This window comes from Streptomyces zhaozhouensis, from assembly GCF_900230195.1.
Lineage (GTDB): Bacteria > Actinomycetota > Actinomycetes > Streptomycetales > Streptomycetaceae > Streptomyces > Streptomyces zhaozhouensis.
Window position 1 is genome coordinate 172,142 of record NZ_OCNE01000006.1, and the last position, 57,671, is coordinate 229,812.

At 74.1% G+C, this 57,671-nt stretch carries 43 protein-coding genes and 1 pseudogene (2 of these 44 running past the window's edge); 24 read left to right on the forward strand and 20 right to left on the reverse strand.

What is annotated here, in order from left to right; translation table 11 throughout:
* Positions 1-860 carry the beginning of an ABC1 kinase family protein gene (locus tag CRP51_RS11760; protein WP_097231045.1) on the reverse strand. 1,111 nt of this gene lie to the left of the window's left edge, so the window shows 860 of its 1,971 coding nt (coding positions 1-860); the start codon lies at positions 858-860; its stop codon lies off the left edge, out of view.
* A gap of 287 nt (positions 861-1,147) precedes the next feature.
* On the opposite strand from CRP51_RS11760, the gene CRP51_RS11765 reads away from it, so the two are divergent.
* From CRP51_RS11765 to CRP51_RS11870, 22 genes are all read left to right on the forward strand, one after another.
* A complete protein-coding gene (locus CRP51_RS11765) occupies positions 1,148-10,945 on the forward strand; it encodes a condensation domain-containing protein (protein WP_097231046.1) in 9,798 nt (3,265 codons plus the stop codon).
* A gap of 1,511 nt (positions 10,946-12,456) precedes the next feature.
* Positions 12,457-14,154, forward strand: a complete 1,698-nt coding sequence (locus CRP51_RS11770; RefSeq protein ID WP_141514585.1) for a hypothetical protein — start codon at positions 12,457-12,459, stop codon at positions 14,152-14,154.
* An 81-nt stretch (positions 14,155-14,235) separates the two neighbouring features.
* On the forward strand, positions 14,236-15,024 hold the full coding sequence (locus CRP51_RS11775; protein WP_097231048.1) for a thioesterase II family protein: 789 nt from the start codon (positions 14,236-14,238) through the stop codon (positions 15,022-15,024).
* A gap of 211 nt (positions 15,025-15,235) precedes the next feature.
* The gene (locus CRP51_RS11780; RefSeq protein ID WP_097231049.1) at positions 15,236-15,490 is read left to right on the forward strand and encodes an acyl carrier protein; all 255 of its coding nucleotides are present in this window, start codon (positions 15,236-15,238) and stop codon (positions 15,488-15,490) included.
* Positions 15,491-15,577: 87 nt separating this feature from the next.
* Entirely contained in the window at positions 15,578-16,876 is a 1,299-nt protein-coding gene (locus CRP51_RS11785) for a beta-ketoacyl-[acyl-carrier-protein] synthase family protein (RefSeq protein ID WP_097231050.1), read from the forward strand.
* Positions 16,876-18,021: a beta-ketoacyl-[acyl-carrier-protein] synthase family protein gene (locus CRP51_RS11790; RefSeq protein ID WP_097231051.1), complete on the forward strand. Its 1,146-nt coding sequence runs from the start codon at positions 16,876-16,878 to the stop codon at positions 18,019-18,021. The genes CRP51_RS11785 and CRP51_RS11790 overlap by 1 nt, the downstream gene beginning before the upstream one ends.
* Positions 18,018-18,968, forward strand: a complete 951-nt coding sequence (locus CRP51_RS11795) for a beta-ketoacyl synthase N-terminal-like domain-containing protein (RefSeq protein ID WP_097231052.1) — start codon at positions 18,018-18,020, stop codon at positions 18,966-18,968. The genes CRP51_RS11790 and CRP51_RS11795 overlap by 4 nt, the downstream gene beginning before the upstream one ends.
* The gene (locus CRP51_RS11800; protein ID WP_097231053.1) at positions 18,965-19,795 is read left to right on the forward strand and encodes an alpha/beta fold hydrolase; all 831 of its coding nucleotides are present in this window, start codon (positions 18,965-18,967) and stop codon (positions 19,793-19,795) included. Before CRP51_RS11795 ends, CRP51_RS11800 begins: the two co-directional genes overlap by 4 nt.
* A complete protein-coding gene (locus CRP51_RS11805; RefSeq protein WP_097231054.1) occupies positions 19,792-20,835 on the forward strand; it encodes a hypothetical protein in 1,044 nt (347 codons plus the stop codon). The genes CRP51_RS11800 and CRP51_RS11805 overlap by 4 nt, the downstream gene beginning before the upstream one ends.
* Positions 20,832-21,185, forward strand: a complete 354-nt coding sequence (locus tag CRP51_RS11810) for a hypothetical protein (protein ID WP_097231055.1) — start codon at positions 20,832-20,834, stop codon at positions 21,183-21,185. The genes CRP51_RS11805 and CRP51_RS11810 overlap by 4 nt, the downstream gene beginning before the upstream one ends.
* A 2-nt stretch (positions 21,186-21,187) precedes the next feature.
* Complete coding sequence (locus CRP51_RS11815) at positions 21,188-21,595, forward strand: hypothetical protein (protein WP_097231056.1); 408 nt, start codon at positions 21,188-21,190, stop codon at positions 21,593-21,595.
* Position 21,596: 1 nt separating this feature from the next.
* Positions 21,597-22,043: a hypothetical protein gene (locus tag CRP51_RS11820; protein WP_245880531.1), complete on the forward strand. Its 447-nt coding sequence runs from the start codon at positions 21,597-21,599 to the stop codon at positions 22,041-22,043.
* 93 nt (positions 22,044-22,136) lie between these two features.
* Entirely contained in the window at positions 22,137-23,243 is a 1,107-nt protein-coding gene (locus CRP51_RS11825) for a beta-ketoacyl synthase N-terminal-like domain-containing protein (protein ID WP_097231057.1), read from the forward strand.
* Between the two features lie 92 nt (positions 23,244-23,335).
* The gene (locus tag CRP51_RS11830; RefSeq protein WP_097231058.1) at positions 23,336-23,590 is read left to right on the forward strand and encodes an acyl carrier protein; all 255 of its coding nucleotides are present in this window, start codon (positions 23,336-23,338) and stop codon (positions 23,588-23,590) included.
* Positions 23,590-24,108, forward strand: coding sequence for a 3-hydroxyacyl-ACP dehydratase FabZ family protein (locus CRP51_RS11835; RefSeq protein ID WP_097231059.1), 519 nt, complete (start codon positions 23,590-23,592; stop codon positions 24,106-24,108). Before CRP51_RS11830 ends, CRP51_RS11835 begins: the two co-directional genes overlap by 1 nt.
* Complete coding sequence (locus CRP51_RS11840) at positions 24,105-24,704, forward strand: 3-hydroxyacyl-ACP dehydratase FabZ family protein (protein ID WP_245880532.1); 600 nt, start codon at positions 24,105-24,107, stop codon at positions 24,702-24,704. Before CRP51_RS11835 ends, CRP51_RS11840 begins: the two co-directional genes overlap by 4 nt.
* Entirely contained in the window at positions 24,701-25,447 is a 747-nt protein-coding gene (gene fabG, locus CRP51_RS11845; RefSeq protein WP_097231060.1) for a 3-oxoacyl-[acyl-carrier-protein] reductase, read from the forward strand. Before CRP51_RS11840 ends, fabG begins: the two co-directional genes overlap by 4 nt.
* A 67-nt stretch (positions 25,448-25,514) precedes the next feature.
* The gene (locus CRP51_RS11850) at positions 25,515-26,150 is read left to right on the forward strand and encodes a 2-hydroxychromene-2-carboxylate isomerase (RefSeq protein ID WP_097231061.1); all 636 of its coding nucleotides are present in this window, start codon (positions 25,515-25,517) and stop codon (positions 26,148-26,150) included.
* A gap of 194 nt (positions 26,151-26,344) precedes the next feature.
* The gene (locus tag CRP51_RS11855) at positions 26,345-26,557 is read left to right on the forward strand and encodes an MbtH family protein (protein ID WP_097231062.1); all 213 of its coding nucleotides are present in this window, start codon (positions 26,345-26,347) and stop codon (positions 26,555-26,557) included.
* 418 nt (positions 26,558-26,975) lie between these two features.
* Entirely contained in the window at positions 26,976-28,013 is a 1,038-nt protein-coding gene (locus CRP51_RS11860; protein WP_097231063.1) for a polyprenyl synthetase family protein, read from the forward strand.
* Positions 28,014-28,124: 111 nt separating this feature from the next.
* Entirely contained in the window at positions 28,125-28,328 is a 204-nt protein-coding gene (locus CRP51_RS11865) for a hypothetical protein (RefSeq protein ID WP_097231064.1), read from the forward strand.
* Positions 28,329-28,518: 190 nt separating this feature from the next.
* Positions 28,519-29,499 (forward strand): helix-turn-helix transcriptional regulator, encoded by a 981-nt coding sequence (locus tag CRP51_RS11870; RefSeq protein WP_097231065.1) that lies wholly within the window; start codon positions 28,519-28,521, stop codon positions 29,497-29,499.
* Between the two features lie 173 nt (positions 29,500-29,672).
* Here the strand turns inward: CRP51_RS11870 and CRP51_RS28315 are convergent, their stop codons facing one another.
* The 8 genes from CRP51_RS28315 to CRP51_RS11910 form a co-directional block, all read right to left on the reverse strand.
* The gene (locus CRP51_RS28315; protein ID WP_107500841.1) at positions 29,673-30,461 is read right to left on the reverse strand and encodes an excalibur calcium-binding domain-containing protein; all 789 of its coding nucleotides are present in this window, start codon (positions 30,459-30,461) and stop codon (positions 29,673-29,675) included.
* Between the two features lie 27 nt (positions 30,462-30,488).
* The gene (locus CRP51_RS11880; protein ID WP_097231066.1) at positions 30,489-31,394 is read right to left on the reverse strand and encodes an aminoglycoside phosphotransferase family protein; all 906 of its coding nucleotides are present in this window, start codon (positions 31,392-31,394) and stop codon (positions 30,489-30,491) included.
* Between the two features lie 53 nt (positions 31,395-31,447).
* A complete protein-coding gene (locus CRP51_RS11885) occupies positions 31,448-32,188 on the reverse strand; it encodes a VOC family protein (RefSeq protein ID WP_097231067.1) in 741 nt (246 codons plus the stop codon).
* Positions 32,185-32,922: a cation efflux transmembrane domain-containing protein gene (locus tag CRP51_RS11890; RefSeq protein ID WP_097231068.1), complete on the reverse strand. Its 738-nt coding sequence runs from the start codon at positions 32,920-32,922 to the stop codon at positions 32,185-32,187. The genes CRP51_RS11885 and CRP51_RS11890 overlap by 4 nt, the downstream gene beginning before the upstream one ends.
* Positions 32,922-33,257, reverse strand: coding sequence for an ArsR/SmtB family transcription factor (locus CRP51_RS11895; RefSeq protein ID WP_097231106.1), 336 nt, complete (start codon positions 33,255-33,257; stop codon positions 32,922-32,924). The genes CRP51_RS11890 and CRP51_RS11895 overlap by 1 nt, the downstream gene beginning before the upstream one ends.
* Before the next feature lie 49 nt (positions 33,258-33,306).
* Positions 33,307-35,682 carry a heavy metal translocating P-type ATPase gene (locus tag CRP51_RS11900; RefSeq protein WP_097231069.1) on the reverse strand — a complete coding sequence of 792 codons (2,376 nt, stop codon included), beginning with the start codon at positions 35,680-35,682 and terminating at the stop codon, positions 33,307-33,309.
* Positions 35,683-35,796: 114 nt separating this feature from the next.
* Positions 35,797-36,753 carry a DUF8832 domain-containing protein gene (locus CRP51_RS11905; RefSeq protein ID WP_097231070.1) on the reverse strand — a complete coding sequence of 319 codons (957 nt, stop codon included), beginning with the start codon at positions 36,751-36,753 and terminating at the stop codon, positions 35,797-35,799.
* A 67-nt stretch (positions 36,754-36,820) separates the two neighbouring features.
* Complete coding sequence (locus tag CRP51_RS11910) at positions 36,821-37,099, reverse strand: heavy-metal-associated domain-containing protein (RefSeq protein ID WP_097231071.1); 279 nt, start codon at positions 37,097-37,099, stop codon at positions 36,821-36,823.
* A gap of 210 nt (positions 37,100-37,309) precedes the next feature.
* Here CRP51_RS11910 and CRP51_RS11915 point away from each other — a divergent pair, with 210 nt between their 5' ends.
* The gene (locus CRP51_RS11915) at positions 37,310-37,768 is read left to right on the forward strand and encodes a DUF4396 domain-containing protein (protein WP_097231072.1); all 459 of its coding nucleotides are present in this window, start codon (positions 37,310-37,312) and stop codon (positions 37,766-37,768) included.
* A gap of 190 nt (positions 37,769-37,958) precedes the next feature.
* Here CRP51_RS11915 and CRP51_RS28810 read toward each other — a convergent pair whose 3' ends face one another.
* Positions 37,959-38,156, reverse strand: coding sequence for a hypothetical protein (locus tag CRP51_RS28810; protein WP_170970518.1), 198 nt, complete (start codon positions 38,154-38,156; stop codon positions 37,959-37,961).
* 602 nt (positions 38,157-38,758) lie between these two features.
* Here CRP51_RS28810 and CRP51_RS11930 point away from each other — a divergent pair.
* Positions 38,759-39,262: pseudogene (locus CRP51_RS11930) on the forward strand (Dyp-type peroxidase); the annotation flags it as partial.
* A gap of 258 nt (positions 39,263-39,520) precedes the next feature.
* Here CRP51_RS11930 and CRP51_RS11935 read toward each other — a convergent pair.
* The 10 genes from CRP51_RS11935 to CRP51_RS11980 form a co-directional block, all read right to left on the reverse strand.
* Positions 39,521-40,126, reverse strand: a complete 606-nt coding sequence (locus CRP51_RS11935; RefSeq protein ID WP_097231107.1) for a DUF998 domain-containing protein — start codon at positions 40,124-40,126, stop codon at positions 39,521-39,523.
* Between the two features lie 217 nt (positions 40,127-40,343).
* Positions 40,344-41,606 carry an acetylxylan esterase family protein gene (locus CRP51_RS11940; protein ID WP_097231073.1) on the reverse strand — a complete coding sequence of 421 codons (1,263 nt, stop codon included), beginning with the start codon at positions 41,604-41,606 and terminating at the stop codon, positions 40,344-40,346.
* 117 nt (positions 41,607-41,723) lie between these two features.
* The gene (locus CRP51_RS11945) at positions 41,724-42,950 is read right to left on the reverse strand and encodes a cytochrome P450 (protein WP_097231074.1); all 1,227 of its coding nucleotides are present in this window, start codon (positions 42,948-42,950) and stop codon (positions 41,724-41,726) included.
* Positions 42,947-43,573, reverse strand: coding sequence for a hypothetical protein (locus CRP51_RS11950; RefSeq protein ID WP_097231075.1), 627 nt, complete (start codon positions 43,571-43,573; stop codon positions 42,947-42,949). The genes CRP51_RS11945 and CRP51_RS11950 overlap by 4 nt, the downstream gene beginning before the upstream one ends.
* A 100-nt stretch (positions 43,574-43,673) precedes the next feature.
* The gene (locus CRP51_RS11955) at positions 43,674-44,213 is read right to left on the reverse strand and encodes a DUF3995 domain-containing protein (protein ID WP_097231076.1); all 540 of its coding nucleotides are present in this window, start codon (positions 44,211-44,213) and stop codon (positions 43,674-43,676) included.
* A 69-nt stretch (positions 44,214-44,282) separates the two neighbouring features.
* Positions 44,283-45,125: a tryptophan 2,3-dioxygenase family protein gene (locus CRP51_RS11960; protein WP_097231077.1), complete on the reverse strand. Its 843-nt coding sequence runs from the start codon at positions 45,123-45,125 to the stop codon at positions 44,283-44,285.
* A gap of 18 nt (positions 45,126-45,143) precedes the next feature.
* Positions 45,144-45,932, reverse strand: coding sequence for an ABC transporter permease (locus CRP51_RS11965; protein WP_097231078.1), 789 nt, complete (start codon positions 45,930-45,932; stop codon positions 45,144-45,146).
* Positions 45,929-46,912 carry an ATP-binding cassette domain-containing protein gene (locus tag CRP51_RS11970; RefSeq protein WP_097231079.1) on the reverse strand — a complete coding sequence of 328 codons (984 nt, stop codon included), beginning with the start codon at positions 46,910-46,912 and terminating at the stop codon, positions 45,929-45,931. Before CRP51_RS11970 ends, CRP51_RS11965 begins: the two co-directional genes overlap by 4 nt.
* A 34-nt stretch (positions 46,913-46,946) precedes the next feature.
* Positions 46,947-54,086: a non-ribosomal peptide synthetase gene (locus CRP51_RS11975; RefSeq protein WP_170970519.1), complete on the reverse strand. Its 7,140-nt coding sequence runs from the start codon at positions 54,084-54,086 to the stop codon at positions 46,947-46,949.
* Positions 54,083-57,671: the 3' portion of a non-ribosomal peptide synthetase gene (locus CRP51_RS11980; RefSeq protein ID WP_097231081.1), read on the reverse strand. 4,343 nt of this gene lie beyond the right edge of the window; the window shows 3,589 of its 7,932 coding nt (coding positions 4,344-7,932); its start codon lies beyond the right edge, outside the window; it ends in the stop codon at positions 54,083-54,085. Before CRP51_RS11980 ends, CRP51_RS11975 begins: the two co-directional genes overlap by 4 nt.

The following is a 57,671-nucleotide window of genomic DNA, read 5'->3' on the forward strand; positions in this document are numbered from 1 at the left end:
GCGGCCAGCTCGGTGGCGCCGAAGTTCCTCCCCCAGTCGGTGTGTTGCTCCAGCTTGCTGCTGAGGCGGAAGAGGATGTCGAGGTCCTGCTCCACGACGTCGCGCGCGCTGGGACGCTGCACCTTGACCGCCACCGCGTCGCCGTTGCGCAGGCGGGCCCGGTAGACCTGCGCCATGGAGCCGGCGGCCAGCGGCTCGGGGTCGAACTCGGCGAAGATCTCCGACGGGTCGGCGCCGAGTGCCTCGCGGAGGACGGGGGTGATGCGCTCCGTGGGCTCGGGCGCGACCTGGTGCTGCAGTTGGGAGAGCTCCTCGATGAACTCCATCGGCAGCAGGTCGTAGCGGGTGGAGAGGAGCTGGCCCACCTTGACGAAGGTGGCGCCGGCCTCCTCCAGGGCGAGCCGGAGGTTGATCGCGGTGGAACGGTAGCTCTCGCCGGTGGCCGGGCGGCCCTTGCGGCCGCGGCCCCGACCGCTGAGCGCGCTGCCGAGCCCGTGGCGGATGGCGATGCGGCTGAGCGCGGAGTAGCGCCGGGTCCTGGCGATCTGGCGGCGGACGCGACCGGGCCAACGGACCACGTTGGCCAGCGAACCGGTCGGCAGCAGCACCTCGGAGAGCGCCAGGAAGAGGAGGGCCGCGACGGCGGCGAGGCCCAACTGGACGGTGATCAGGGCGCCTCCGCGCGCGTCGCCCATCAGCTCGCCGACCATCCAGAAGACGGCGGCGCCCGCGCCGCCGGTGAGGGTGGCTCTGATCAGGCCGAGACGCAGCCCCAGGATGCGGCCGGCGCCGGCGGAGAGCGCGGCGACGAAGAAGGCGAGTGTGGCGGCGGCGATGACGAGAAAGAACGCCAGTTCCATCGATCCTGCCCTGGGGGCTAGCGGGTGTGTGGGGGCGAGGCTCGCGACCCTGGTATGTGACGAGCGATGTCCAGACTGTCACCGAACGGCCGCCCAGGACGGGGAGCGGGCCCGGTTTTCCGGAAGCTGCACCGATGGCCATGGATCCGGCCCTACCGATGGCCAGGGTTTCCGGAAGCTGCATCGGGCACCGACGGGAGCGCGCCCGGATGGTCTGCTACGGGGGGAACCGCTGTATGTCCAGCACGGTGCCAGCCTAGCTGGACCGGGAATTGGGGAGTCCGAGAATGGGCAAGTCCAGGCTCGCGGACGTCGCGCCGCTGTCGCCCTCGCAACGCGATCTGCTCTCCCGCGCCCTCGCCGACGAGCAGGCGCTGGCGCTGCTGACCGGGCAGGTGGAGTGCGCGTGGGAAGGGCCCCTGGACGTCGCGGCGTTGCGTGCCTCGATCGGCACCCTGCTGCGTCGGCACCCCGCGTTGACGGCCGGGTTCCTGACCGAGGACGGGGCGCGGCCCGTGCGGTTCCTGCCGGCCGACCCGGAATTGCCGTTCGTCGAGCACGATCTGAGCGCGTTGCCGCCGCTGGTGCGGGAGCGCGAGGTGGCGCGGTTGGCGGAGGTGGAGCGCGGACGGCGGTTGGCGCCCGCGGAGCCGCCGCTGGTGCGGTTCACGCTGCTGCGGACGGCGCCGGAGCGGCATCTGCTGCTGGTGACGCACCACCAGTTGGCGCTGGACAGGTGGGCGCGGCCGTTGCTGGTCGCCGAGTTGATGACGCTGCTGGCGGCGGGCGGTTCGGACGAGGAGCTGCCGGAGCCGCCGTCGTCGCGCGGCTGGTTCGACTGGCAGGCGGCCAGGGACGCCGAGGCCGACGCCGCGGCGTGGCAGCGGGTGTTGGGCGAGATCAGGCAGCCGGGATTTCTCACCCGTTCTGGCGACCGGCGGGTGCCGTTGGCGCGGGAGTCGTACGCGCATCCGCTGCCGGCCGGGCTGTCCGACCGGTTGAACGGGCTGGTGGACAGGACGGGTTCGACGCTGTCGGCGGTGCTGCACGCGGCCTGGGCGCTGGTGCTGGGGCGGTTCACGGGGCGTTCCGAGGTCGTCCTGGGCAGCGCCCTGCCGGGGCGCCCGCCGGAGGTGGCGGGCAGCGGTTCGCTGTTGGACTCGTTGGCGGCGGTGTTGCCGCTGCGGGTGGCGCTCGGGCCAGAGGAGACGCTGCTTGACCTGTTGCGGCAGGTGTCTCAGGGGCAGGAGGCGTTGGAGCCGCTGCCCTACGCGGCGCCGCCGCAGCCCACGGACGGGCTCTTCGACACGGTGGTGGGCTTCGGGGTGCGTTCGGTCGCGGACGCGCTGGCGGACTCCGCACCGGCGGGCGGCCCCCGGCTGGCGGGCGTGCGGGAGTTGGACTGCTCGCCACAGCCGCTGACGGTGCTGGGCAGCGCGGCGCCCGAGCTGACGCTGCGCTTCGACTACCGGCCCGACATCTTCGACCAGCCCGCGGTGGAGCGGCTGGCCGGCTGCCTTGAGCGGCTGCTGGTGGCGCTGGCCGACGACCCGGAGCAGGCGGTCGGCGCGGTGGACGTGCTGGACCCGGCCGAGCGCCAGCGGGTCCTGGTCGACTTCAACAACTCGGGGGTGCCGCTGTGGGCGCGCACCCTGCCGGAGCTCTTCGAGCAGCAGGTCAAGCGGGGGCCCGAGCAGCCGGCGCTGCTGGGCGAGCACGGGCTCGCGACGTACGGCGAGTTGAACGGCCGGGCCAACCGGCTGGCGCGGCTGCTGATCGCGCGCGGTATCGGCCCGGAGGACGTGGTGGCGTTGCCGCTGCCGCGTTCGGTCGATCTGGTGGTGGCGACGCTGGCGGTGGCCAAGGCGGGCGCGGCCTCCCTGCCGGTGGACCCGGCGGGCCGCGACGCGTGGCCGTCCGGGGTGAAGCCCGCGCTGACGCTCACCACCCGGGCGTGCGCCGGGGCGTTCGCGACGGGTGCGCGCGCCGAGGTGCCGACGTTGCCGCTGGACGCGCCGGACACCCTGGTCGAGCTGGGCCGGGCGGAGTCGACGAACCCGACGGACTCCGACCGCCGTCACCGGCTCCAGCCGGCGCACGCGGCGCTGCTGGTGGACGCCGGCGGGGCGAGGGGCGCGACGGTGGTCCCGCACACCGGTCTGGCGAGCCTGAGCGCGACGGCCGCGCAGCGGTTCGTCTTCACGGGCAACGACCGGGTGCTGATGTACGCGCGGCCGGGCTCCACGGGCTCGCTGCTCGAACTGACGGTGGCGTTGACGACCGGAGCGGCGCTGCTGGTCGCGCCGGCGGACGCGGGTGAGCGACGGCTGCCGACCGAGTTGATGACGCAGTGGCAGGTGACCCACGCGCTGGTCGACGCGGCGGCGCTGTCGGGTGCCCAGCCAGAGCAGCTGCCCTGGCTGCGGGTGCTGGTGCTGGACGGCACCGAGGTGGATCCCGAGTTGGTGGCGCGCTGGTCGCGCGGCAGGACCCTGGTCAGCGGCCTCTCGGCGGCGGAGACCAGCGCGTTGGCCGTGGTCAGCACGCCGCTGGGCGGCGGGCAGCCGCCGTCGCTCGGCGGGCCGGTCGTCGGGACGCGGGCGTTCGTGCTGGACGCGGCGCTGCGGCCGGTGCCGGTCGGGGTCGCGGGTGAGCTGTATCTGCTGGGCGCGGGCGTGGCGCGCGGCTACACGGGGCGCGCGGACGCCACGGCCGAGCGGCTGGTGGCGTGCCCGTTCGGTGGCCCGGGCGCGCGGATGTTCCGCACCGGGCAGCTGGCGCGGTGGCGGCCGCACGGGCAGTTGGAGTATCTGGGCGCGGCGGCCGGGCGCGCCGTCGGCGGACCCTCGGGCGTCGGACTGCTGCCGGCGACGCCGCAGTTGCTGGCGCTCGCACAGCGGCACGGCAGCCCGGAGGGGTACCAGGCGATGGTGCTCCAGGTGCCCGGCGGGCTCGACGAGTCGGCGCTGGTCGGGGCGTTGGGCGCGGTGCTCGACCACCATGACGCGCTGCGCGGCCGGCTGGTCGGCTCGGCCGCCATCGGCTGGGCGCTGGAGATCGCCGAGCCCGGCACGGCTGACGCCGCCGGCGCGTTCCGGCGGGTCGACGTGTTCGGGCGCTACGAGCGGGAGTTGGGCGCGTCGGTGGACGCGGCGCTGGCCGAGGCGGCCGGCGAGCTGGCGCCGAGGGACGGCGTGATGCTGCGGCTGGTGTGGCTGGACACCGGGCCCGGGAGGGCCGGACGGCTGCTGGTCGTGGCGCACCGGCTGGTGATCGACGACGCCTCCTGGCGGGTGCTGCTGCCCGATCTGCACGCGGCCTACCGGGCGTTGGCCGCGGGGGGCACGCCCCACCTGCCGGCGGTGCGTACCTCCGCGCGTGCGCTGGCCCTGGACCTGGCGCGGCAGGCCGCCGCGCGCTCCGCCGAGCTGGACGGCTGGCGGCAGGTGTTGCACGCCCCGGACGAGCCGGTGGCGCCGGGCGGCGCCGGAGCGGGCCGGCACACCGTCACGGTCGACCCGGCGGTGTCGGCCGCCGTGCTGCGCGCCGGCGCCGGCCTGCCGGTCCCCGGCCTCCCGGTGAACACGGTGGACGTGCTGCTGACGGCGCTCGGCGTCGCGGTCGCCGAGTGGCGCGCGGAGCGCGGGCTCGGCGGCGGGCGGCGCACACTGGTGGAGATCGTGGAGCACGGCCGGGGCGAGGGCCTGGGCGGGGCGGACCTGTCGCGCACCGTCGGCTGGTTCGCCAACAGCTACCCGGCGGCCGTCGACCCCGGTGAGGTGCCGGCCGAGGCGCTGGGCCGGGTCGCCGGCCAGCTCCGTGCCCTGCCGGGGCGCGGCGCCGGTTTCGGGCTGCTGCGCTGGCTCAACGCGGAGACCTCCGCGGTGCTGGCGGGTGCGCCGGAGCCGAGGATCACCTTCGGCTACCGGGGCCGTACCCCGGGCACGGGGCCCGACTCCGACTGGCTGCCGGTCTCCGAGGCGGCCGAGGACGGCGGTGCGCCGCTGCCACCCGGCCGTCAACTCGGCCTGGAGGTACGGACGGTGGAGTCCGGCCGGGGCGCGGTGCTGACCGCTGAGTGGCGGGGCGCCGACGGCCTGGGCGAGCCGGAGCTCGCGGCCATCGCCGCGCACTGGCTGGCCGCACTCGCCGACCTCGCCGGGCAGCGCGCCGCCGACGCCGGGCCGCCGGCCGCCGAACCGGCCGCGCTGCCGGGGCCGCAGCCGCTCACCGCCCGCCAGTCCGAGCTGCTGGGCGCGCTGGCGCCGGGCGAGGGCCGGGCTGGGGTGCACGCCGCGCAGTTGACGCTGGACCTGGAGGGGCCGCTGGACGCGGCGCGGCTGCGGACCGCGCTCGACGCGCTGCTGCGTCGGCACGGCGCGCTGCGCACCGGGCTCACCCCGGCCGGCGCCGAGGAGCCCCGGCCGGCGGGCGACCTGCCCTGGCAGGAGATCGACCTGGGCGACGTGCCCTCCCACCGGCAGGACGGCAGGCTGCTGTCCGTGCGGCGCAGCGAACGCGACCAGCCGTTCGCGCTGGACGCCCCGCCGCTGGCCAGGGGCGCCCTGGTGCGGCTCGGCGCCGACCGGCACCAACTGGTGCTCACCGCGCACCGGCTGCTGCTGGACGACCGCTCGCTCTCGCTGCTCCCGGGCGAGCTCCTCCATCTCTACGCCGCCGACGACCTCGACGCCGTCCCGGCCGCCCCCTCCTACCGGGCGGCGATGCCGGAGCTGACCGCGCTCGACGGGGAGGCCGATCTCGATGCGTGGCGCGCGGTCCTCGCCGGCCTGGACGGGCCGACGCTGGCAGCGGAGGCGCCCGGCGCGCCCGACACGGCGCCCGAGACGGTCGCCGTCGAGCTCTCCGACGCGGTCACCGAGCGGCTGACGGCGACCCTCCACGCCCGGGGCGTGCCGCTGGAGGCCGCCGCGCACGCCGCGTGGGCGCTGGCGCTCGGCGCGTTGACCGGGCGGCGGGACGTGGTGCTCGGCGTGACGGCCCCCGGCCGGTCGCCCGAGGCGGCCGGCGCGCTCGGCCCGTTCGACCACACGGTGCCGCTGCGCGTCCGGATCGACCCGGCGGAGCCGCTCACCGAGCTGCTCGGCCGCGTGCACGCCGACCGGACCGCGCTGCTGCCGCACCGCCGGGTCACCCTGGCCGCGTTGCGTCGACTGGCCGACGCCGGCCCGCTCCTCGACTCCTCCGTGACCGTGCGGGAGCCCGCCAGGCCGGCGCACGCGGGCGAGCCGCGGCTGACGTCCGTGGGGCGCCTGGACGCCGAGGCGCCACCGGTCACGTTGGCCGTGATCCCCGGTGAACGCCTCACGCTGCGGCTTGGCCACCGGCCCGACGCGCTGGGCGGTGCCGCGGCGGCGCGGCTGCTGGGCCGCGTGCGGCAGTTGCTCACGGCACTCGCCCTCACCCCCGGGGCCCGCACGGCGGCTGTCGGCCGCCCCGGCGAGGCGGAGCGGGTGCGGCTGGCCGCGTTCCAGGGCCGCGCCGAGCGGGCCGGGGCGGTGGAGACGGCGGTCGAGCGGTTCGAGCGGCAGGTCTCCGAGCGTCGCGACGCCCCCGCGCTGGTCACCGAGGCCGGCGAGCTGTCCTACGCCGAGCTGAACCTGCGTGCCAACCGGCTGGCCCGGCTGCTGATCCAGAGCGGTATCGGCGCCGAACGGGTGGTGGCGATCGCGCTGCCGCGCTCCGCCGATCTCGTGGTGGCGATGCTCGGCGTGCTCAAGTCCGGTGCCGCTCATCTGCTGTTGGACCCGACGGAGCCCGTGGTCCGCGCCGAGCGGCTGCTGACGGCCGCCGCCCCGCTGCTGCTGATCACCGACCAGGCCAACAGCGGCCGGCTGCGCACCGGGCTGGGCCCGGGGCGGCTGATCCTCGACGACCCGGGCGTGGTCCGCCAGTTGACCAGCGGTTTCGGCGAGCCGAACGCCCCCGAGCCTGCCTCCGACGCCCCCTCGGACGGCTCGTTGGACTCCGAGGCGACGACGCAGCTGCGCCTCTCCGACGTCTCCGGCGGCCGTCCCGAGCAGGACGACGCCGCCGGCCGGGGCCGTCCGGCGGGCAACGCGGGCGACCCGACCGACGCCGAGCGTGTCGCGCCGCTGCTCGGCGCCAGCCCCGCCTATGTCAGCCACGCCAGGGACCAAGCTTCGGGGCCGGGCGCGCTGGTCACCCAGGCCGGCGTGGCCGCGCTCGCGGACGCCGCGCTGCGGCTGACCGGGCTGGCGGCGGGCAGCCGTTCGCTGGCCACCGCGCGGCCCGGCGACCCCGAGGCCGAACGCGCGGTGTACTCCGCCCTGTTGAACGGCGCGACGCTGGTGCTGCCGGCGCAGGTGCCGGGCGGGCAGGCGTTGGCGACGCTGCTCGGGCAGGCGGCGGTGAGCCATCTGACGCTGGGTGACCAGGAGTTGACCACGCTCGGGCTGGCGGGGCCGCTGCCAGAGGGGCTGGTCGTGGTCGTGCCAGGCACCCCGCGCACGGCCCGGGACGCGAGCGCGCGGCCCACGGCGTTGGTGACCCGCGCGGTGCCGGAGAGCGGTGTGCCGGTGTCGGTGGCCGGCCCTGAGGCGCCGGAGGGCTCCGACGGGTTCGACGGTGCGGCCGCCTGGGGAACGCCGGCGCCCGGCGTGCGCCTTCAGGTGTTGGACGGGCTGCTGCGCCCGGTCCCGATCGGCGTCGCGGGCGAGCTCTACGTCTCGGGCTCCGGACTGGCCAGGGGCTACGCCGGACAGCCCGGCGCGACGGCGGCCCGGCTGGTCGCCGACCCGCAGGGCGAGCCGGGAGCGAGGATGCTGCGCACGGGCGCGGTGGTCCGTTGGACGGAGGACGGGCGCCTCGTGGGGGCCACCCCGCGCCCGGCGGTCGCGGCGGCCGAGCCGGGCCCGGTGCCCGACTACCGGCAGACGCTGCCGACCCCCGTCGTGCCCTCGGCCCAGGTTCAGGACCCGGCCCAGGCTCCGGCCGATCCCCGGGTGGCGAGCGCGCCGGTCGACGAGTCGGCGGCCGACGCGAGGTCGACGATGATGCTGAAGCTCCCGCCACCGGCGGAGACGGTGGACACGGCGCCCACGGCCGAGCCGCGGCCCGAGCCGCACAACCCGACGGTCGCGCTGCGAGTGGACAACCTCCCCGGGCCCGGGGGCTCAGGCCCCGAGTCGGGGGCCGACCGGCCGGCCGCCGAGAAAGCGCCGGCCGAGCCGCACAACCCGACGGTCGCGCTGCGGGTGGACAACCTGCCGGCACCGGAAGCCGAACGACCGGCCGCCGACGTTCCCGCCGAGCCGCCGCACCCGACGATCGCGCTGCGCGTCGACGATCTGCCGGCGCCGGCGACCGCCTCGCCGACCCCGGCCGGCACGCCGCGCGTGGATGACCTGCCGGCACCGGAAACGGAAGCCGCTGCCGCTGCCGCTGCCGCCGAAAGCGACACGAGCGCGGTGAGCGGTGGAAGCGGCGGTAACGGGGAGAGCGAGCAAGGCGACGCGCTGGAGGGCGCCCGCCCGGCAGCGGTGAGCGAGCCGGAGCCGGAGGCGGTATTCGCGGCGGAGCCGACGTCCGCCGTCGAGGCGGTCTCCGAGTCCGTCTCCGAGCCGGTCTCCGAGCCGGAAGCGGCCTCCGCGCCGAAGTCGGAGACTCGATCGGAGCCGGAGCTGGAGCCGGAGCAGGCGCAGGAGCACGCGCCCGAGCGGGAACGGAGCGCCGAGGCTCCGTCGGTCGGGGCGTCGGTCGCGGCGTCCGTCGCGGGGACGGGCGGGGCGCCACGGGACGCGGGGCCTCGGGCCACCGTTCCCGACGCCTTCCGCGTGCAGGTCGCCAAGACGCCGGCCGCGCCCGCGGTGGCGCTGTCCGGCAGCACCCTCTCCTACGCCGAACTGTACGAGCGCGTGGGCAGGCTGACCGGCGTCCTCGTGGGTCGGGAGATCGGCCCCGGAGCGACGGTCGCGTTGGGGGTGCCGCGTTCCGTCGAGCTGGTGGTCGGGCTGTTGGCGACCCTGGCCAGTGGCGCCGCCGCTTCGACGCGGACCGCGGGAGCCGACCTCACGCTCGTGGCGGCCGAGGCCGGCGCCGGTGAACTGGCGCTGGACCGTCCGGAGATCGCCGTCACGCCGGCGCCGCGCTCACCGGTCGCGGTGGCCGTGGACGAGCCGGCACTGGTCGGCCCGGCCGGTTCCGTCTCGCACGGCGAGGTCGTGGACCGCGCGCTGCGCGCCGCCGACGATCTGGCGGCGCTCCGTGAACGCGCCCCTGACGGCTCGGCGTTGCTGGAGATCCTGGGCACGCTGCTCAACGGCGGCACCGTGGAGGCGGGCGGTCCCCAGCCGGGGACCGGGCGGAACAGGCAGGAGCCGGAGCCGGAGCCCGTGACCGTCGAGGCCGAGGCGGCCCAGGAACCGGTCGGACGGGCGGAGTCTTCCGAGGCGCAGCCGGTCGAGGCGCAGTCCGTCGCGACGGAGGCCGTCAAGCCGGAGGCCGTGCCCCTCGTGGCGGCGGCCACCGACCCCGCCCCGGAACCGGAACCGGCATCAGAGCCGGCACCGGCACCGACGTCCGAAGCCGTCTCCGAGCCCGGCTCGGAGCCCGCCGCCGCACATGACGGGGTCACACAAGACCCCGCCGCACACGACGCCGTCGCGCATGACGCCGGCACCGGTGAGCTCCCGTTGCCGCCCAACGCGCGGTGGCTGCGGGAGCGCGGCGGCCCGCTGGCCGGCTGCCACCAGTCGGTGCTGGTGCGGACGCCGGGCGGCGCCGACGAGCAGTTGCTCGCCGACGCGCTCCAGGCGGTCGTCGACCACCACGCCGGGCTGCGGCTGGCCCTCACCACCGAGCCCGCCGACGGCACCGACGACGCCGGAGCCGCCGACGCGGGGGTGGAAGGGACGGGCGAGCCGTTCTGGACGCTGCGCGTCCGCGAGCCGGGTGCGGTGAACGCCGCGTTCTGCCTCACCAGGGCCGAGGTGCTGGGCCTCGAGGGCGAGGACCTGTATCCGACGCTCCGCACCGAGGCGGACCATCTGGTCACGGAACTGGACCCGGCGCAGGGCGAGATGCTGCGCGCGATCTGGTTCGACAGCGGCTTCGACGAGCCGGGCTATCTGCTGCTGGCCGCCCATCAGCTGGTCGTGGACGGCGTCTCGTGGCGGGTGCTGCTGGAGGACCTGGCCACCGCCTACGCCGCCGTGGTCGACGGCGGGACCCCGGTGCTGCCGCCGGTCGGCGCCTCGGTGCGGACCTGGGCGGAGCGGATCACCGCGGACTCCGAGGAGCGCGAGGACGAACTGCCGCTCTGGGAGGAGATCCTGGAGTGGTCGGACGGCGCGCTGACCGACCGCCCGTTCCTGCCGGAGGAGTCGGCGGCGCCGGGGGGCCTGACGGTGAGCCTGTCCGCCGAGGGCGGCGCCGCCGCGCTGCTCGGCACGGACGGGGGCGCCGATGGGGTGGGCGATCCGCTCGCCGTGCTGCTGGCCGGGCTCGCGCTGTCCGTCGGCGACTGGCGGCGGCGGCGCGGGATGAGCGAGGGCCAGGGGCTGCTGGTCGACGTGTTGGACACCGCGCGCAGGACCGGTGCGGAGCGGACGGTCGGTTGGCTCGCGTCGCCGCATCCGGTGCGCCTCGATCTGGCGGGCGTGCGCGGCGACGAGGCGGTGGCGCGGGTCGCCGAGACGCTGGAGGAGATCCCGGACCAGGGTCTGGGCTACGGGCTGCTGCGGTATCTGGAGCCCGAGCTGGCCGAGGATCTGGCGGACGCGGCGCAGCCGCAGCTCGGCTTCGCGTGGCTGGGCCGGTTCGCCGCGGCGGAGGCCGGTGACGCCGACGCCGAGTGGAAGCTGGTCGCCGACGGCGGCGGCGTCGGGCTGCCGGGTCCGGCCGGTGCCCGGGACACGCGGCTCTCGCACGGGTTGGAGATCAGCTGCCATGTGCAGGAGTTGGCCTCCGGTCCCCGGCTGGTGATCGGTTGGCGCTGGCCCGAGGGGCTGTGGACGCGGGAGTCGGTGGACGAGCTGGCCCAGGGGTTGCTGGCCGCGCTCGCCGCCCTCGCGGGCAGGGAGTCGGAGGTCGCGGTCGGCTGATCCGGCACGGCCTCGGCCGAGTTGATCCGGCACGGTCACGAGCGAGTCGGTCGGCACGTCGCGATCGAGGGGCGCGCTCGGGGATTCACACTCCCCCGGGCGCGCCTCTCGGCGTTGGTCCGCTTCCCGCGCCTGCGCACACCACCATCGGTGGGGCGGCGGGCCTTTGAAGCAGACCGTCCCCGGGCAACCAACGGGCGGCGGGCCCTGCCGCGAGTGCGGCGGGCGCTCGTTCCGCAACAGTTCGTCAACAGTTCCCCTCGGCTTTCCGAACCTCCCCGCGCCGAGGGAGCGGTGGACGACAGAACGGAGGGAGGGCAACGGGAGGCGTCCTTCGGTTGTCCGCGCGGCGTACGGTCTGTCCCAAACCGGGAACAGTCGGACTCCCGCGCCGGAGAAAGTTGAATGTTGCATTCCTTTCTGTCGATCGAATGACCGCTTTGGCAGCAAGTTGCCAAACCCCTCTCTGGCATTCGCGGAAACTTCGACTACGTTCTTGCGAGCGTCTCCCCCACGGCGGTTTACCTGCCCGGCACGGGGAGTCGCGCGTGGACGACGCCCCCACTCAGTCCCGTGTTCGGGCTGCTACGGTGTCGTCAGCTTCCGAATCCGTATTCGGATGACGGGAGAAGGTGGGCCGCGTGCCCATCCGAGCGGTGAGCGCGGGATTCCGACGCCTCTCCGGCTCGCGGTCGAACGGTTCCGCCTCGACCGGGAGACACCGGGAAGGCTTCGTGTCCCACGTGGGACCGCAAAGGCATATGCCGAGGCGCATACCTACGCATATGCCGGGAGAAGAAGATTCGAGGACGGCGGCACCGCCCGCCCTCACCGAATGCGTCGGACGTTCCGCCGGAGCGCGCTCCGCCGGACGGCCCGCTAACAGAAGACTCGTCTCGGGGGAGACCACACGCATGTACAGCAGCCGATGGCCGATGAGTTCTGAGCAGGCGGACGACACCACCGCCGACACCGTGTCCAACGGACCGGACACGCCGCCGGGGACGCCGGCGAGCGTCGCGGCGTCCTCCCAGGTGAACGACCACCGTCGGCGGCCGGCACCCCCCTGCGCGCGCCGGCGCGAACCACCCGCGCGCCGAGGGTCGTTCGTGCCCCGCAGGGGTCTCACGCGCCGCGCCGCCTTATCGGCAGCCCGGTGACAGCCCCGCCGCATCCGCCTCCCGCCTCCCGCCCGGACGTCCGAGCGCCCGCGCGCCTCACCCACTCGGAGTGACCGCGCCGCCGACAATCCCGAGGCATTTCTGGAGTCGCCGAGGCCCCGTCCCCAGCTGAGGGGATCGGGGACCGGTCAGCTCATCCGAACAAAGCGGAGGCACGCGCGGTCGCACGCGGGAACCGCATTTCCGCGCCTTCCAGAAAACCCAGTACGACGCCGTTCACTCCTGGCAGAACACCTCGCACGACCACGGTTCCGCGTGTCGGGGAACCCGGTTTCATTCCGTCTCGTTCCTGCTTCATTCGAGGGGCCTCGGAAGTTTCGAAGGGGGAAAATGTCCGCACCATCATCCGCCGCGGAGCATCTCCGGCCGTTGCCGGGCGCGAGCGGCGATGAGATCGAGTCCTCGCTGCTCCAGGCGCTGCGTCTCATCGAGTCCACCGTCTCGCTGCACCGCAACGGCGCCGACAACCGTTCCCTCCAGATGCTGCCCGGCCGGCTCGCGGCCTCGGGTACGGCGCGGCTGCTGATCGACGGGGCACAACGACGGATCAGCTACGCGGGCCCGCACCCGCCGCAGGGCGCGGAGGACGAGCAGGCGATGCTCTCCGGGCTGCACGCCGCCTACGAGCGCGGCGTCCGGGTGCGCATGTTGTACTCGGCGCCCCCGTTGGACCAGGAGGAGTCCGTCGGGCTGACCCCGCAGCCCGCCGGCTGGGAGGTCAGGGTCGCCGGCGGCGACGTGCAGGAGGCGCTGATCGTCGACGGCCGGGTCGCGCTGCTGCGCGGCGGCGACCGGCACGGCGCGCAGGCCGCCGTCACCGAGGACCCGGCCACGGTCCGGGCGTTGGACCTGCTGCTCGCCGGCACCTGGCAGACCGCGCTGACGCCGACCGCGCACCGGAGGCTGACCCAGCGGCTGCGGCGGACGCCCACGCAGCGGGTGCTGGGCCAGCTGCGGGACGGGGCGACGGACGAGGCGGCGGCGCCCGAGTTGGACATGTCGCTGCGCACCTACCGCCGCCTGGTCGCCGAGATCAAGTGCGCGCTGGGGGTCAACTCCCGTTTCCAGGCCGGGGTGCGGGCCGTCGAGCTGGGGCTGCTGCCGGACGGCGACCGGGCACGCCCGGAGCTGGCCGACCGCGAGTCGCTGGCCGCCACGCTCTCGGAGTCCCTCCAGGAGGCGCTGCACCCCGGCTCGCCCGCCCAGCGGCACCGTCAGGAGAGACCCCGGGGCAGCCGGGGCGATGAGCTGGAGCGTGCGCTGTTGGAGATCCGGACACTGATCGAGGAGACCAGGCGTCAGCACGCCAGCCAGCTCAGCCACCGCTCGCTGGTCTGCGAGGTCACGCTGGACGACGAGGCGTTGGTGACGGCCGTGCGGGAGCTGGTCGAGCAGGCCGAGCGGAGCGTGGACGTGGTGCTGGCCGCCGACCCCGCGCGGACCAGGAAGGTGCACGCGGCGCTCGCGCAGGTGGCGGCCGAGGCCCGCGCCGGGGTGCGGGTGCGGGTGCTGTGCAACCAGCCGGCGGTGGAGGCCGGCTGCCTCTCCGGGCCGGGGGCCGGCCGGCCGTGGGAGGTGCGGGTGGCCCGGATGCCGGCGCTGACCGCGACGATAGTGGACGACCGGGCGGCACTGGTCAGCACGGAGTCCCCCGCCGGTCGACGCGCGTCCATGATCCGCGCTCCCGGCGTCATCCGCACGTTGAACACGCTCTTCGCCGGCGTCTGGCGCAACGCGGTGCGCACGCCGGGGCAGTTGGACTTCGGCGGCCGGGTGCGGACCGAGACGGTGCGGCGCATCCTCCAGAAGCTCCAGATCGGGGTGACCGACGAGGTGGCGGCCAGGGAGCTGTCGGTCTCGGTGCGGACCTATCGGCGGCATGTCGCGGAGATCATGGCGGTGCTGGGGGCCACCTCGCGCTTCCAGGCGGGGGTGCGCGCCGCCGAGCTGGGGTTGCTGTCCGAGCCGGCGTGCGCCGACTCGCAGCTTCCTGCAAGCGAGGCTCCGCGGCAGCCCGGCGAGCGTTAGAACGACGGGAGGAGGACCGGCCGTTCGTCCAACGGCGCACGCCGGTCTCCACGCACGGGAGCGAGCGGGGGGCAGCCAGGGATGCGAGCGGATGGACCGGCCGGCGAGAGCCCCTGGTTCCGCCACTACCGGGGGACGACGGCGCCGCGCGTGCGGCTGGCGATCCTGCCGCACGCGGGCGGGACCGCGGCCTTCTACCACGAGTGGGGCGAGGCGTTCGGGCCGGACGTCGAGGTGCTGGTGGCGCGCTATCCGGGGCGGCAGCAGCGGCTCCACGAGCCCTGCATCGACCGGATGGAGCCGCTGGCCAACGAGGTGACGGGCGCGCTGCTGCCGTTCACCGACCTGCCGTTGGCGATATTCGGGCACAGCATGGGCGCGTCCCTCGGCTACGAGGTGGCGCTGCGCCTGGAGAAGCTGCACGGGGTGCGGCTCAGCGGGCTCTATGTCTCGGCGCGCAGCGCGCCGCACCGGGTGGCGCCCAGGGACGAGTATCTGGCGGACGACGCGACGCTGCTGGCCGAGGTGCGCCGGCTGGGCGGCACCGACGGCTCGGTGTTGGACGACCCGGAGATGCGGGAGCTGCTGCTGCCCGCGATACGCGCGGACTTCGCCGTGGTCGGCACCTACCGGCCGCGCGCCCCGATGCCGGTGAGCTGCCCCGTCGTGGCCTACGCGGGCGCCGACGACCCGTCGTCGCCGGTGGACGGCGTGCGGGCGTGGGGCGACGTGGCGCCGCTCGGGTTCACGCTGCGGGTGCTCGCGGGGGACCACTTCTATCTGGTCGGCCGGCGCGCCGAGGTGGTCGCCGACCTCCGGCGGAGACTGCTCGGCGCGCGGGAAGTGGCGCCTGGTCAGGGCCGCGGTTAGCAGCTTGTTGCAGCGCTCCTTGTGAGTCCGCGGGCGGCCTCGTTAAAAAGTTTTGAGAGAAAGCACCACCCCGAACGACACAGCTACACCGCACCACTTGAGCAGGATCCGCCCGCCGGCCGGGCCATTCGGCCCGTGAGCCGCCGGAGCGGACTTCTCACTCCCCCATCCAGGGACCCGACACGGGGCCCCCACCGAGAAGAGGACAGGTATGCCCGCCACCACGCGCGACGAGCGTCTTGCCACCATCAAGGAAATCGTCTGCGACATTCTGGAGATCGAGGAGGACGAGGTTACCGAGACCAGCCTCTTCAAGGAGGACCACGACGCGGACTCGCTGCGCGCCATCGAGATTCTGGCTGCGCTGGAAAAGGAGTTCGGTGTCGTCATCGACCAGGCCGAGCTGCCCCGCATGACCAACCTTCAGGGTGTCTACGCGGTGGTCTCGGAGTCCGCCGGCTGGTGACGCGCCGTCGCCGGCGTCAGCGGGCGGGCGCGGTCCGACGGGGCCGTCCAGCGGGCGGCCCACGACCGTGGGAGTGAAGGGGCAGTCATGACGGCAACACGGCTCGACGCCGGCGCCAAGGCGCCGGACGCCGAGGCCGGGCACCGGGTGGTGCTCACCGGCCTCGGCGTGGTCTCCAGCATCGGCCTGGGCGCCGACCGGTTCCTTGAGGGGCTGCGTGCCGGGCGCAGCGGCGCCCGGCCCATCTCGGTCTTCGACACCGAGGGCTTCGCCCACGCGCAGGGCTGCGAGGTGACGGAGTTCGAGCCCGAGCGCTGGATCGAGCGGCTGGAGCCGGCGCGGCTCGGCAGGGCCGCCCAGTTCTCCGCCGCCGCCGCCCGCATGGCGCTGGCGGACGCGGGGCTCGACCTCGACGTGCTGCGGGACCGCCGCGGCATGATCTCGATCGGCACCACCGACGGCGAGTCCTACGACCTCGACCAGCTGGTCGAGCGCGAGGTGGCCGACGGCGCCGGCGCGTTCGACGGCGAGGCGGCCCGGCGGGTGCCGGCGGCGCGGCTGTCGGTCGTCATCGCGCAGGAGTTGGGGCTTCCCGACGTCGAGGCGGTGACGGTGCCGACGGCCTGCGCCGCGGGGAACTACGCGATCGGCTACGGCTTCGACGCGGTCCGCAGCGGCGAGGCCGAGTTCGCGTTCTGCGGCGGCGCCGACGCGATGTGCCGCAAGACGTTCACCGGCTTCTACCGGCTGGGCACCATCGCGCCCGAGCGCTGCCAGCCGTTCGACGTGGACCGCAAGGGCATCCTCACCGGCGAGGGCGCCGGCGTGCTGATCCTGGAGCGGCTGGAGTCCGCGCTGGAGCGGGGCGCCACCATCTACGCCGAGGTGCTGGGCTACGGGCTCAACTGCGACGCCTACCACCCGGTCGCGCCGAACCAGGCGAGCGTCGCCGAGTGTATGCGGCTCGCCCACGAGAACGCGGGCGTCAAGCCGGAGCAGGTGGACCTCGTCTCCGCGCACGGCACCGGCACCCAGGCGAACGACGTCACGGAGACCGGGGCGATCCGCGAGGTGTTCGGCGAGACGCCGCCGCGCACCGTCTCCATGAAGTCGATGCTGGGCCACTCGATGGGCGCGGCGAGCGCGCTGGGCGCCATCGGCTGCGCCCTGGCGCTCCAGAACGACTTCATCCCGCCGACGATCAACCACGTCACCACCGACCCCGAGTGCCAGGTGGACTGCGTGCCGAACGAGGCGGTCCCCGCCGAACTGCGCGTGGTGCAGAACAACGGCCTCGCCTTCGGGGGGAACAACGCCGTGGTGCTGCTTGGCCGTTACGACGCTGCGGCCGAGGCGGCGGGCGCCGCCCCGGCCTGGGAGGCATGATGCTGAGCCGTCCGATCACCGGAATGGGCGCGGTGGCCAGCGTGGGCCGCGGCGTGGCCGAGCTGTTCGACGGGCTGTGCGAGCAGCGCACCGGCCACGCGGAGCTGCGCGGGTTCGACCGCAGCAGGTTCCGCGCGCGGCACGCGTACGAGGTGGACGACCGCGGCCCCGAGGGCGTGGACGTGCCGGCGCGGGCGACGCGGCTGCTGCTGGACGCCGTCGCGCAGGCCGCCGCGGACGCGGGCCTCGGCGAGGACCTGTCCGGCATCCCGATCCTGGTCGGCACCGGCCTGCGGGAGCTGCGTTCCGCGGAGCTGTGGTGGCGGGACGGCGCCGAGTTGGACGACGCCGGGCTGCACTTCGGCACGGCGCTGCGCGAGCGGTTCGGCGCCGACGACACGCACACGTTCTCCAACGCCTGCTCGGCCTCGCTCTACGCGCTGGCCCTCGCCTCCGACCTGTTGGAGCAGGACGACACGGACACGGTGATCGTGGCCGGCGTCGACGTGCTGACGGAGTCGATGTACGGCCTGCTGGAACGGGTCCATCCGGCGCCGCCGGACCGGGTGCGGCCCTTCGACGCGCACCGTACCGGGGTGTTGATGGGTGAGGGCGCCGCCGCCGTGGTGCTGCACCGCGACGGGGAGGCCGCGGGCGAGCGCGCGGTCCGCGCCCGGCTGCGGGGCGTCGCGGTGAACTGCGACGCCTACCACGTGACCGCGCCGGACCCGGACGGCATCGCGACCGCGATCCGCTCGGCGCACCGGCTTGCGGGCGTCAAGCCGGCCGACGTGGACCTGGTGATGCTGCACGGCACCGGCACCCTGCTCAACGACGAGGCCGAGGCCACCGCCATGGCCGAGGTGCTGGGCGAGGACGCCGACCGGCCGCTGATGACGGCGGTCAAGTCGATGACCGGCCACACCTCGGGCGGCTCCGGGCTGCTCAACCTGGTGATGGGCGTGCGGGCCATGGAGGAGGGCCGGGTGCCGCCGACGCTGGGCCTGGAGCAGCCCGTGGAGGAGGCCGCCGGCTTCCGCTTCGTCACCGGCGAGCCGGCCCAGGCTCCGGTGCGCGTCGCCCAGTTGAACGCTTTCGGCTTTGGCGGCATCAACGCCGTCGCGATCGTGGAGGCCGCCCGATGAGCACGTCCGTGGTGGTGACCGGGGCCGCCGTGCTGCTGCCCGGCGCCGACTCCCTGCCCGCGCTGCTGACGGGTCCGGCCGCCGACGGCGAGCCGCCGGCGCCCGCCGGGCTGGTCGGCAAGAAGGGGCTGCGGTACAAGGACCGCGCCACGCAGCTGGGTTACTGCCTGGCGGTGGCCGCGCTGCGCGACGCCGGTCTCGTGGAGGGCGAGAAGCCCACCGGGACCACCGTGCCCGCCGAGTCGGTCGGCGTCGTGGCCAGCTCCAACTACGGCAATCTCGACACCGTCGCCCGCGCGCTGGACACCATCCGCGAGGAGACGGTGACCGGCACCAGCCCGATGGACCTGCCGAACGCGTCGAGCAACGTGATCGCCTCCTCGATCGCGATCCGCTACCAGTTGCGCGGTCCCAACCTGATGGTGTGCAACGGCGCCACCTCGGGTCTGGACGCGGTGCGTTGGGCGGCGACCATGATCAGGGCCGGGCGGGTCAGCCGGGTGCTGGTGCTGGGCGTCGAGCCGGACAACGAGGTGGTGCGCCGGCTGCTGGACGGCCGCCGCGCCGTGGACGGCGGCGCCGCCGTGGTGCTGGAGGCGGCCGATGCCGCCGCCGAGCGCGGCGTCGCGCCGCGCGCGGTCCTCGGCCGGGGGACCAGGGCGGCCGACACGGCCGCCGTGCTGGACCGGCTCTCCGGTGACGCGGCGCGCTGGCTCGGCCCGGAGGCCGGTCCGGGCGCCGCCGCCCCGGAGGCGCTGCCGGTGGAGGCCGGCGCCGTCCTGCCCGAGCACGCCGGGCGTGCCTCGGGCGCCCTGGGCGTTCTGCAGCTTGCCACGGCCGTCGGCTGGTTCGACGAGGGCGCCGTCGGCCGCGTGGTGGCGCTGGCCGGCACCGCGGGGGACGACGCCAGCGCCGGCCTCGAACTGATCGCGCCGGGGGCGCCGTGAACGGCACGACCGGGGCCGAGCCGCCGGTCACGGTGGCTCGGCGCACGCACGGCGCCGGGCCCCGGCTGCTGTTGCTGCACGGCCTGGCGGCGGGCGAGTCCCTGTGGGACGCCTGCCTGCCGCTGCTGCCGTCCGACTGCTCCGTCTGGACGGCTCAACTCCCCTGGCGCAACGGCGGCGTCGAGGACTGGGCGCGGCGCGGGGACCCGGGCGGCTGGCTGCGCCAGGCGCTGGACGCGGTGCCCGACGGCCCCGAGGTCGTGGTCGCGCACTCCATGGCGGCGACGCTGCTGCTGGACGTGCTGCACCGGGAGGCCGAGGAGGGCCGCGAGCCGCTGGCCGAGCGGAACACCCGCGCCCTGGCGCTGGTCTCACCGTTCTACCGGGCCTCGGCCGAGGAGTTCGACTGGGAGACCATCACCTACTACCTGAACGACTTCCACCTGATCATGGAGGAGGGCATCCGGGTCCACTCCGCCGGCCGGTTCGCGCCCGACATCCAGCGCGCCATGGGCGAGCGGGTGCGGGACTTCGTCGGCCCCTACGGGTGGATGCGCTTCTTCGACCTGTATCTGCGCACGCCCGATCTGCGGGTGGACCGGTTCGACGTGCCGTGCCTGCTGCTGGCCGGCGAGCGTGACTTCGCCGCTCCGCCCGGGGAGACCCTGGCGCTGGCCTCGGCGCTGCCCGACGCCCGCGCCGAACTGCTGCCGGAGACCGGCCACTTCCCCATGATCGAGAACGCCGCCGCGTTCACCCACGCGCTCAACGCGTTCCTCGCCGCGACCGTGGCATCCGATTCCCGCACTTTGGAGCCCCAGAGATGAGCATCGTCACAGAAACCGCAGTGAAGGCGCTGCTGAGCACGAAGAGCAGCACCCAGGTGCGGCCCCGCTACGAGGGGTCCAACATCTGCACCTGGATCGGCTTCAAGCACGTCAACTACATGGTCGAGGAGGCGGTCCTCGACCACTTCCGGCAGTCGGAGCTGCCGGCGCGCGGCCTGTACGAGGAGCACGGCCTGGGCCTGGACATCGTCGGCCTGGACACCCGCATCCTGCACGCGTTCCACATGGACGACCTCGCCACCGCGACCGTCACTCCGCACACCAAGGACGCGGACGGCACCATCGGTCTGAAGGTCGTCATCGAGGTCGAGCGGGACGGGGAGACCCTGAAGGCCGTCACCTCGAAGGTCCGCGTCGCGCTGCGGATCGACGGCTACCTCGCGGCGGCCGAGCCGGCGCCCGAGGCGCTGGCCAGGTTCGCCGTGGAGCGGCTCGGCGGCCACGCCGTGACCGACGTGGAGCCCTCGGCCGCCGTCGTCGAGGCCGCCGCCGGCATCGAGCACGACCCGTCGACGATCGTCCGTTCCGACGACCCGTCCGACCCGCTGCTCGCCGCGCTCACCCAGGGCGCCAACGCCTACGCCTGGAAGTGGCGGATCCCCTACCCGTACTGCCACTTCACGGAGCGCCTGCAGATGTCCGGCTACCTGCGGCTGATGGAGGAGGCCAAGGACCTCTTCGTCGCCGAGCGCGGCATCTCCATCAAGTCGCTGCTGGACGACCGCCGCTGGATTCCGGTCGTGCCGCACTCCTCGATCACCCTCACGGACGAGGCGCTGATGGAGGAGGTGCTGTACACGGTCTTCACCGTGGAGGAGGTCTTCAAGGACTTCGTCTACACCTCCCGGATGGACACCTACGTCGTCCGCGACGGCAAGCCGGTGCTCACCTCCACCGGCAAGATCACCCACGGGTACGCGGTGATCGAGAACCGCCGCGACTGGAAGCTGGTCAGCCTCGACCAGCGGGTGCTGGACGCGGTGAACGGCACGGCGACGGGTTCGGTGCGGGACGCGTGAACGCCACCTGGGAGGGAGCGGCCGGCCGGCCCCGGCATCTGCTGGTGGAGAGCCAGGGCCGCGCCGACGTCGGGGAGTTCGGGTTCCGCAGGGACGCGGTGGCGCTGGCCGCCGCCGGGCGGGGGGTGTTGCTCTACCTCGTCCAGGACGGGGTGGCGCTGGCCCTGCCCGGCAGCGACGAGCGGCTGGACGCGTTCCAGGCGGCCGGCGGCACGCTCGCCGCCGACGACTTCTCGCTGGCGCAGCGCGGCCTGGCCGACGCGCCGCTCCGTCCCAGGACCCAGGTCGCCGGCATGGACGACCTGGCCCGTTGGGTGCTCGACCCGGACGTACAGGTGGTGTGGCACTAGCGATGGCTCGACGCATTCCGAAGACCGACGTGCTGGTGACGCTGATGGGCGCGCCGCACGCGTCCGACCAGGTCACCAGCGCCCTGCGGCTCACCCAGGCGCTGCTGGAGCGCGGCGCCGGCGTCCAGGTGTGGACGTGCGGCTACGCCACGCTGCTGACCCAGCGCGCGCTGGGCGAGGACAAGCCGCGCAACCTGGCCGACTGGAACACCGACTACCCCTCGATGGCCCGGGTGGCCACCGGGATGCTGGAGGCGTTCCCCGACCAGCTGTACTGGTACGGCTGCCGGTTCTGCAGCGACGACCGGGGCGCCCACGACCATCTGCCGCAGGTGGTGCTGCGGCCCCCGGCCGGGTACGCGGCGAACGTGGCCGCCGCCCGCCGGGTCATCAAGATCGGGGTGATCTGAGATGCCCCCCGAGGCGAGGCCGACCCCGAGGGCGGGCACGGGCGCGGTCGAGGAGACCGACGAGCGGCGCTGCCTGGGCATCGTGGAGCGCGCCTACCGGGGCGCGTTGGAGAAGCAGTTCTTCGACGAGCTCTATCTCTCGGTCGAGATGCACCGCCAGCTCGGCGGGCTCGACCTGCTGCTGCGCGGTCAGGCGGTCTGCTACGCGGCGGCCTCGGCGACCGTTCCCGAGCTGCGGTTCGGCAAGGCGACCGTGACCACGCTCAGCGACCACCGCCGGGACCTGGTCACCCTGCTGGAGAACGGCGTGCGGGTCCTCGCCGAGGAGTCGTCGCTGGCGGCGTATCTGCCGGGCGGCGCCGCGCGGTTGACGCCGGGCGTGGTCCCCGTCGCCGACGGCGAGTTGGCCCCGCGCTGGCCCGACTACCGGCTGGTGTTCTTCATATGACGACGCCGACGACCGCGCCGACGACCGCGCCGACGCCCAGGACCGCGCCCCCGGGCGCCCCACCACGACCCTGCGAGTAGGAACGAGACGGACATGAGCCCCACCACCGTCGCCACCCGGCGTCCGGTCATCACGGCCTGGTCGGCCGTCTCCCCGTTCGGGGTCGGCCGCGCCGCGTTCAACGCCGGCATGGCCGAACGCCGGTCGACGGCCGCCCCGTTGGACCCGGAGCTGGGCCCGATGCCGCACGAGACGGCCTGCCTGGTGCCCGGCTTCGACGTCCGCGCCCAGCTGGGCAAGAAGGGCACCCGGTCCATGGACCGCGTCACCGGGCTGACCGTGACCGCCGTGGGCCAGTTGCTCGACGAGGCGGAGCGCAACCGCCGCGTCGGCACCGGCGAGGAGGCCGCGTTCGTGCTCGGCACCACGACCGGCAGCGCCCAGTCGATGATGGACTTCACCAGGGAGTCGCTCACCGGCGACAAGCCGTTCTTCGTCGACCCGGCGCGCTTCCCCAACACCGTGATGAACTGCGCCGCCGGCCAGAGCGCCATCTGGTACCAGCTGAAGGGCCCCAACACCACCGTCGCCGGGGGCCGGAGCGCCGGGCTGCACGCGCTGAACTACGCGCGCCGGCTGCTGTCCACGGGCCGCGCGCGGGCCGTGCTGTGCGGCTCCGCGGAGGAGTTCACGCCGGCGCGCGCCTGGCTCGAACACCGCTCCGCCGAGCGGGAGACCGCCGGCGCCGCGCTGGGCGAGGGCGGGGCCGTGCTGCTGGTCGAGCCCGCCGGAGGCGAGGACCAGCCGGTGCTGGCCGAGGTACTGGCCGTCGAGCTGGGCGTGGAGCTGGACGGCGACACCCGGGGCGCCCTCGCGCGCACCCTGCGCCGCGCCCTCCAGCGCGCCGAGGTCACGCCGGACGAGGTGTCGGCGGTGGCCTGCTCGGGCGCGCCCGGCGCCGCGGGCGAAGCCGAACTGGACGCGGTGAACGAGGCGTTGGGCGGCTCCGGCGCCGACTCCGCGCGGATCACCCATCTGCCGGCCGAGCTGATAGGCGACACCGGCGCCGCCGCCACCACGCTCGGCATCGCCACCCTGCTCTCCGAGGCCGAACGGGCGCCCTCGGGCGACCGGATCGGCCTGATCACCTCCGTCGACCGCGCCGGCTCCGTCGGCTGCGCGGTGCTGCGCCTCCGCTGAGCGGGGCGCCCGCCCAAGACCCGCCGGGCGTCGACGCGTCGACGTCCCGGCGCTGCCAGAAACCATTCGTTAGCGAGAGATCGGAAGAGACCATGACGAGCGCTCCGGCCACTCTGGAGAAGGAAGACCTGCGCGCCACCGTGGCCCAGGCCCTGGACGTGGAGGTCGCCGACCTCACGGACGACGCCAGCTTCGTTGACGACCTGGAGGTCGACTCGCTGATGGCGCTTGAGGTCGTGGTCGTGCTGGAGAAGAAGTACGGCGTCAAGCTCCCCCAGTCGGAGCTGAAGGAGATCACCACCCTCCAGACCGCCTTCGACCTGCTGAGCCGCAAGCTCGCCGGCTGATGGTCACCACGGACGCAGCCACCGCCCCCGCCGCCGGGACCGTGCCGTACGCCGGCCCGGTCGCCGGGCCGGTGCGGGTGCTGGCGCGGGAGACGGACGGTGCGGGCGGCACGGCGGTGGCCGCGCTCACGGTCACGGCCGGCGAGCCGGTACTGCCGGGCCACTACCCGGGTTTCCCGATCTTCCCCGGCGTCTGCCTGGTGGAGTGCGTCCGGCTGGCCGCCGAGGCCACGGCGCCCGCGCCGCTGGCCCCGGCGGACGGCGGCCCCACCGGGATGGCCGAGATCGAGTCCACCCGGTTCACCGGCCCGGTCTTTCCCGGCGACGAGGTGACGATCGCCCTCGACTGGCGGCGGAAGGCGACCGGTTGGCAGTGCCGGGCGGTGCTGACCGGCCCGCGCGGCGAGGCCGCGAAGGTCAGGCTGCGCTTCGAGCCTCCCGGCGGCGAGAAGTCCGGGGCCGACGGGCAGTCCCCCGGCGGCGAGAAGTCCCCGAGCGGCGAGGAGGGAACGGCGTGAGCGAGACCCCGCGCGCGGTCGGCGCGACGCAGGCCCAGATCAGGGCCAGGCTGCCGCACCGTTTCCCGATGCTGCTGGTCGACCGCGTCACCGAGGTGGTCCCCGGCGAGCGCCTGGTGGCACGCAAGGCCGTCACCTGCAACGAACCCTGGTACGCGGCGCTGGGCCCGGAGCACCCCGAGTCGGCGTTCGCCTACCCCCAGACCCTGCTCGTCGAGTCCTGGTGCCAGTCGGCCGGGGTGCTGGCGACCTGGGAGTCGCCCAACCCGGACGTGCTGACCGGCCAGGTGATGCTCTTCGGCGGGATGTCCGGCGTGGTCTTCCACGGCCCCGTACTGCCGGGCGACGTGGTCGAGCACGAGGTCCTGCTGAGTCGTTCCCTCGGCGACACCCTGATCTTCGAAGGCGTCTCGACGGTCGCCGGCGAGCCGGTGCTGACCGTGGAGCGCGTGGTGATGGCCCTGCGCCCGGCCGAGGCGCTGCGCCCCGCCGACCAGGACGCGACCGCGCCGGACTCCGCCGCACCGGACTCGGCAGCACCGAACGAACCCACCGCGCCGGCAGCGGCGTCCGCACAGACGGGAAGTAGCGCATGAGCACCACCGAGCGGCCCGTGGCCCTGGTCACCGGGGGCACCCGGGGCATCGGCCGGGCCACCGTGCTGGCACTGGCCAAGGAGGGCTACGACGTGGCCTTCTGCTACCGGTCGGCCGAGGACGCCGCCCTGCTCGTGGAGAAGGAGGCCGCGGAGCTGGGCGCCCGCACGCTGGCCCACCGCGTCGACGTCGCGGACGGCGCCGCCGTCCGGGCCTGGTTCGCCGCCGTCGAGGCCGAGTTGGGGCCGGTCGCCGCCGTCGTGACGGCGGCCGGCGTGACCCGGGACAATCCGCTGGTCCTGATGGAGGACGACCAGTGGCACGAGGTGCTGGACACCAACCTCGACGGTGTCTACCACGTCTGCCGCACCGCCTGCTTCGAGATGATGAAGCGCCGCGCGGGGGTCATCGTCAACATCTCCTCGGTCGCCGGCGTCTACGGCCAGGCCACCCAGACCAACTACTCGGCCTCCAAGGCGGGGATCATCGGCTTCTCCAAGGCGCTCGCCAAGGAGGTCGCGCGCAGCGGCGTGCGGGTCAACGTGGTCGCGCCGGGCTTCATCGACACGGACATGACCAGCTCGATGAACGACAAGGCCCGCAAGGAGGCCGTCGGCAAGATCCCGATGCGCCGCATGGGGCGGGCGGAGGAGGTCGCCGACATGGTGGCCTATCTGGTCTCCGACCGCGCGGCCTACGTCACCGGCTCGGTGCTCCAGATCGACGGGGGCATCACCCTCTGACCGCCGCCCGAGCCGAAGCCAGGGGACGGCCGCCCGCCGCCCCCGACGAAGAGACCTGGAGGAAGTGATGGCCAGACGGCCACCGCGTTGGTACTTCTCCTTCCGCAGCCCCTACTCCTGGCTGGCGTACCACGACCTGCTGACCCACTACCCGGACGTCGCCGACGGCGTCGAGTGGCTGCCGTTCTGGGAGCCGGAAGAGACGTTCGCCAAGGAGCTGGCCGGCGACGGCATCGCGCTGCCGTACGCCACCATGTCCAAGGCCAAGCACCTCTACATCCTTCAGGACGTGCGGCGGCTGACGGCCGAGCGCGGCCTGACGATGGTCTGGCCGATCGACCGGGAGCCGCGCTGGGAGGTGGCCCACCTCGCGTATCTGGTGGCCCAGGACGCGGGCCGGGGGCGGGAGTTCGTCGACGCCGTCTACCGCGCGCGCTGGGAGCGGGGACGGAACATCTCGGACCCGGCGACCATGGCCGAGGTCGGGGAGGAGCTGGGCCTGGACCCCGCGCCGCTGGCCGACGCGGCCGACGACCCGGAGATCCGGGAGCGTGGGCTGCTGGCGCTGCGCGCACTGGACCGGGACGACGTCTTCGGGGTGCCGTTCTTCATCCAGGGCCACGACAAGTTCTGGGGCGTGGACCGGCTGCCCGGCTTCGCCGCCGCGCACCGGAAGGCCGTCGAGCGCCGCAGGGAAGGGTGACCGTTTCTTTCTGGTCGCGCACTGTCGCGCTCGGCCGTGACCACAACAGAACAAGGCTTACCGAGAACTGCCCGTGACGGAAACGGAATACGACCGCTTGACGACCGGGTCCGGGTAAGACGGGACGGTCCGGTGACCCTCCCGTGAACCAGGACCACCCGTACCGCACTTCAGCGATTCAAGGAGAACGTTCCATGGCGACCAACCCGTTCGAGGACGACAACGCGAGCTACTACGTGCTGGTGAACGACGAGAACCAGCACTCGCTCTGGCCGGCCTTCGCCGAGATTCCGGCGGGCTGGACCACGGTGCACGGCCAGGACAGCCGCACGGCCTGCCTGGAGTACATCGACACCCACTGGACCGACATGCGCCCCAAGAGCCTCGCCGAGGCGATGGGCGACTGACCTGCGAGGCGGCGGTGGAAGCGCCGCGCAGCCGCACCGTGGCCCGGGCCGCGCGGGACCCCGCGAGGCCCGGGCCACGCGCCGTGCGGGATCCTGGGTACGAGCCCCGGGGGAACGGGCGGGCGTGGCCTCGCCGTTGTCCCTAAGGGCAAGGCCCCCTAAGGGCAACGACGGAAAGCCCCGGCAAGACGTCATTAAGAAGACACGGAGATGTCAACGCGGAGCAAAATTTTGCCGGTAGTTGTCACCCACTGTCTCGAAGCTGCCATTTCTATTGCGCGCTTCAACCATTCACTGCCATTGTGCCGGCATGTGGCGGACGGGTTTCCCGCATTCCGACCCACCGCGAGCCACCGGCAACACCACCCCAGGCGCGCCCCCGTTCGGGTCCAGCCGCAGAGAACTGACGAGGATTGAGATGGCGGACTACGCGCTCTCGTATCCGGAGGCCGGGTACGCGGACCTTCTCAATATGCTGGACATCCCCCATGCCCCCCTGACCGACCGCCTCCGGGAGGGCATGGACCGCACCGAGGCGCGGCTGCGCGCCTGCGTCACGGAGGCCACCGACCCGTTCGTCGTCACCACCGCCGGCCACCTGATCGAGGCCGGCGGCAAACGGCTGCGGCCCCTGCTCGTGCTGCTGGGCGCCGAGTTCGGCGATCCCGTGGGGGACCACCTGGTCGACGCGGCGACCATCGCGGAGCTGGTCCACGTCGCCTCCCTGCACCACGACGACGTGATGGACCGCGCCACCACCCGCCGCGGCCGCCCCACCGCCAACGCGTGCTACGGCAACGCGGTCGCCGTCTTCTCCGGCGACTGGCTGATGGCCAAGGCCGCGCGGATAGCCGCCGAGTTGGGCGACACCTCCGTGCGGCTGCACACCGAGACGATCGAGCGGCTGGTCGAGGGCCAGTTGCGGGAGCTGATCGGCCCCGGGCCCGACGACGACCGGCTCGCGTACTACCTGGAGGTGATAGCCGGCAAGTCGGCCGCGCTCATCTCCGCGGCCCTGCGCCTCGGCGCGCTGGAGGCCGGCGCCGGGACCGAACTCGTCGAGCGCGTCGGGGAGTACGGTGAGCAGCTGGGCATCGCCTTCCAGATCGGCGACGACCTGATAGACGTCACCTCGGCACAGTCCGACTCCGGCAAACAGCGGGGGCAGGACATCGCCAGCGGGGTGGTCAGCCTCCCGGTGCTGCTGGCGCTGGAGGACACCTCCCCGGCCAACGCCGAGCTGCGCGACCTGCTGACCGCGGGACCCGTGCCCGGCACCCCGGAACACACCCGCGCCGTCGACCTGTTGTGCGCCTCCGACGCCATACCCAGCGCACGGAAGGTGCTCGACGAGCGGCTCGCCAGGGCGCGACGGGTGCTCACCACGCTCCCCGACGACCACGCCGTGCGCGCGCTGGACTCGCTGTGCGACTACGTGTCGCGGCGCACCAACTGACCGAACCGAGCCGTGCGCGGCGGCGCCGCCCCGGTGCCCCACGGACGGCGCTGAACCCTCCGGGGGCGGCGCGAGGTATGCGGACCGTTCCGCTGGGTAAGGAGACTTCCGATGACCGTTGAGCCACAGGCCGCCGTCGAGCCGCAGGCCCGACCCACCGCCGCCGGGCGCGACCACCTCGGCGACCACGAGTACCTGGAGCTGCCGGAGCCGGGCACCGAGTGCGACGGCTGGGCCAACCTGCTCGCCGCCTACATCGACTCCCTGACGCTGACTCCCGGCGGGGACGAGGGACACGCGGGCGGTTGCGGATAACGCCCCAAGTGGCCGCTTCTCCCTCGCTCTTGGGCCGAGTTCAGGGAACCGGCCGGTAACTGTGACCTGTAGCGGACACAAGTGTGCCCACGGGCAACCCGCATCACACCTCCCGCCGTACTTTGTCGTGGACGGAGTGGACGGCCGCAGCACCCCGCGTGCCGTCCGGGGGACGCTCAGGGAGGTTGACGTGGGGGACGACACGGGGATCGGGCTCGGTCTCGACAAGCGCGCGGAGCTGGTCTACCGCAAGCTGCTGCTGGGCCCGCGATGGCGACCGCACGAACTCAGCCGTGACTTCGGCTGGCCCGAGGAAGAGATCAAGGCCATTCTCGCCACGCTGCGCGCCGACGGGCTCGCCAGCTCCTCCGGCGACGACCCGGAGGCGGTGCGCGGGATCGAGCCGTGCGTGGCCCTGCCCACCCTGCTGGCGCGGCGGATGCGCGAGGCCAACTCCGCCCAGGCGGGCCCGGTGATGGTGGAGCGCTTCGTGCGTCTCCACGAGCGGGCCACCGACCGGCTGGGCCCGGTCACCCACGGCACCAGCCGCGACGAGGCGTCGACCATGGTCGAGCGGCTGATCACCAGGGTCGAGAAGGACATCGTCTTCCTGGTCCCGGGCGGCAACGCCTCCGACCCGGCCGACGGCGCGTTCGAACTCTCCCGCCCCATCGCGGACATGGCGCTGCGGCGCGGCGCGACCGTCCGCTCGATCTGGGCCCCGTCGGCGCTGCGCTCGCCGGCCTGCGCGCGGCACGCCCAGTGGCTCGCCGAGCAGGAGATGCCGCCGCGTTCCGTCAGCCCGATCCCGATCCGCGCGATGATCATGGACGGCACCACGGCCGTGGTGGTCAGCGACGACAACCGGGCCCGCCTGGTCTGGGCGGCGCCCGAGCTGGAGTGGCTCAACTCGGTGGCCGACCGCCTCTGGGAGCGCGGAATGCCCGTGCGCCAGGCGGCGGGCCGCGCCAGCTACACCAAGACCCGCCGGCCGCGCTCGGAGATCGTGCTGCGGCTGCTGGCCGAGGGCCTGACGGACGACGCCATCGCCCGCCGCCTCGGCTGCTCGGTCCGCACGGTGCGCAACGATGTCGCGTCCGCGATGACCGCGCTGAACGCGCGCAGCCGCTTCCAGGCGGGAGTGCGCGCGATGCAGGTCGGCCTGATCTGACCTGACGCCGACCGCGGCCGACGACCTACCGGAAACGGGGGGTGGGTTGTCGGCCGCGCCGGCTGTGGCGGACGGCGCCGTATGGGGTAGGCGGCGTGACCGGGAGGCGCCGCGGCCTGTCCACTCCCACGCACACCCGGCGGGGCGAGGTGCCCGCCGGGCGCCACGGCACGTCAGGTCTCGCAGGCCACACCGTCGCCGTCGCGATCGAGGTGCCGGGCGTAGCCAGGTTCCCCGCGGTACAGCGGGGCGGCCCCGGCCGCGCGGACCGCGTCGCAGTTCTCGTAGTACGCCGAGCCGCCGTCCGAGTCGTCGTCACCCGAGCCGCCAGGACTCCCCGAACCACCGCTGTCGGAGCCACCAGAACCGCCGCCGCCCGTCGTGGGATCGGGGTCCGGCTGGGGTTCCGGTTCGGGTTCCGGCTCCGGCTCGGGCTCGGGATTGAGCCGTTCGTTGTCGGCCGCCGGGCAGTCGGTGCCGGGCTCGACCAGGGAGAGCCGCGCGGTCGTCGCTTCCCGCTCCGCGATCTGCCTTCCTGCCGCAGGGCGCTGGAAGCAGACGAGCCAGTCGTCGTACTCGTCCGGCAGCTCCACGTCGCGGTAGGAGCCGTGGCCCTCCACGTCGTTCAGCCCGACCTCGGCCAGACGCTCCACGGCCTCCGCGTAGTCCAGTGCGACGACGGAGGGCACCGTCGGCGTCAGCACGGCCAGGCCGTCCGCCGTCGGGCAGGGTTCGCCCTCGCGCACCGTCGCGAAGTCGATCCTCTCCCCCGGTATGAGTGGTTCGCCTGCCTCGGGAGTCTGGAAGCAGACGGTCCACTCCTCGGAGACGTTCTGTGTCGCGTCGCCCTCGGTGGCGTCATGGGAGGCGGTCTGGTACCCGGCCGCCTCCGCCGCCTCGCGGGCGACCGCCAGGTTCTGGCCGACATAGTCGGCCACCTCGCGCGGTGCCTCGTCGACCACCGCCTCGGTGTCGGCCGCCGCCGGGCTTCAGGCCGTGAGGCGGTGCAGGGCGGCGGTGGCGGGTGGGCCCCAGGTGGGTTTGCCGCCGGGGCGGCCCTCCAGTCCGGCCTGCGCGATCTGGAGCGCGGCCAGCACGCGCGCCAGCGCCCAGCCCCGGGCGCGGCGCACCGTCGCGTGGCCGGCGTCCGGCCGGTAGGCGGCGAGGAGCTCGTCGGCCGCGTCGTCAGGGAGCAGCAGCCAGGCGGCGGACAGGTCGTAGGCGGGGTCGCCCGCGCAGAGGTCGCCGAAGTCGACCACGCCGCAGAGCGTTCCCCGGGCCGTGAGGACGTTGGCCGGGTGCAGGTCGCCGTGGAGCCAGACGGCGGGGCCTGACCACTCCGGGGCGGCCAGCGCGTCGGCCCACAGCGCGCGGGCCGCGTCCGGGTCGGGGACCAGCCCCGCCGCGACGCCGGCGGCGAGGAAGTGCGCGAAGCCCGCCGCGTGTTCGGCCAGGGGCCCGCCCCGCTGCCGGCCGGCCGGCGCGCCCTCGGGGGCGGGCCGGTGCAGCGCGGTGAGGAACGCGGCCAGCGTCGCGGCCGCCTCCCGCCCCCGGGTCACCGGCGCCAGGTCGGCCGGCGCGCCCGGCACCCAGGTGGTGACGATCCAGGGCCGGGGGAAGCGCGGCGAGGGCTCGCCGAGCCGCCGTGGGACGGGCACCGGCAGCGGGAGCCGCTCGGCGAGCGCCGGCAGCAGCGCGAACTCCTTGCGCAGCAGCGCGTCGGCCGACTCCGTCGCCCAGGGCAGGCGCACCGCGAGGTCGTCGCCGAGCCGCCACAGCTGGTTGTCCCAGCCGCGCGCCCCCAGTTCCACGGGCAGGTCGGCCAGATCGGGGTGCTGCTCGCGCAGCAGCGCGGTGACCAGCTCGGCGGTGATCTCGGTGTCGGCGTGTGTCATGCCGGCCCACGGTAGCCGGGTGGCGCTCAGCCGGTGCGCTCAGCCGGTGGCGCTCAACCGGTGCACTCACCCCGTGCGCTCAACCCGGGCCCGCAGACCCGGAAGGTCAGCCCCTCAGGCCCGCGCAGCACCGCCTCCGGAGGGCGTTCCCCGCCGGGGAGTCGGGTGACGTCGCCGCGGCCGTCCCGTCGCACGCGGGCGACGAGCGCGTCCAGCGCGTCGACGGCGACGGCCAGTTCCCAGCGCGGCTCGGCGCCCGGTGCGCGCGAGGTGACGAACGCGGCGGCGCGCGGCGCGGAACCGGTCGTCCGCCGGTAGAACTCCCGGGCCTCGTCCGGACGTTCGCAGGCCAGCACCATGTGGTGCGGCGCCCCGGCGAGGCCCGGCGGCAGGCCGCCCCACCCGTCGGGCACGCGCGGCCGCCACAGCGAGAACGCCGCCCCCTGCGGGTCGACCAGCGTCGCCACGCGGCCCCGGTCGCCCGCGTCGAACGGCTCGACGACCACGCGCGCGCCGTGCGCGGTCGCCGTCCCGGCGCACCGGTCGACGTCGTCGACCGCCAGGTAGTAGGCGACATGGGCGGGTGTGCCCGGCGGATAGACCGGGTGGGAGAGGTCGCTCACGCCGCCGATCCGGTGGCCGCCCACCGAGATCACGGTGGCCCGGCGCCAGTCCGTCTCGTCCACCGCGAACTCCCAGCCGAGCGCCGGCGACAGGAACGCGGCGGCGCCGGCCGGGTCGGTGACCTTCAGGTCCATCCAGCGGAACCCGTGCGCCGGACCCGGGTCGTTCACGCGTGCTCCTCGACGTCGGCGTGGCAGCCGTGGCAGGAGCGGTCGCCCCCGTCGGCCGGGACGCCCACGACCGTGCCACCGGCGCGGGGAACGGGGCAACAGGCTTTCCCGCGCCAGGCGTCGCGGCCCTCCCTGACCGCCAGCGCGGCGATGACCAGGGCGGCGACCGGGTCGGCCCAGGACCAGCCGAGGGTGGCGTTGGCCACCAGGCCGACCAGCAGCACGGCGGAGAGATAGGTGCACAGCAGCGTCTGCCGGGAGTCGGCGACGGCCGAGGCGGAGCCGAGTTCGCGGCCGGCGCGGCGCTGCGCGGCGGAGAGGAACGGCATCAGCGCCAGGGAGAGCGCGGCGAGCACGATGCCGGGCGGGGAGGCGTCGGCCTCGTGGCCGCCGGCCAGTGTGCGGATCGCCTCGAAGGAGACATAGCCGGCCAACGCGAAGAACGAGCAGGCGATGACGCGCAGCGCCCGCGCCTCGCGGGCTTCCCGCACCGCGGGTTCGGCGGCCGAGAACTGCCAGGCGACGGCGGCGGCGGAGGAGACCTCGACCAGCGAGTCCAGTCCGAAGCCGACCAGCGCGGATGAGGACGCGAGCGCCCCCGCGGTGAGCGCGACGACCGCCTCGACCACGTTGTAGGCGATGGTGGCGGCGACCAGCCACCGGATGCGGCGGGTGAGGACGTCCCGGCGCGTCGGCGAGGGGCCGAGGGACAGCGGTATCGGTCCCGTCGCCATCAGCAGCAGCCCTTCTCCTCGGCCTCCGCGCAGCTCCGGTCGGCCGCGACCGCCACCACGGCGGCGCGCAGATCGTCCAGCGCGTGCCCGAGGCGTTCGTCGGCCAGCTCGTAGCGGGTGCGGCGCCCGACGGGAACGGCGACGACCAGGCCGCAGTCGCGCAGGCACGCCAGATGGTTCGACAGCCTCGGCCGGGAGATCCCCAACCGGTCGGCGAGATCGGACGGATGGGCCGGCGACTCGCGCAGCGCGAGCAGCAGCCGGCAGCGGATGGGGTCGGCCAACGCGCGGCCGAACCGCGTCAGCACCTCGATGTCGGAAGCGACGGTGAGCACCCGGCCCACGTTAGTACAGGAATCCCTGAATTCATAGAGTGCTGAACTATCAGGCCCCGGTCCCCGCCGTCCCCGCCGTCCCCGCCGTCCCCGTCGTTGCCGCCGTCCCCGCCGTCCCCGCGCTCCGGGGTGCCTCGGTCCGCGCCGCGCGGAAGCCGCGCAGGCGGAGGCTGTTGGTGACGACGAAGACCGAGGAGAGGGCCATCGCCGCGCCGGCGAGCATCGGGTTGAGCAGGCCGGCGGCCGCCAGCGGCAGGGCGGCGACGTTGTAGGCGAAGGCCCAGAAGAGGTTGCCCCGGATGGTGGTCAACGTCCGCCGGGCCAGGCGGATCGCGTCACCGGCGGCCCGCAGGTCGCCGCTGACCAGGGTCAGGTCGGCCGCCTCGATGGCGACGTCCGTGCCGGTGCCCATCGCCAGGCCCAGGTCGGCGGTGGCCAGCGCCGCCGCGTCGTTGACGCCGTCACCGACCATCGCCACAACCCGGCCCTCGGCGCGCAGCCGGGCGACCACGTCGGCCTTGTCGGTGGGCAGCACCTCGGCGATCACATGGCGTTCCTCGATCCCGACCTCACGCGCCACCGTGGCGGCCACCCGCGCGTGATCGCCGGTCAGCAGCATCGGCGTCAGGCCAAGCCGGCGCAGCTCCGCGACGGCGGCGGCCGACGTCGGCTTCACCGCGTCGGCGACCACCAGCACCCCGCGCGCCGCGCCGTCCCAGGCCACGGCGACCGCCGTGCGGCCCTCGTCCGCCGCCTCGACCATCGCCCGCGCCAGCTCGGGCGGCATGGCCAACTCCTCCTCGGCCAGCAGCCGTTCCCGACCGACCAGCACCGCGCGGCCCTCGACGACGCCCCGCACGCCGAGCCCCTCGACGTTGACGAACTCCTCCGGCGTCGGCAGCGCCCCGGAACGCTCCCGCGCCGCCTCGGCCACCGCGCGGGCGATCGGGTGCTCGGAGGCGTCCTCCAGCGCGCCCGCCAGCCGCAGCACCTCGTCCTCGCGCGCGCCGTCGGCCGCCACCACGGACAGCAGCGTCATCCGGCCCTCGGTGACCGTGCCGGTCTTGTCCAGCACGACGGTGTCGACCCGGCGCGTGGACTCCAGCACCTCGGGGCCCCTGATCAGCACGCCGAGTTGGGCGCCACGCCCGGTGCCGACCAGCAGCGCCGTCGGCGTGGCCAGGCCGAGCGCGCACGGGCAGGCGATGATCAGCACGGCCACCGCCGCCGTGAACGCCGCCGAGGCGCCCTCGCCGGTGCCCCACCAGAAGCCGAGGGTGCCCGCGCTGAGCGCGATCACCAGCGGCACGAAGACCCCGGAGATCCGGTCGGCCAGCCGCTGGACCCGGGCCTTGCCGTTCTGCGCCTCCTCGACCGTCCGCGCCATCCGGGCCAGTCGGGTGTCGGCGCCGACCCGGGTGGCGCGCACCACCAGCCGGCCGCCGGCGTTGATCGTCGCGCCGGTGACCTCGTCGTCGACGCCGACCTCGACCGGCACCGACTCGCCGGTGAGCATCGAGGCGTCGACCGCCGACGAGCCCTCGACCACCACCCCGTCCGTGGCGATCTTCTCGCCCGGCCGCACCACGAACGTGTCGCCGACGGCGAGCCGTTCGACCGGCACCCGCTCCTCGCGGCCGTCCACCAGCAGCCCGACGTCGCGCGCGCCCAGCTCCAGCAGCGCGCGCAACGCGGCACCCGAGCGGCGCTTGGCGCGAGCCTCGAAGTAGCGGCCGGCGAGCAGGAACGTGGTGACGCCGGCCGCCGCCTCCAGATAGATGTTGCCGCCGCCGTCGACCCGTTCGACCGTCAGCCGGAACGGGTGGGTCATCCCCGCCTCACCCGCCGTCCCGAAGAGCAGCGCGTACAGCGACCAGCCGAGCGCGGCCAACGTGCCGAGCGAGACCAGCGTGTCCATGGTGGCGGCGCCGTGCCGCAGATTGGTCCAGGCGGCGCGGTGGAACTGCCAGCCGCCCCAGAGCACGACGGGCCAGGCGAGGGCCAGGGAGATCCACTGCCAGTGGGTGAACTGCCAGGCCGGCACCATGGCCAGCGCGACGACCGGCACCGTGAGCACCACCGAGGCCAGCAGCCGCTGCCGCAGCGCGCGCAGCCGACCCTCCTCGGCGGGGTCGGCGGCCGGGTCGGCGCCCTCGTCCGCGGCGTCGGTCACGGGGGCGGGGGGCCGCGGCGGTTCCGCGGTGTAGCCGGTGGCCTCGACGCGGGCGACCAGGTCGTCCACCGTGACGCCCTCGGGGTAGCTGACGCTGGCCTTCTCGGTGGCGTAGTTGACCGTGGCCGTCACGCCGTCCATCTTGTTGAGCCGACGCTCCACGCGGTTGGCGCAGGAGGCGCAGGTCATGCCCCCGATGGCCAACTCGACCTGGTGCGTGGCGCCGGGCGCGGCGGTCTCGGTGCTGCTCATGGTTCCCTGCTTCTCTCCGTCGTCGTTCCGTGCGGGTCGTCGTTCCGTGCGTGGTCGCGGCCGCTTCCGTGCGGGCGCCCCGTCGCTTCCGTGCGGGCGCGCGGCGGGCGGGGCTCAGTGCCCGTGCTCGGTGCCGTGCTCGGGGGCGTCGGCGTCGGCGTCGGCGTCGGCGTCGGCGTCGACCCGGAGCGTGAACTCGGCGGTGCGCACCCGCCCCTCGTGCTGGAAGTCCAGGTAGAGGCGGTAGTCGCCCGCGCTGGGCACGGTGGTGCGGAAGGTGATCCCGGGCCCGGCCGGCGTCGTGCCGTCGCCGGGCTCGCCGCTCGGGTGCACGTGGAGGTAGCCGAGGTCGCCGGCGCGCAGCGCGACCAGATGGCCGTAGGCGCCGAGATAGGGCTCCAGGTCGGTGACCGGCTCGCCGTCCCTGCGGACGTCCAGCGTCAACGCGGTCTCGGCGCCGGCCCGCACCTCGCCGTCCGCCGCCTCCAGGGTGACGGTGTAGTCGTCGACGACGGCGGTCGCGGCCGGCTCCGGCAGCGGCGCGGGGGTGTGCGGGCCCGCGACGGCGAGGTCGGCGCCGAGGGTGAGGCCGTCCTCCTCCCCCTCGGGAAGGAAGTCGGCGAACATCCGGTACGAGCCGGCCTCGTCGAGGGTCAGCGAAACGGACCAGACGCCGTCGGGCCCCGACTCCGGGTGGAGGTGCTGGAAGCCGGTCAGGTCGCGGCGCACCACGATCAGATGCAGCTCCTTCTCGTGGCTGACCTGGAAGGAGGTGAGCGGTTCGCCGTCGGGTCCCTCGATCCGGAAGGAGAGCTCGGTCTCCTCACCCGCGGTCGGCGGCTCCTCGGGCGGGACCAGGGTGTAGCCGCGTTCCGAGATCTGGAGACCACCGGGCGCCGGATGCCCGCCGGCGCCCTCACCGTGCGCGCCCGGCTCGCGCTCGTCCCCGTGGTGGGCCGCGGGCGGCCGCTCGTCGACCGGGCTGCCGACCAGTCGGCCGACGCCGAACGCGGCGCCGAAGGTGAGGGCGACCCCCGCGCCGAAGGCGCCGACCCTGATCGCGGTGTTCATGCTGCTCGTCCCGTCTGCCGTCGCCTGTCCTGCTTCCCGCCCGCCGCCCGGTGGGGGCGGCGGGCCCTCAGTGGCAGCCGCCACCGCCGCAGCAGCCGCCCTCGGCCCCGGCCGGCGCGGCCGGCGTCAGCTGGTAACCCGCCTCGTCCACGGCCCCGGCCACCGCCGCGCGGTCCAACGGCGCCGCGCTGACCACCCGGAGCAGCCCGCTGGCCAGCTCCACGTGCACCTCGGCGACGCCGTCCAGCGCGCCGACCTCCTCGGTGACCGCGCTGACGCAGTGGCCGCAGGTCATGCCCTCCACGGTGTAGCTGCTCTCCACGGTGCCCGCGGTGGGTGCGCTCATGACGGATCTCCTGTCGCTCGGGCTTCTCAAGCCTCTCGGACCTCTCGGACCTCTCGGGCCCCTCGGTGTCGCCGGAGCACCCGGCGACACCCCCCATAGAATACCCCTGGGGGGTATAAGTCAAGCGCACCGCCGCCGACCCGGGCGACGACGCGCCCGTCGACAAGATACCCCCCGGGGGAATGGCGGGCGCGGGTAGGCTCGCCGGCCATGGACACTCCCCCCGCCCCCACCGGCTGGCGCCCCGCGCTCCGGGCCACCGGCCACTGCCTGGCCGGCTGCGCCGTGGGCGAGGTGTCGGGCATGGCGATCGGCACGGCGCTGGGCTGGACGAACGTCCCCACGCTGCTGCTGGCGATCGCCCTCGCCTTCGTCTTCGGCTACTCGTTCACCCTGCGGTCCGTGCTCCGCTCCGGACTCACCCTCGGCGCCGCGCTCGGCGTCGCCCTCGCCGCCGACACCCTCTCCATCGCGACGATGGAACTGGTGGACAACGCGGTGCTGCTCCTGCTCCCCGGCGCGATGGACGCCCACCTGGACGACCACCTCTTCTGGTGGTCCCTCGCCCTCGCCCTGGCCCTCGCCTTCGTCGCCACCGTCCCCGTCAACCGCCACCTGATCGCCCGAGGCCGAGGCCACGCGGTGGTCCACCGCCACCACGGGCGCTGACCGCGAGGCCAGGGTGGCGCCACCAGGGCCCGTCTCAGCGCGGCCTGCCTCTCCCCCGCCGTCCGGCGAAGACTCGTCGAGCCGGGCGCGGCTCGTGCCGCGCCCGACGAGACCCGAGCGGGACGAGACCAAGGGGGACTCATGACCACCAGCACCGAGACGCCCCGCCTGGCCGTGCTCACCGGCAGCGTCAGGGGAGAGCAGGTTCGGCCCGGTGGCCGCCACCTGGGCCGTCGAACAGGCCGAGGCGCACGGGGGATGCGAGGTCGATCTCGTCGACCTCGTCGACCTCGCTGAGACCGCGCTGCCGTTGGCGCTCGGCGCCGTGCCGCCGCTCCTGCACGAGGGCGACCTCGCCCACCGTGAAGACGTGCACGCAGCGGGGCACGGGCCCTCTGCCGCACGCCGGACAGGCCGACGGGCCGGTGCGGCGCACCGGCCCGTCGGGTGTCGCGGGTGTCGCGGGTGTCAGTGGTGTCGCGCGCGCCGCTGACGGGTGAAGAGGACCGCTGCCGTGCCCGTGCCGAGCAGCACGGCGGTGAGGGCGACCATGCTTCCGAGTCCGGACGTACCGGTCTGGGCGAGACTGCCGCCCGGTCCCGGTCGGTCCGGTGCCGGGGCGTGGGGCTCCGGAGCGTTGGGCTCCGGGTCCACAGGCTCCGCCGGGGGTCAGTCGGCTCCGCCGGGGGGTCAGTGGGCTCCGCCGGGGGTTCCGGCTCCGGGATGTGCACGCCGGCGTCGATCGTGTGATCGCCCCCTCCTGGTGTGTCCGGGGCGGTAACCGGGGCGTAGCCCTCGCAGAGCCGACCGGAGGTCGGCGGCGGCCGGCTGGCCCGGTACCTCACTGGTGTCCGCCGTGCAGACATCGAACCGCACGGTGTACTCGGCGCCCGGCGTCAGCTCGTACTCCGCGCCGACCCCGCCGAAGTAGTACTCACCGGCGGCATCGGTCGTGGTCGTGGCGACCTGCTCGCCATCGGCGTCCAGGAGACTGATCGTCGCCAGGAACGCGACCTGTGGCTGGCCGGCCCCCCGGCGGTCGCGGGCGGCACCCTGGCCGTCCTGCGGCGCATGGAGATCGACCTGACGCGGTTCGCCGCCCTGTCCGTCACCGAGCAGGAGGCGGTCTTCGGACGGCGCCGGGCCGGCGGCGAGCCCCTCTCCGGCGGCAGCGTCGACTCGGCCCCCGGACTCAACGCCAAGACGCCCGAGGGGCGCTATCTCGTCCCCGTGGACGCTCACGTACGCAGGGCGAACCCCACCGTGGTCGGCGTCGGCCACATGCTCCGCCGCTCCTACAGCATCGACGCCCCCGCCCCCGGTCTGCTCTTCATCAGCTTCCAGAACGACCTGCGGACCTTCACCGCCACGCTCGCCCGCATGGACACCTCCGACGCGCTGCTGCCCTTCACCACCACGACCGCCAGCGCGACCTTTCTGATCCTCCCCGGCTACACTCCGCAACGCCCGCTCGGCTCCGGCCTGTTCGGCTGACTCCTCCGCGCTCACCACCTGCGACCTCCGCCGCCGGACACGCCCCGCGCACCCGATCAGGCGGTGCCCGTCGCTCCGGCTGCCCGGCCGGCCTAGGTCGTCTCGTTTGGATTTTCGTGGATCAGGGCGCGGCGTCAGATGCGGTGCATCGCAAGGCGCCGGATCGCAGCTCATACTTGGTCGTATTCGCGCGATTCGGTAACGCAGCGAGGTGCCGTAGCTGGCGTCGCGCCCCCGCGAAGATCCAAACGAGGCGGCCTAACCCCCCTGCGCCGCGTGGGCGAACACCGCGCCGAGCCAGGTCCAGCCGACGACGATCGTCGCGCGCTGGACGAGACCGGCGCGCGGGTGGTCCTGCTCGAAGGTCTGGCCGAACGCCACGAAGCCCACGACCGTCGCGGCGGCGGTCAGGGCGGAGTACCACTTCCATCCGGTCCCGGGCAGCACGAAGGCCGCGACGACCGCCGCGACCGGGACAAGGCCGAAGACGAGCACGCCGGCCCAGTCGTGCAGCTTGTGACGCGACGACGTCTCCGCGGGCGTCTCGTCCGGGGTGCCGGGCGGGTACCCGCGCATCGCGTCCATCGGGAACACCCCCGAGGCGATCACCCCGATCCCGAACACCCCGACCACCACCGCGAGCGCCACGCTGTCCAGCTCGCCGGCCAGGGCGACCGACGCGCCGGTGATCATCAGACCGCACACCACGAAGTTGCCCGTCTGAAGCCAACCGCGCGACCCGAGCGCCAACGCGCTGACCGGGTGCCGCACCGGCCGGTAACCCGGCCGGGTCCAACCGTCCAGGACGAACGTCACGATGAACAGCCACGCCGCCAAGGCGCCACCCCACAGAAGCAACGTCACCGTGCCACCCCCGCCCGCGCGCACGGAGAGGACGGCCGCCCTCCCCGTGCCCCACGAATCACCCGAGTCCACCATGCGTGGCCCACGAACAGAGAGGATAGCCGAGGGAGTTGCCGATGCAAACGTTAACCCGACACCACACCGCGTCGCCAAGCCCACACATCCGCACGGGAGTTGAGGGGGCCATCCCGGCTTCGGCGTGCCGCCGGCACCGGGTTCAGGAAATCCCGTCGAACCAGTGGATGATCTCCGGGACGGCCGCCACGTGGGAGCCGATGTGGCGGGAGCCCTCGAAGTCGACCTCGCCGAGGTCGCGCCGGTCGGGGTCGACGCCGGCGGCGCGGAAGGAGGCGAGGCAGGCGTCCGTGTTCTCGTTGACCGCCTGCTCGTCGTCCGTGGCCTCCCAGAGGGTGAGCGGCGCCTCGGGGTCCCAGTCGGAGCAGACGCCGTCCAGCTCCGCGAGGGCGTCGGCCATCGCACCGGTCGGCTCGGCCAGCAGCCGGCGGCCCTCGTCCGTCAGCAGCTCGTCGAGGGAGCCCGGCAGGCCGGCCATGACCTCCTCGCCGGGGTGGTCGCCGCCGAACAGCTCCTCGACGGTGTCGGCGTACGGCGCGCGGAAGACGTCGGCCGGGGTCTCGTACACGTCGTGCAGCCGGTCGAACGCCACCAACAGGTACGCGCTGTAGGCCACCGCCCACTGCGGGGCGACCCGGCCGTCGAGGACGGCGGGCAGCTGGCTGGCGGCGAAGTCGTAGCCGCCGCTGACCGGGGCGAGCGCGCCGAGCCCGAAGTAGTCGTCGCCGCCGTCGCGCAGCTCGCGGCCGAGGCCGAGCGCCGCCGACGCGCCCTGCGAGAAGCCGGTCACCAGCACCTCGGGCGCCAGCTCCCGGCCCTCCTCGGACGCGAACGCGCGCGCCGCGCGCAGCAGGTCCAGCGAGGCGGTCGTCTCCGAGGGCACGTCCATCCAGGGGTGCGGCCCGGGGCCCTCGCCCATGCCCAGGTAGTCGGGGGCGACGGCCGCGTAGCCGGCCGAGGCGTAGGCGACGGGGGGCGCGGTGGCGAAGCCGCGGTTGACGGAGGGGGCCGCGCCCCGGTCGACCTCGGTGCCGTGCGCGTAGGAGACCGCCCGGAGCCGCTGCCCCGCGTCGCGGGGCAGCGCCAGCACCCCGCTGGCCGTGGTGGGCGCGCCCTCGGCGTCCACCGTGCGGTAGGTGAGCCGCCACAGGTCGACGCCGTGCTCGGCGTGGGAGGCGTCGAAGCCGTTTCCCGTCAGCTCGTCGGCCGCGGCCTCGCCGTCGGCCAGCGAGAAGAACGGCTCGGCGTCGACGAGCGCGCCGCGCTCCCCCGACTCCCTCGCGGTCGTCTCCGCCGGCCCCTCGTCGTCCTGTGTCACCGCCGCGACCACCGGCACCGCGCCGGCCACCGCGAGGCCCGCCGCCGCTGCCACGATCCAGGTCTTCCGCGCCCCGCGCATCCCCATCGTCCCCACCCGTTCGACGTACTCCGTACTCCTCCAGGCTGACGCCGGGGGCGGCGGGGCGCACGGGGTCCAGCGGGTGTCCGGGGGTGGGCCCAACCCCACCCCCGCGGGGTGGCGTCAGGCGGCCCCGAAGCTGACGGGGAGGTTCCGGTAGCCGTAGAGGAAGTTGGAACGGATCCGCTCCGGCGTGCCCACCAGCTCCATCGTGGCGACGTTCTCCCGTAGCTCGTCCAGGAGCGCCTTCAGCTCCTCGCGGCCGAGGAACGCGCCCAGGCAGAAGTGCGGGCCGTAGCCGAAGGTGAGGTGCTTGTTGGGGGTGCGGGCCAGGTCGTAGGTGAACGGGTCGGGGAAGACCGACTCGTCGAAGTTGGCCGAGGTGTTCCAGAGGGTGACGATGTCGCCGGCCGCGATCCGCTCGCCGCCGACCTCGACGTCCACCAGCGCCCGCCGCCCGAAGTGCATCGCGGGGGTCGCCCAGCGCAGCACCTCCTCGGTGGCGACGTTGGTGCTGACCTCGCCGGCCTTGAAGCGCCGCCACTGCTCGGGGTGCTGGATGAACGCCAGCACCGTGCTGATCGAGGAGACCCGGCTGGACTCGTCGCCGCCGAGGATCAGGCTGTAGCAGTTGAAGATGATCTCCTCCTCGCTCAGCCGCTCGCCGTCGATCTCGGCGGTGACCAGCGTGGACAGCACGTCGTCGCCGAGGTTGCGGCGGCGGTGGCGGGCCAGGTCGGAGAAGTAGAGCAGGATCTCGTTGCGGGCCATCACCTGGTCGTCCAGGGAGTCGTTCTCCGCCTCGGAGCTGAGGGTCTTCTTGTTCCACGCCAGCAGCTGCGGCCGGTCCTGCGGGGGTATCGCCATCAGGTCGCAGATGGTGCCCATCGGGATGTGCTCGGCGACCTCCCTGGCGTAGTCGAAGGAGTCCTTCGCGACGACCTGCCCGATCAGGTCGCTGGTGCGCTTGCGGACGCCGGCCACCACGTGCTGGAGGGCGCGCGGCGAGAAGGACTTGAGCATCATGTTGCGGATCGCGCGGTGGCGCGCGCCGTCGGTGACGGCGAGCATCTTGCCCGCCGCCGAGTCGCCGCCGGCGAGCAGCGTGGCGAGGACGTTGCCGCGCTCGGAGGTGAAGTTCTTGTTGTCCTTGTAGACGGACATCGCGTCGGCGTACCGGGTGACCACCCAGAACGGCGGCCGGCCCGGGGTCTCCGGGTGCCGGTGGACCGGCCGTTCGGCGCGGAAGCGGGCCCACATCTCGTGCAGGTCGTCCCGGACGAACGTGCCGGGGTCGGTGAGGTCGACCGTCAGCGGGTCGGGCGCCGAGGCGAGGTCGATGGTCGTCATGCGGACTGCTCTCCCGGGGTTCTGGTGGTCTGGTCGTCGCGTGCCGTCGGCGGCTGCTCGGCGGCGGGCCCCTGGGGGCCGGCGGCGGCACGCCGCTCGGACTCCTTGCGGATGCTCTGGAGCCACTCGATGCGGATTACCCCGCTGGGCAGCCGGATGACTTTCCAGTAGCGTGCGAACTTGCGCCTGGTCGCGTCGTCCGTGCTGATCACGCGCGTCTCGGTGGACAGTTCCCCGTCGTCCACACGGAAGTTGAAGGCGACCTTGTAGTGGCCCGGCTCGGTCAGCCGCTGGAAGCCGGTGAACGGGTCGTCACCCAGCGGGGACGGGCCCTTGTCGGAGCCGCCGGTGCGGACGGCGGCCCCGACGATCAGCTCGTCGTCGTCGCGGTGCAGCCAGCTGAAGCCGCCCGCGACCATGCTGTCCAGGAACGGGCGCTTGCCCTGTCCCCGCTTGGTGCCCAGGGTGCCGACCCGCATCAGCAGGTGCATCATCGGCAGGTCCTTGAACTGGAGTTCGCGGGCCGTCCGCAGCACCTCGGCCCGGGGGGCGCGCACGGGCTGGGTGTGCCGGTCGCGCACGTCCCACTCGGGGATGAGTTCGTCGAGTCGGGTGGCCGTCATGGCAGCTGCCTCGTTCCCTCTGGGTTCCTTCGACGGGGGTGTTTCCTGGGGTCGTTCTGTGGTGCGTCTCGCTGATGTGTGCGGAGTGGTACCCGCTGGCTCAGGGGGTGACCGGGCGGGTGCGGCGCTGGTAGTACCAGCTGGCGAAGGCGAAGAGGACGCCGCCGAGCATCCAGAACGGTTCGTAGACCAGCAGGCTGAACCGCTCCAGCCCCTCCAGCGGGGTGTCCCGCATGTCCAGCCAGAACTCGACGAGGCCGAACATCGCCGGGAGCGCGTGCACCACCATCAGCGCCGCGCAGCCCCAGCCGCCCAGCAGCAGCCAGAAGCGGCGGATGTGCAGGCCCCAGCGCTGCACCAGCGCCAGAGCCAGCGCGGCGCCGCCGAGGTTCATCGGGATCGCGATGATGTCGATGATGAACAGCGGCAGGTTGTCCCGCAGCGTCTCGCCCGGCGGCAGGCCGAACGTGCCGCCCAGCGCCCAGTAGGCGTGGAAACCGGCGAAGATCAGCATCCACAGGGCGGCCGTGTAGGCCCACCACTTCTCGCCGCCCGGGTCCCGCACGTGCTCGGGCGGGGTGGTGAAGATCCGGCCCGGCGCCTTGGCGCCCCTGGGCCTCTCGGCGGTGCTCGCGGTCATCGTGTGCGTTCCTTCGTGTGGGGGTGCTGGGTCGTGGCGGTCAACGGCGCGACGGGCGTGGTGCGCGGCTCACTCGCTGCCGTACCCCATCGGGCAGCCGTAGACCACGTCCCCGTCCCCCTCGGCCGACGGCTCGTTCGGCGTGCTGTACACGGCCGCCCTGGCGTCCTGGAGTTCGGGGAAGAACCACTGGTTCAGGGTCGACTGTAGGAACCCCGCGCCGGAACTGCCGGCGGAGCCGCGCCGGGTGCCGAGCATCCGGAAGACGATCAGCCAGTGGCGGTAGCGCCACTGGTGGAACATCGCGTCGTAGGACAGCAGCTCGTCGGCCGTGTCGCGCAGGTCCCGGTGGGCGTCGTCCGCCGTGTACAGCTGGTCGGCGGTGACGCCCCGGCGCTCCAGCAGCGCGGCGAAGGTCTCGCGCAGCGAGGGCTCCTCGAACCGGCGGCGCAGCCTGGCCAGTTCGTCCTCGGTGGCGCCGGGCAGCCGCAGATAGCGGGAGTCCTTGTGCCCGGAGACCATCTCCAGCTCGCGGAACTGCACGGACTGGAAGCCGCTGGCGTCCTCCAGCGTGAAGCGGAACTCGTTGAACCCGCCGGGGGTCATGGTGTCCAGCACGTCGATGTGGCCGAGCCAGAGGCGGGTGATCTCCCGCAGCCGGCGCAGCCCGGCGCGCGCCGTGGACAGCTCGCCGTCGGCGAGCCGGGTGCGCACGTGCTCCAACTCGTCGAGGGAGAGCGCGAACCACAGCTCGAACGACTGGTGGGTGATCTGGAAGAGCAGCTCGTCGTGGGCCTTGGTGGAACGGCCCTGCAGGGTCAGCAGCTCGGGCAGGCGCAGGAAGGAGCCGTAGGTGACGTCCTCCCGCTGCTCGGCCGGATCGGTCACGGGGTCGGTGACGGTGTCGGTCATGGTGGGTGTCCTCCCGGGTCAGCCGGCCGCGGCCGTCTGGTACTTGCGGACCGCGAGCGGTGCGACCACGGCGAGGATGGCGACCATCCAGACCACGCTCAGCAGCACCGGGTTCTCGGTGGGGAACGAGCCGCTGTTCGAGGCGGCCGGGTTGCCCCACAGCTCGCGGCAGGCGCCGACGATGGCGCTGAGCGGGTTCCACTCGGCGACGACCCGCAGCCAGTCCGGTAGACCGGTCAGCGGGATGAAGGCGTTGGAAAGGAACATCACGGGCATCAGCAGCACCGAGGGGACCGAGGCGGCGGTCTCCGCGTTGCCGACGGAGAGGCCGATCAGGGCGCCGACCCAGGCCACCGTGAAGCCGAAGAGGAGCAGCAGCGCGAAGCCGGCCGCCACCTCGAGGAAGCTGGTGTGGACGCGCCAGCCGATGGCCAGCCCGACGCCCGCCATCGCCACGCAGCTGAGCGCGCGCAGCACCATGTCGCCGACGGTGCGGCCGATCAGCACCGCGGCGTTGGACATGGGCAGCGAACGGAACCGGTCGATCAGCCCGTTCCGCAGGTCCTCGACCGCGCCGACCGCCGAGTTGGGGACGGCCGTCATCACGCCCTGCACGAAGATGCCGGCCATGATGAACTCCTCGTAGCCGCCGTTCGGCACCTCGATGACGCTGCCGAAGAGAAGGCCGAAGAGCAGGGCGAAGATCATGGGCAGCAGCACGGCGTTGACCAGCTTGCCCGGGGTGCGGATGAGGTGCCTCAGGTGTCGTTCCACACAGACGACGCCGTCCACGACCGCCGTGCTCATGCGGGACTCCTCTCGGGGGCGGCGGCCGACTGCTCGTCGGCCGTCCGGTTCTGGCCGGTCAGGCTGAGGAACACGTCGTCCAGCGAGGGGCGCCTGACCGCGAAGTCCACCACCGGGATACCGCTGCGCTGGAGCGCGACGGCCGCCTCCGCGACGTCCGTCATGCCCCGGGTGAGCTGCACGGAGACGCCGCGGCCGTCCTCGGCGAGCGTCGGCTGGGCCGCCGTGACCCCGGAGAGGGTGTGGGCGGCCATCGTCTGCTGCGCCGGGTCGCCGACCGTGACGTCCAGGCGGGCGCCGCCCACCTGGTCCTTCAGCTGGTCGGCGGTGCCCTCGGCGATGATCTGGCCCTTGTCGACGACCACGATGCGGTCGGCGAGCTGGTCGGCCTCCTCCAGGTACTGGGTGGTCAGCAGGCAGGTGACGCCGGCGGCGACCTGCTTGCGGATGATCGCCCAGAGCGTCTGCCGGCTGGCCGGGTCGAGCCCGGTGGTCGGCTCGTCGAGGAAGAGCACCGACGGCTGGTTGATCAGGCTGGCCGCCAGGTCGAGCCGGCGGCGCATACCGCCGGAGTACTTGCCGGAGGGCCGGGTGCCGGCGTCCACCAGGTCGAACTGGTGGAGCAGTTCGTCGGCGCGCAGCTTGGCCTGCTTGCGCGAGAAGCGTTGCAGCATCCCGATCATGACCAGGTTCTCCCGGCCGGAGAGCTGCTCGTCGACCGCCGCGTACTGGCCGGTCAGCCCGATGGCGCGCTGCACGTCCTTGCGCTGCTTGACCACGTCGAACCCGGCGACGCGGGCGAAGCCGGCGTCCGGGGTGAGCAGCGTCGACAGGATGCGCACCGTGGTGGTCTTGCCGGCGCCGTTCGGGCCGAGCACGCCGAGCACCTGCCCGGCGGGGACCGACAGGCTCAGCCCGCGCAACGCCTCGAAGTCGCCGTAGCGCTTGCGCAGGCCCTCCGCGTGGATCGCCAGTTCCATCACATCACTCCGTTCCTCTGCTGGGTGGCCGGGCTCAGTTGCCGCTGAGCCTGGCCGCGACGATCCGCCCGATCTCGGAGATCGGGCCCGGCAGGGGGATCTCGTGATGTGTGCAGGCGATCTCGTGGATGTCGAGTCGGCCGTCCGTGTAGGGCTTCCAGGACTCCGCGATGGGGGCGTCCGGGGTCCGGCCACGGTTGGCCAGGAAGAAGAGCACGTCGCCGGTGAACACGTCGAAGCGCGCCGAGTTGGCGATGTGCTGGTTGTTGACCGCGACGCGTTCCATCGCGGCGACATGGCGGGCCTCCACCCCGGCCAGGGCGCTGCCGCCCTCGCGGAGCACGGCGGCCGCCAGCTCGTAGTCGAGCGGCTTGGCACCGGTGGCGGCGTCCTCGTGGACGGCGCCGACCAGCTCCCGCAGGAACTCCCCGGTCTCGAAATGCGCCTGGGAACGCCCCGAGGCGTAGGCGTCGAGCAGCGCCAGCAACTCGACGCGCTCGCCCTGCTGTTGCAGCCGGGTCGCGATCAGGTGCGCGACCATGCCGCCCAGCGACCAGCCCAGCAGGTGGTACGGCCCGTGCGGCTGGACCTGGCGGATCTGCGCCACGTAGTCGTCGGCCATCTCGGCGGCGCTGGCCGGGAGTTCCCCGTCGCCGGTGAGTCCGCGCGCCTGGAGGGCGTAGACCGGGCGGTCCGCCTCCAGCTCCTTCACCAGGCCCGAGTAGACCCAGCCGACGCCGAGGCCCGGGTGGACGCAGAACAGCGGCGCCAGCGTCGGGGGCACGCGCAGCGGCAGCATCACGCCGAGCGCGTCGTCGAAGGTGTCGGTGCCGAGCCGGTGCGCCAGCCGCGCGACGGTGGGCGCCTCGAACATGGTGCGGATGGTCAGCTCGGCGTCCAGCCGCTCCTTGACCACCCCGGCCAGCCGCATGATCAGCAGCGAGTGGCCGCCCAGCTCGAAGAAGTCGTCGTCGATGCCGACGCTGGGCAGCGACAGCACCTCGGCGAACGCCTCGCACAGCACCCGTTCCCGCTCGTCGCGCGGCGGGCGCCCGGTCGAGCCGGCCCCGAAGTCGGGCTGCGGCAGCGCGGAACGGTCCAGCTTGTCGTTGTGGTTGAGCGGCAGCGCGTCCAGCACCACGATCGCCGCCGGCACCATGTAGTCCGGCACCCGCGCGGCGACCGCCTCGCGCAGCACCGCCACGTCCGGCCTGGCGCCGGCGACCGGCACCACATAGGCCACCATCCGCTGGTCGCCCGGGGTGTCCTCGCGGATGATCACGGCGGCCCGCTCGACGGTCGGCTCCTCGACCAGCAGCGCCTCGACCTCGCCCAGCTCGATGCGGAAACCGCGCAGCTTGACCTGTCCGTCGACGCGGCCGACGTAGACCAGCTGCCCGTCGGCGTTCCACCGGGCGAGGTCACCGGTGCGGTACATCCGGGAGCCGGCCGGGCCGTTGGGGTCGGCGACGAACCGCTCGGCGGTCAGCCCGGGGCGCAGGTGGTAGCCGCGCGCCAGGTTGACGCCGGAGACGTACAGCTCGCCGACGACACCCGGCGGGACCCGGCGCAGCGCACCGTCCAGCACCTGCACCCGGTTGTTGGCGTAGGGGCGGCCGATCGGCACCGGCCCCGGCGGCAGCTCCTCGCCCGGCTCCACCGTGTAGATCGTGCAGTTGACGGTCGCCTCGGTCGGCCCGTACACGTTGCTGACGCGCAGCCCGGGGCGTTCCCTGCGGAGCGCGGCGACGGCCTCGCCGTGCAGCGCCTCGCCGCCGATCAGCAGCTCCTCGTCGGGGCTGTACTCCCTGGGCAGCCCGGCGAGCAGCGGCAGGTGGCTGGGGGTGCCCTTGAAGAGCGTCAACGGGTCGCGGGCCAGCGCGGTCCTGGTCGACTCGGCCGAGCCGCCGTCCGGGCCGCGCCGGGTGCCCTCGTTGAGCGAGGCCAGATGCACCCGCCCGCCCTGGACCAGCGGGACGTAGAGCGAGGAGACGCTGCCGTCGAAGGTCATCGGCGCGTGCAGCAGCGTGGTGCCGCCGAAGGCCGGGTTCAACCGGGCGGCGCTGCCCAGGTAGTTGCCCAGCGCGCGGTGCTCGAGGACCACGCCCTTGGGCTGGCCGGTGGAGCCGGAGGTGTAGATCAGGTACGCCGGGTGCGCGGCGGTCAGCGGCATCGGGCGCTCGGCGTCGGTGACGTCGTGCTCCTGCTGGCCCGCGAGCAGCGCCTCGGTCCCCGGGTCGTCCATCAGCAGCCGCGGCGTGCCGTCGTCGGCCGGCAGGCTCACCTCGGTGGAGGAGACGGTGATCACCATCGCCGGGGTGACCTCGGCCAGCACGAACGCGGTGCGCTCGGCCGGGTGGTCGGGGTCCAGCGGCAGATAGGCGGCGCCGGACTTCCACACCGCGAGCATCGCCACGACCAGGTCGGCGCAGCGCGGCAGCGCGAGCGCCACCACCCGCTCCGGGCCGGCGCCGTGCGAGAGCAGCAGCCTGGCGACGCGGTTGGCCTTGGCGTTGAGCTGGGCGTAGGTCAGCGTGACCTCGCCGCTGACCAGCGCGACGGCCTGGGGGTCGCGCTGGACGCGCTCCTCGATCAGCGCGTTCACCGGCACGTCGGGGAAGGACAGCTCGGGCCCGGTGCCGTGGGCGAGCAGCGCGGCGCGCTCCTCGTCGGCGAGCAGGTCGAGCCGGCCGAGCGGCTCGTCCGGCCGCTCGACGGCCGCCGTCAGCAGCCGGATGAGGCGCTGGCCCATCGACTCGACGGTGGCGCGGTCGAACAGCTCGACGTTGTACTGGAGGACGCCCTCCAGGCCGGCGGGCGAGCCCGCCGAGTCGAAGCTCTCGGCGAAGTGCGCCGCCAGGTCGAACTTGGCGACCTTCTGCTCGGCGGCGAACGGCGAGGCGGTCAGCCCGGTGAGCGACAGCTCGGCGTCCGCGTTGTTGTGGACGCTCATCAGCACCTGGAAGAGCGGGTGCCGGGAGAGCGAACGCGGCGGGTTCAGCACCTCGACCATCCGCTCGAACGGCAGGTCCTGGTGGGCGTAGGCGGCGAGGTTGGTCTCCTTGACGCGCTCCACCAGCTGCCGCATCGTCGGGTCGCCCGAGGTGTCGGTGCGCAGCACCAGCGTGTTGACGAAGAAGCCGACCAGGTCGGCGACCGCGTCGTCGGTGCGGCCGGCGATCGGGGTGCCGATCGGGATGTCGTCGCCGGCGCCCAACGCGTCGAAGAGCGCGGAGAGTCCGGCCTGGAGCACCATGAACATGCTGGCGCCCGAGTCGTGCGCCAGCCGCGCCAGCCTGGCGTGCAGCGTCGCGTCCATGGCGAGGGTGACGCCCTCGCCCTCGTGGCCGAGGACCGCGGGGCGCGGCCGGTCGGTGGGGAGCGCCAACTGCTCGGGCAGGTCGGCGAGGGTGCGACGCCAGAAGTCCAGCTGCTGGGAGATGACGCTGCTCTCGTCGTCCTCGCTGCCCAGCATCCGGTTCTGCCAGAGGGCGTAGTCGGCGTACTGCACCGGCAGCGGGGTGAACTCCGGCGCGCGGCCGGCGAGTCGGGCCTCGTAGGCGGCGGCCAGGTCGCGCGTCATCGGCGCCATGGACCACCCGTCGGTGGCGATGTGGTGCAGCACGATCAGCAGCACGTGGTCGTCCTCGGCGACCCGCAGCAGGGTCACCCGGAGCGGCAGCTCCTCGACCAGGTCGAAGCCGCGCAGCGCCTCGGTCGTCAGGACGTCCATCAGGCCGTCCTCGTCGCACTCCCTGGTCTCGAAGGGGAGTCGGGCCTTCTCGACGGGAAGCACCAGCTGCCTCGGCTCGCCGTCGTCGGCGACCGGGTAGACGGTGCGCAGCGACTCGTGGCGGGCCAGCAGGTCGCCGAAGGCGGCGGCGAGCGCCGTCTCGTCGACGGTGCCGTGCAGCCGCAGGCTGAGCGGGATGTTGTAGGTGCCGCGCTCGGTGTCCATCCGGTTGAGGAACCACAGGCGGGCCTGCGCGTAGGACAGCGGCACCCGCTCGGGCCGCTCGACGGCGCGCAGCGGCGGCCGGGCGCCGCCGGCGGCGGCGACCTTCTCGGCGAGTCCGGCGACCGTGGGCGCCTCGAAGAGGGTGCGGATCGCCAGCTCGACGCCCAGCTCGGAACGGGCCCTGGAGATCAGCCGGGTGGCGAGCAGCGAGTGGCCGCCCAGGTCGAAGAAGTTGTCGTCGACGCCGACCGACTCCAGGCTCAGCACCTCGGCGAAGAGCCCGCACAGGGTCTCCTCCTCGGGCGACATCGGCTGCCGCCCGCCGACGCTGCCGGCCAGCTCGGGCGCCGGCAGCGCCTTGCGGTCCACCTTGCCGTTGGGCAGCAGCGGGAACGCGTCCAGCACGACCGTCGCCGACGGCACCATGAACTCGGGGAGGCTGGCGGCGACATGCTCGCGCAGCTCCTCGACGGAGGCGGTCCTGCCCTCGGCGGAGGCGACGTAGGCCACCACGCGCTTGTCCTGCGGCTTGTCCTCGCGGACCACGACGACGGCGTGCGCGACGCTGTCGTGCCCGGTCAGCACGGTCTCGATCTCGCCCAGCTCGATGCGGAAGCCGCGGACCTTGACCTGGTTGTCGGCGCGGCCGACGAACTCCAGGGTGCCGTCCGCCCGCCAGCGCCCCAGGTCGCCGGAGCGGTAGAGACGCGATCCCGGCGGGCCGAACGGGTCGGCGACGAACCGCTCCGCGGTCAGCCCGGGACGCTTGAGGTAGCCGCGGGCCAGGCCGTCGCCGGTCAGGTACATCTCGCCCGGCACCCCGACCGGGCACGGCTTGAGCCGGCCGTCGAGGACATAGACCCGGGTGTTGGCGAACGGGCGGCCGATCGGCGGGGTCTGGCCGTCGGCGGTCAGCGCGCCGGAGAGGGTGGCGCCGACGGTGGTCTCCGTCGGGCCGTAGCCGTTGACGATCCGCCGTCCCGGCGCCCAACGGGCCACCAGCTCGGGGGTGCAGGCGTCACCGGTGGAGACCAGCGTGGCGCCGGCCAGCACGTCCTGGTCGGCCGGCAGCGAGGCCAGCGCGACGGGCGGCAGGGTGGCGTGGGTGACCTTGTGGCGGCGGACGAGCGCGGCCAGCGGGTCGCCCGGCAGGATCTCCTCGGAGGTGCCGAGGACCAGGGCGCCGCCGGAGAGCAGGCCCATCGCGATGTCCCAGAAGCCGGCGTCGAAGCTGACGGAGGCGAACTGGAGCACCCGGCTGCCCAGGCCGACGCCGGTGTGCTCGACCTGGGTGGCGACCAGGCTGGCCAGGCCGTGGTGCGGCACCACGACGCCCTTGGGCCTCCCGGTCGAACCGGAGGTGTAGATCACGTACATGGGGTGCGCCGGGGTGAGCGGCGCGACGCGCTCGGCGTCGGTGACCGGCTCCGGCGAGCGGTCGGCGAGCGCGGCGCGGGTCTCCTCCGCGTCCAGCACCAGCCGCGGCACGTCCGCACCGGCCCCGTCCAGCAGCCCCTCGGTGGCGGAGGTGGCCAGCAGCAGCCGGGGGCGGGCGTCGTCGACCATGAACGCCAGCCGCTCGGCCGGGTAGTCCGGGTCGAGCGGCAGATAGGCGGCGCCGGACTTCAGCACCGCCCAGAGCGCGACGATCATCTCGACGGAGCGCGGCACGGAGACCGCGACGAACTCCTCGGGGCCCGCGCCGCGTTCGATCAGCAGCCGGGCGAGGCGGTTGGCGCGTTCGTCCAGCTCGCGGTAGGACACCACCTCGTCCTGGAAGAGCAGGGCCGGCGCGTCCGGGTTGGCGGTGACCTTCGCGGCGAACAGCTCCGGCAGCGTGGCCGGTTCGGCGTCGGCGGCGCTGTCGTTCCAGTCGACCAGCATCCGCCGGCGCTCCTCGGCGGAGAGCATCTCCAGCCGGCCGATGGTGGCGCCCGGGTCGTCGGCGACGGTCTTCAGCAGCCGCAGCAGCCGGTCCATCACGCCGCGCGCCTCGTCCTCGGAGAAGAGGTCGGGCGCGTAGCAGAGCCGCAGGTGCAGGTCCTCGCCCATCAGGCCGGCCGCGAGGTTCAGCGGGTAGTGCGCGCCGTCCCGGCCGTCGACGCCGGAGAAGCGGACGCCGTTGACCTCCATCTCGGCGGTCGTCGGGTCGACGGGGTAGTTCTGGTAGACGAGCGTGGTGTCGAACAGCTCCTGGTGCGAGGAGAGCCGCTGCACGTCGGCCAGGCGCACGTGCTGGTGGGCCAGCAGCTCGGCCTGCTCCTCCTGGAGCCGGGTCAGCGCGTCGAGCAGCGTCTCGGCGGCGGGCAGCCGCACGCGCACCGGCAGGGTGTTGATGAAGAGGCCGATCATGGTGTCCACGCGGGGCACCTCGGGCGGGCGGCCGGAGACGATCGCGCCGAAGGCGACGTCGTCCTTGCCGGTCAGCGAGGAGACCAGCAGGCCCCAGACGCCCTGCACCACCGTGTTGACCGTGAGGCCGCGCGAACGGGCCAGCGCCAGCAGCCCGTTCGTGGTGGTCGCCGGCACGTCCTGGCGAAGCCAGCCGGGCCGCACCAGGGCCCGGCCGCGCGCGGCGGGCGCCACGTGCGAGGGCTCCTCGATCTCGGCGAGCGCCGCGGTCCACACCCGGCGTGACTCGTCCTCGTCCTGCCGGGAGATCCACGACAGGTAGTCCTTGTACGGGGTGAACGGGCCGAGCGCGGCCGGGTCGCCCTTCGAGCCGTACAGCTCGAACAGCTCGCGCACCAGGATCGGCACCGACCAGCCGTCGAGCAGGATGTGGTGCTTGGTGAGCATCAGCCGGAACCGGTCGGGCGCCAGGCGGAAGACGGTGAACCGCATCAGCGGCGGGCGCTCCAGGTCGAAGCCCCTGGCCTGGTCGACGTCGGCGAGCCTGGCCAGCTCGGCCTGCTGCTGCTCGTGGTCGAGCGTGGAGAGGTCGATCTGCTCCCACGGCACGGAGACCTTGGCGTGCACGACCTGCACCGGCTGGCTGAGGTCCGCGTGCCGGAAGCTGACGCGCAGGTTGGCGTGGCGCTTCAGGAGGGCGCGCGCGGCGGCGCGCAGCGCGCGGGTGTCCAAGGGCCCCGACAGGTCCAGCAGCAGCTGGTGCACGTAGAGGTCGGGCCCCTCCTCGTCGTAGAGGGCCTGGAACAGCATTCCCTCCTGGAGGGGGGAAAGCGGCAGGACGTCCTCGACGCCTGGCTTGCTCATTTGGCCATCTCCCATTCGTCCGTGAAGTCGTCCTCGTCCTCGTCCGCTTCGGCGTCGTCGGCGCCGTCGGCGTCCGAAGCGCCACGGGTGAAGGCGTCCAGTTCGTCCTGGCTGAGCGAGACCAGGGAGAGGTCCGAGGGGGTGAAGCCGCCGATGTCGGCGTGTTCCGCGTGGGCGGCGAGCGCGGCGACGGCGCGGCTGAAGCAGTCCGTCAGGGCGCGCACGTCGCGCTCGCTCAGCAGCGTCTTCGGCCAGGACCAGACCAGCAGCAGGCGCGGCCCGTCGGGGTGGTCCTCGGTCATGGCGTTGAGCGCGACGACATGGGTCATCGGGCTCTCCGGCTCCGGCCGGCCGCCGCTGAGGTCGGCGCCGCCCACCATGTCGGCGTCGACGACCGGGGTCCACGGCTCGGCCGGGCCCTGGCTGCCGGGCGCCGGGGAGCGGCCCAGGTAGTTGAAGCTGATCTGCGGACCGGGGACGCCGGCGAGGGCGTCCCTGGTCTCGTGGTTGAGGTGGCGCAGCAGGCCGTAGCCGATGCCGTGGTCGGGCAGGGCGCGCAGCTGCTCCTTGACGTTCCGCACGGCCTCGCCCATGGCGGCGCCGCCGGCCCACAGGTCGTCCCAGTCGGTGACGCCCGGGTCGAGCCGCACCGGGTAGAGGCTGGTGAACCAGCCGACGGTGCGGGAGAGGTCGACGCCCTCGACGATGTCCTCCCGGCCGTGGCCCTCCAGGTCGACCAGCACGCCCTCGGCCGACTCGCCCCGGCCGCGCCGCCACTCGGCGACGGCGAGGGAGAGCGCGGTGAGCAGCACGTCGTTGGCGCCGGCGCGGTAGGCGGCGGGCAGGGTGGTCAGCAGCGGCTCGACGCGGCTGGCCGGCTCGTCCCGGGTGAGGAAGCGCAGCGTGGCCAGCACGTCCTGGCCGGCGTCCAGCGGCCGCTCGCCGAGCAGCGGGTCGGGCTTGCCCAACACCTGCTTCCAGCGGTCGAGTTCCGCGACCCGCGACTCGCGGTGCGCCTCCTCGACGAGGTGCTCGGCCCAGCGGCGGAACGAGGTGCCGGTGGCCTGGAGCTCGGGCTCGTCGCCCTCGGCGAGCGCCGCGCAGGCGGCGGCCAGGTCGGGCAGCAGGATCTGCCAGGAGACGTTGTCCACCACGAGGTGGTGGGCGACCAGCAGCAGCCGGCCGGTGGCGTCGGGCCCGGCGTCGAACCAGACGACCTGGAGCATCACGCCGTTGTCCGGGTTCATCCGGGCCCAGGCGGCCTCGCTCTCGCGGGAGGACACCTCGCGCAGCGCGTCGGCGTCGAGGCCGGCGACGTCGACGCGGCGGACCAGGTTGACCGCGGGCAGCGTGCCGCGCTCGGGAACGGTCAGCTTCCAGGCGCCGGTGTCGCGGATCAGCCGGGTGCGGAGCGCGTCGTGGTGGTCGACGAGCACGGCGACGGCCTTGACCAGCGTCTCCTCGGTGAGCCACTCGGGGGCGTGCACCAGCGAGGACTGGTTGAACCGGTCGATGGGACCGCCCCTGTTGCGCAACCAGTGGACGCTCGGGGTGAGTTGGACCTCGCCGATGCCGGTGTCCGGGCCCTCGCTGACGACGCTGTCGACGGTGCCGGCGACGCCGGCGAGGCGGGCGACGGTCTTGTGCTCGAAGATCTGCTTGGGCGTGATGATCAGACCGGCCTTGCGGGCGCGGCTGACCAGCTGGATCGACTGGATGCTGTCGCCGCCGAGGTCGAAGAAGCTGTCGTCGATGCCGACGGCCGACAGGCCGAGCAGCTCGGCGAAGAGGTCGCAGAGCGTCTCCTCGATCCGGTCGCGGGCCCCGCGCCCGTCGCCCTTGGCGGAGAGGTCGGGCGCGGGCAGCGCCTTGCGGTCGACCTTGCCGTTGGGGGTCTGCGGCATCGCGTCGAGGACGACGACGGCGGCCGGCACCATGTAGTCCGGCAGCCGCAGCCCGACGAACTCCCGCAGCTCGGCCGGGTCCGGGACGTCGCCGGCCCTGGGCACCACGTAGCCGACGAGCTGGCGCACGCCCGGGGAGTCCTCGCGGACCAGCACGGCGACCTGGCCGACGCGCGGGTCGGCGGCCAGCGCCTCCTCGACCTCGCCCAGCTCGATCCGGAAGCCGCGCACCTTGACCTGGTCGTCGGCACGGCCGCCGTAGACCAGCGCCCCGTCCCGCGACCAACGCGCCAGGTCACCCGTGCGATACATCCGCGCGCCCCCGCCCGCGAACGGGTCCGCCAGGAAACGCGTCGCCGTCAGCCCCGGACGCCCCAGATACCCGCGCGCCAGACTGCGACCCGAGACATACAGCTCCCCGACCACACCCGGCGCCACCGGCCGCAGCCGCTCGTCCAGCACGTAGACGCGGGAGCCCACGACGGGGTGGCCGATCGGCGGCACCACCGGCTCGGAGAGCGGGTCGCTCATCGAGGCGCAGACCGTCGACTCGGTCGGGCCGTAGGCGTTGACCAGCGTCCTGCCGACCGACCAGCGGCCGACCAGCTCGCCGGAGAGCGCCTCGCCCGCGGAGACCAGCACACCGTCCGGCAGCAGGCTCTCCTCGGGCTCCATCGCGGAGAGCACGACGGGCGGCAGCGTCGCGTGGGTGACGCCCAGGCCGGAGAGGGTCGCGGCCAGCGGGTCGCCCGCAGTGACGCCCTCCCGGCCGACGACCACCAGGGCCGCCCCCGAGAGCAGGCCCATGCACAGCTCCCAGAACGCCGCGTCGAAGCTCGGCGACGCGAACTGCAGCACCCGCGAGCCGGGGCCGACCAGCAGCCGTTCCCGCTGGGTCGCCAGCAGGCCGGCGACGCCGGCGTGCGAGACGACGACGCCCTTGGGGCGGCCGGTCGAACCCGAGGTGTAGATGACATACGCCGGGTGGGTCTCGCGCAGCCCCAGCGCGCCGACGCTCGGCGGCGCGGGCGCCGCGGCGACGGCGGCCTCGGTGGCCGCGTCGTCCAGCAGCAGCGTGCGGTGGCCCTCGGGCAGCACGCCGGCCGTCTCCGAGGTGGCCAGCGTCAGCACCGGCCTGGCGTCGCCCAGCATGTAGGAGATCCGCTCGGCCGGGTACTCCGGGTCGACCGGCAGATAGGCGCCCCCCGCCTTCCAGACGGCCAGCACGGCGACGACCAGCTCGACCGAGCGCGGCAGCGCCAACGCCACCAGCCGCTCAGGGCCGACGCCCTCGGCCACCAGATGCCCCGCCAGCCGCTCGGCGCGCGCGTCCACCTCGGCGGCCGACAGCACGCCGTCGGCGGTGACCACGCAGTCCGCCGTCGGGTCGCCCGCGACACGGGCGGCGAACAGCTCGGGAACGGTCAGCCCGCCGAGCACCCGGCGCCCCTCGTCACCGGCCGCGTTCCACTCGGTGAGCACCCGCTCGCGCTCGCCGTGGCCCAGCACCTCGACCGAGCCGACGCGGGCGGCGGGGTCGGCCACCACCTGGGACAGCACCCGGATCAGCCGCTCGACGAGCAGGCCGACGGTGTCGTGGTCGAAGAGGTCGGTGGCGTACTCGACGATGCCGTTGAGCCCGCCGAACTCCCGCTCGGCCAGCTCGAAGGAGAGGTCGAAC

Excerpts from the sequence above, each read along its gene's own strand:
- CRP51_RS11965 (WP_097231078.1), bottom strand. The coding sequence starts at position 45,932 with ATGAGCACGGCGGTCGTGGACGGCGTCGTCTGTGTGGAACGACACCTG.
- CRP51_RS11890 (WP_097231068.1), bottom strand. The coding sequence starts at position 32,922 with ATGGCGACGGGACCGATACCGCTGTCCCTCGGCCCCTCGCCGACGCGC.
- CRP51_RS11775 (WP_097231048.1), top strand. The coding sequence starts at position 14,236 with ATGCGAGCGGATGGACCGGCCGGCGAGAGCCCCTGGTTCCGCCACTAC.
- CRP51_RS11855 (WP_097231062.1), top strand. The coding sequence starts at position 26,345 with ATGGCGACCAACCCGTTCGAGGACGACAACGCGAGCTACTACGTGCTG.
- CRP51_RS11795 (WP_097231052.1), top strand. The coding sequence starts at position 18,018 with ATGAGCACGTCCGTGGTGGTGACCGGGGCCGCCGTGCTGCTGCCCGGC.
- CRP51_RS11945 (WP_097231074.1), bottom strand. The coding sequence starts at position 42,950 with ATGACGACCATCGACCTCGCCTCGGCGCCCGACCCGCTGACGGTCGAC.
- CRP51_RS11820 (WP_245880531.1), top strand. The coding sequence starts at position 21,597 with ATGCCCCCCGAGGCGAGGCCGACCCCGAGGGCGGGCACGGGCGCGGTC.
- CRP51_RS11955 (WP_097231076.1), bottom strand. The coding sequence starts at position 44,213 with ATGACCGCGAGCACCGCCGAGAGGCCCAGGGGCGCCAAGGCGCCGGGC.
- CRP51_RS11950 (WP_097231075.1), bottom strand. The coding sequence starts at position 43,573 with ATGACGGCCACCCGACTCGACGAACTCATCCCCGAGTGGGACGTGCGC.
- CRP51_RS11910 (WP_097231071.1), bottom strand. The coding sequence starts at position 37,099 with ATGAGCGCACCCACCGCGGGCACCGTGGAGAGCAGCTACACCGTGGAG.
- fabG (WP_097231060.1), top strand. The coding sequence starts at position 24,701 with ATGAGCACCACCGAGCGGCCCGTGGCCCTGGTCACCGGGGGCACCCGG.
- CRP51_RS11880 (WP_097231066.1), bottom strand. The coding sequence starts at position 31,394 with ATGACACACGCCGACACCGAGATCACCGCCGAGCTGGTCACCGCGCTG.
- CRP51_RS11860 (WP_097231063.1), top strand. The coding sequence starts at position 26,976 with ATGGCGGACTACGCGCTCTCGTATCCGGAGGCCGGGTACGCGGACCTT.
- CRP51_RS11970 (WP_097231079.1), bottom strand. The coding sequence starts at position 46,912 with ATGGAACTGGCGATCCACGCGGAGGGCCTGCGCAAGCGCTACGGCGAC.
- CRP51_RS11900 (WP_097231069.1), bottom strand. The coding sequence starts at position 35,682 with ATGAGCAGCACCGAGACCGCCGCGCCCGGCGCCACGCACCAGGTCGAG.
- CRP51_RS11765 (WP_097231046.1), top strand. The coding sequence starts at position 1,148 with ATGGGCAAGTCCAGGCTCGCGGACGTCGCGCCGCTGTCGCCCTCGCAA.
- CRP51_RS11785 (WP_097231050.1), top strand. The coding sequence starts at position 15,578 with ATGACGGCAACACGGCTCGACGCCGGCGCCAAGGCGCCGGACGCCGAG.
- CRP51_RS11905 (WP_097231070.1), bottom strand. The coding sequence starts at position 36,753 with ATGAACACCGCGATCAGGGTCGGCGCCTTCGGCGCGGGGGTCGCCCTC.
- CRP51_RS11850 (WP_097231061.1), top strand. The coding sequence starts at position 25,515 with ATGGCCAGACGGCCACCGCGTTGGTACTTCTCCTTCCGCAGCCCCTAC.
- CRP51_RS11790 (WP_097231051.1), top strand. The coding sequence starts at position 16,876 with ATGCTGAGCCGTCCGATCACCGGAATGGGCGCGGTGGCCAGCGTGGGC.
- CRP51_RS11805 (WP_097231054.1), top strand. The coding sequence starts at position 19,792 with ATGAGCATCGTCACAGAAACCGCAGTGAAGGCGCTGCTGAGCACGAAG.
- CRP51_RS11770 (WP_141514585.1), top strand. The coding sequence starts at position 12,457 with ATGTCCGCACCATCATCCGCCGCGGAGCATCTCCGGCCGTTGCCGGGC.
- CRP51_RS11940 (WP_097231073.1), bottom strand. The coding sequence starts at position 41,606 with ATGGGGATGCGCGGGGCGCGGAAGACCTGGATCGTGGCAGCGGCGGCG.
- CRP51_RS11825 (WP_097231057.1), top strand. The coding sequence starts at position 22,137 with ATGAGCCCCACCACCGTCGCCACCCGGCGTCCGGTCATCACGGCCTGG.
- CRP51_RS11835 (WP_097231059.1), top strand. The coding sequence starts at position 23,590 with ATGGTCACCACGGACGCAGCCACCGCCCCCGCCGCCGGGACCGTGCCG.
- CRP51_RS11815 (WP_097231056.1), top strand. The coding sequence starts at position 21,188 with ATGGCTCGACGCATTCCGAAGACCGACGTGCTGGTGACGCTGATGGGC.
- CRP51_RS11975 (WP_170970519.1), bottom strand. The coding sequence starts at position 54,086 with ATGAGCAAGCCAGGCGTCGAGGACGTCCTGCCGCTTTCCCCCCTCCAG.
- CRP51_RS11780 (WP_097231049.1), top strand. The coding sequence starts at position 15,236 with ATGCCCGCCACCACGCGCGACGAGCGTCTTGCCACCATCAAGGAAATC.
- CRP51_RS11960 (WP_097231077.1), bottom strand. The coding sequence starts at position 45,125 with ATGACCGACACCGTCACCGACCCCGTGACCGATCCGGCCGAGCAGCGG.
- CRP51_RS11915 (WP_097231072.1), top strand. The coding sequence starts at position 37,310 with ATGGACACTCCCCCCGCCCCCACCGGCTGGCGCCCCGCGCTCCGGGCC.
- CRP51_RS11865 (WP_097231064.1), top strand. The coding sequence starts at position 28,125 with ATGACCGTTGAGCCACAGGCCGCCGTCGAGCCGCAGGCCCGACCCACC.
- CRP51_RS11830 (WP_097231058.1), top strand. The coding sequence starts at position 23,336 with ATGACGAGCGCTCCGGCCACTCTGGAGAAGGAAGACCTGCGCGCCACC.